Below are 45,476 nucleotides of genomic sequence, written 5' to 3'. Positions count from 1 at the left end.
CGGCCGGTTCACCTTTTCGGGGTGGCGCGGGCGCACCTGGTTGGACGAGACGGTATCGACGAGAACGACCATGTTAAGTCCGAAAATGTCCGAAAACTCTTGGAAACCTTAGCTAATCCGTGTCGCGCTGCGCCGCAACCTCAGTTGCGGAAGACCCGCAACCGGCTCGCCGAACCTAACAGAAACATGCAAGATATTGCGACCTTTCCCTCCTGTTCCCGCTGATTCTCACCTCAAAATGGTTCCAATCTCCAATCCGGCCGAAGCAAAGGCCCCTCGCCTCGGCAAGGCCCTGAAACGCGCGTTTTTTGCCCGCAGCGTGCATCAGGTGGCGCCCGACATGATCGGCGCCACGCTGCTGGTCGATGGCGTCGGCGGCATCATTGTCGAGGTCGAGGCCTATCATCACACCGATCCGGCCGCGCATTCGTACCGGGGCCCGACACCGCGGAACCTCGTGATGTTCGGCCCGCCCGGTTTTTCCTACGTCTATCGCTCCTACGGCATTCATTGGTGCGTCAATTTCGTCTGCGAAAAAGAAGGCTCGGCCAGCGCGGTCCTGATCCGTGCGCTGCAGCCAACCCACGGCATATCAGCGATGCGCCGCCGCCGCGGCCTGCATGACGAGCGCACGCTGTGCTCGGGGCCCGGTAAACTGTGTGAGGCGCTTGGGATCACGATCAAGCACAGCGAACTGCCGCTCGATGCACCGCCGATCGCGCTGCATGCGCGGGTTGGCGACGCCGAAATCGTCACCGGCATTCGCATCGGCATCACCAAGGCGGTGGATTTTCCGTGGCGGTACGGGCTGAAGGGCTCGCGGTTTTTGAGCAAGCCGTTTTGAGAGTCTTCGCGCTCCACTCCCACGTCGTCCCGGCCTTGAGCCGGGACCCATACTCCGCGGCGGTTGTTGTCGAAGAAGGTCGCTAACGCCAGCGGTCTCACCGATGGGCCACGGCGTATGGGTCCCGGGTCAAGCCCGGGACGACGAGGATAGAGGTTCGCATTCTCGCGACGCATTGCGCCCGAGGTTTGCAAGTAACTTCCTTGCCCTCGAAAATAGAGGGCGCAGGGAAGACCGGGTGCGCGCTGCACCCGCGGTCTCGTGTGCGAATTGTGCTAAGTAGGCTGCACACGAGCATACAGGGCAGCGGAGAACACCCAGCCTTCCCTGCGCAATGGCTTTACGGCTTATGACGCGCTCTCCCCGGTGAGACGGCCTCTATTGCCACCGTCGCCCCTCGGAAGCGTTAGCTCCCTTAAGGCTTAACGCCGTTACGGGCGCCAGGACCACACGCTTTCGCCGTACGCTTCAGCCGCGACCGTCAATCGCAACTGTTACGTCCATCGCAACCCGCCCCTCGTCGTGACGACGGCCGACGCCCCTCTGAGTGGGACGGGATAACGCAAACTCGTAGAGATGATTTGCCCGACGGCGAAAGCGAAATATTTTTTGTTTCGGGGCTTGACACGAATTCCGTAAATCAGAAGTGATTTGCCCGTCGTGTCAGTTTGTCGCGGCGGTATCCCGCTTTCACACCGCGTGATGGCACACGGCCTCGATGCGGTTGCCGTCGGGATCGCGCAGGAACGCCGCGTAGTACGACGCGTGATAATCGCGCAGGCCCGGCGCCCCGTCGTCGGTGCCGCCGGCGGCAATGCCGGCGTCCCAGAACGCGTCGACCTGGGTCTGCCATCGCGCCTTGAAGCACCAGTGGCGGCCAAACGCTTCCTCGGGCTTCGGGCCCTTTCGGATGGTGAGATAGACCCGATCTGGATACGCCGAACGCGCCCGTTCGCCATAGCCGAGCCAGTCGTCGCGGCGACCGACCTTGACGACCCCGAGCGCCTTCATGATGGCGTCATAGAACCGCTCTGCGGCGGCGATGTCGGATACGGTGATGGAGACGTGGTCGAGCATGGATGATGCTATAGCTGGTTTCGACACACAAAGAAGCAACGGACAAGGCGGCTCGATCACATGAGCAATTTGCCCATGTTGTTAGCGAAGGCGATCATGCCACCTGTACCGATACCTACAAAAGTCAAAAACGCACGATATGGAATAGTTGCCCCGATCTCTGCATGCAATTCCGGAGAGATGAGTTCGACGCGCTTCATAACGATGAACAAAACACGCTGCACGGCAGTCATTGAGGCAAGTCCGATAGCCAAGAACAGTCCTTGCAGAAGCAAGCCGATCGGAGAGAAGGCATCGTTCGACAGGGCGTACAAGGAGGTGTTGCCAATCCACCAAACGATAATTAGCAATCCGAAGCCGCCACTGCTGTAAATTTTTGCCAGCTGCCCATTTCCAAAAAATGCGAACGGATTGGCCACCCATTTGTGTGTGCCAAGCTTTGTCAATGCCAACGGTAACGTTAGATCATCGACGAGTTGAAGCGTATCGCCGACTCTTAGGAACAGCACCATGACGAAGAGATTCGTCGCGAGATAAAGCCCACAAGCAATAAAGAGCGCATAGCTTCTCGCGATCTCCATCCCAAGGGCCTTGATCGGGTCTTGATTGGTTAAGCCGGCCCACAGAAAAACGATCGCCAAAAGCAACGCCCAATAAATGGTATCAGCCGCAGCATCGAGTTGCTTAGCGATCGAATCGCCGAGTTCTTTCTGGTCCATTCCTGCCGGCCAAAACGGGAAAATCTAGCCAAAATCAACCAATGGGTGCAAATTACCGCATTTCCGGCATAGAACAACTGCGATTTGGTCAAACCCAGAAAAAACCTGTCTCAGGGGCCGATCAAGCGTCTGCGTTCTTCAGCCGCTCCAGCGCTTCGAGAGTCTTTTCCTTCCGCGCCACGGCCGCCTCGCGCTTCTCTTTCTCTTCCTCGACGATTTCTTCGGGCGCATTGGCCACGAATTTCTCGTTGCCGAGCTTGGCGTCGACGCGCTTGATGTCGGCGTCGGCCTTGGCGATTTCCTTGTCGAGCCGGGCTTTCTCGGCCGCCAGATCAATCACGCCCTTGAGCGGCAGCGCCACGACTTCGCCGCGCACCAGTAATTGCACCGCGCCTTCCGGCGGGCGGTCGGCGAACGAAATCTCGCCAAGCCGCGCCATGCGCTTGACCGTATCGCTCCAGCGCTGCGCACGATCCCTGGTCTCAGCGGATGCGCCGGACAGCACAAGCGGCGTCAGCGTCGCCGGCGCAATATTCATTTCTGCGCGCACCGAGCGGATCGCGGTGACGAGATCTACTACCCAGCCGATTTCAGCTTCCGCTGCGGGATCGCTGAACTCGCCGGCGTCGAGCGCAGCCATGATCGGCGGGATCAGCGCGTCGTTCGGGCCCGCCAAGGCCATCGATGCGAGTTGATCCGCCGTCGCCGCCCCCGCCTTGCGCGGCCATTCCGCCAGCACCAGCAGGCCGTCGCGCTTGGCCGTCACTGCCCAGAGCTCCTCGGTGATGAAGGGCATGAACGGATGCAGCAGTTTGAGGATTTCATCGCGCGCCCAGGCGACCATGGCGCGGGTTTCGGTTTTCGCCGCGCCCTCCTCGCCCAGCAACATCGGTTTTGCGAGTTCGATGTACCAGTCGCAATAGACGTTCCAGACGAAGCGATAGATCGCATTCGCTGCGTCGTTGAAGCGATAGGCCTCGATCGCCTCAGTGACTTCACGCGTCGCGCGCGAGGTCTCGTGAGCGATCCAGCGGTTAAGCGTTTCCTTGGCGCTCGTGTGATCAAAACCCGCCGGCATGACGCAGCCGTTCATCTCGGCAAAGCGGCAGGAATTCCACAGCTTGGTCGCGAAATTTCGATTTGTTTCAACGAGTTGCGGCGACAACTTGATGTCATGACTGTGCGCGGCGCCGCGTGCCAGCGCAAAGCGCAGCGCGTCGGCGCCGAAATCGTCGATGACGCCGAGGGGATCGATGACGTTGCCTTTCGACTTCGACATCTTCGCGCCCTTCTCGTCGCGAACCAGGCGGTGGATGTAGACGGTCGAGAACGGCGCTTCCTTCTTGAAGTGGAGGCCCATCATCATCATGCGGGCGACCCAGAAGAAGATGATGTCCCAGCCGGTCACCAGCACGTTGGTCGGATAGTAACGCGCAAGCTCCGACGTCTCGTCGGGCCAGCCGAGCGTCGAGAACGGCCATAGACCCGAGGAGAACCAGGTGTCGAGCACGTCTTCATCGCGCGTGATGAAGCCTTCGCGCTGGGCGGGATCCTCCGCCATCGCCTGCCCCTGCTCCGGCGTGATGACTTCCTGCTCGACGTAATAGCCGAGCGCGTTGCCGACAGCTTCCTCTTCGGTCTCGGCGACGAACACCTTGCCGTCCGGGCCGTACCAGGCCGGAATCTGGTGGCCCCACCAGAGCTGGCGGGAAATGCACCAGGGCTGGATGTTCTCCATCCATTCGAAATAGGTCTTTTCCCAGTTCTTCGGCACGAACGTCGTCGCGCCGCTGTGCACCGCCGCGATTGCGGGCTGCGCCATCGTCTTGGCGTCGACATACCATTGGTCGGTCAGATACGGCTCGAGCACGGTGCCGGAACGATCGCCATGCGGCACCGTGTGGGTGTTGGGCTCGATCTTCTCGAGGAAACCAAATTCCTCCAGGCGCGTGACGATCCGCTTGCGGGCGGCGAAGCGTTCGACGTTGTGGAACTCCTCGGCGAACTGCGACGCGCCTTCCGGCAGGTCGCGCAGATAATCCTCGTTATCGACCAGCGCGAGGCATCCCTCCTGATCGAGCACGCTGACCCGTGCCAAGCCGTGCCGCTTGCCGACCTCGAAGTCATTAAAATCGTGCGCCGGCGTGATCTTGACCGCGCCCGATCCCTTTTCAGGATCGGCGTAGTCGTCGCCGATGATCGGAATGCGGCGGCCGACCAGCGGCAGGATGACGTGCTGGCCGATCAGGTGACCGAGCCGTTCGTTGTCCGGATGCACGGCGACCGCCGTGTCGCCCAGCATCGTCTCGGGCCGCGTGGTCGCGACCACGATGAAGGTGGCGGGATCGTCGGGGCTGAAGGTCTTGCCCTCGATCGGATAGCGCAGGTACCACAGGCTGCCCTTGACCTCGACCTGCTGCACTTCGAGATCCGAGATTGCCGTCAGCAATTTCGTATCCCAGTTCACCAGGCGCTTGTCTTTGTAGATCAGGCCATCGCGGTGCAGTTCGACGAACACTTTTACGACCGCGCGCGACAGGCCCTCGTCCATCGTAAAACGTTCGCGCGACCAGTCGCAGGAGGCGCCGAGCCGCTTCAGCTGGTTGACGATGACGCCGCCGCTTTCGGCCTTCCACTGCCAGACACGCTCGAGGAATTTCGCGCGCCCCAATTCGCGGCGGCCCGGCTCCTGCCGCTCCATCAATTGCCGCTCGACCACCATCTGGGTCGCGATGCCGGCATGGTCGGTGCCGGGCTGCCACAGCACGTCGCGGCCACGCATCCGCTCGAAGCGGCATAGGATATCCTGCAAGGTGTTGTTGAGCGCGTGGCCCATGTGCAGCGAGCCCGTCACGTTCGGCGGCGGGATCACGATGGTGAAGGGCTCGGCGTCCTTGCGCTCGGGGCGGCCGGCTTTGAACGCGCCGCTCTCCTCCCAGATGGCCGACATGCGGCTTTCGATATCGGCGGGCTGGTAGTTTTTCTCGATCATGACAATGCAATTGGGTCTTGAGGAAGCCAAAGCGTCTTCGCGAAGCATGCCCCCGGATCTGATCCGTGAGCGGGTACCGGTTCGCATCGGGAAAACGCGTCAAAAACAACAGACTAGCGCCCGACTCTGAAGCAATCAGGAACCTTACGGGCCCCTAGAAAGCCGCCGCAAGGCATCAAGTCAACCGGACCTGTATGCCGAAAACACGATAAAGCCCAATGGGGGTGGCTGAATAAGGGCCAAACGGCTGCAAGCTGGTTAACGCCCGCGCGAAACCCGCTCGATTTCGGCTTTGACGAGCTTCTCCACCAATCCCGGGAGATTGTCGTCGAGCCAGGATTTCAGCATCGGTCGCAGCATTTCCTTGACCAGATCTTCCAGCGTCCGGGCGTTGTTGCTGAGCACGGTGTTGGCGAGCGAATTGAAGGCGGATTCGACCGCGGAGACGGTCGAGCGCGACAATATCTGCTGCGCCGGCGAAGCTTCCACGGCGCTCTCAAACAGCGGCGGTTCGTAGGCCGGCTGCCGGTGCAGCGCCTTGGCCCCGGCGGTCTCGGTGAACTCGATGTCGTCCTGCGGCTCGATCTTGTGGAATGAGGATGCCGCGGGCTGCGGATCCGGCACCGCCATCTCGTCGGTGAGCTCGAACACGTCGGCCTCGGGTTGCGCCGGCCGGATATCGGCCTCCGGCGTCGCCGCGTCGAGGCTTGCCAGCATCGCGTCGATGTCGTCCTGGTTGTTGCTGGCGGCGGGCTCCGGCGCAGGCGGCGGTGGCGCGGGCTTCGGCGCAGCGGCGGCTGGCTTTGCTTCAGAAGGTTTGGGAGCGATCGCCGACGGCGGAATATCCTTCATCGCCGTCGGCCTGGCGGCCGGAGGCTCTGGCTTCGCTGATGGCGGCGGGCTGGCGGGCTTCTCGGCTGCGGCAGGCTTGGCTTCGTCGTCCGCGATGATGCGACGGATCGACGCCAGAATCTCCTCCATCGAGGGCTCTTGGACCTTTGCAGGTTGCGTCATCGCCGACTCCACATCGAAACCATTTTACACCAAGCCACTCGGGATTTGCCGGTTCCGGATATGCAGGCCGGGATTTTCATCGCGCAAGCCAGACTTGTCCCCAGATCAACCCCACACGATGCGTCGCGCGGGGTTCCGCTCCCCAAAAGCAACCCGGCTCGCGGCCTGTAGACGTAAAAGGTGTGCGAATCGCCCTGCTGCCTCCAAGAAAGTTATGTCACGGCAACAAGTGATTGCAACAACACACCCGGCGTACTCCCCGTCGGGTGGTGAATCATTCCGCCGAATGACGTTGTCATCCCCAAGGGGGTGACGTAGTCATCCCAAGGTGACGCTTGTCATCCCGGGGTCACGCTTGTGAACCCAAGGTGACGCTCGTCATCCCGCACGCATGCGGGCGGAGGGATATCAGCGGCCGTCGGGGGTGCGAACACCGACCCAGCTGTCGCGCACCTGATGATAATGCACGCTCGGATCATAGGTCGTGGTCGGCAGCTTGAGCACGATCGGTGACAAGCGCCCGATCGTGTTGAGCACCGAGTAGGACGCGACGACGCGGTCGTGCTGGGCGGTGACCAGCGCGACGCGCGCGTTGACCAGCGCCTGCTGCGCGTTCAAGACGTCGAGCGTGGTGCGCTGTCCGGCCTTGGCTTCCTCGCGCACGCCGTTGAGCGCGATCTCGGACGCCGTGACCTGCGCCTGTGCCGACTGCACCTGCGCCTTGCCGGCCACCAACTGTCCCCAGGCGGTAACGACGTTGGCGCGGGCCTGATCCCGCTGCTGTTCGAGAGTGAGGCGCTGCTGCGCGAGGGTTTCCTTGGATTGGCGGATCAACGAATATTCGGCGCCGCCATTGTAGATCGGGACATTGAGCTGCGCGACAGCCGACGCCCCGAACGTACTGAAGACCGTCATCTGCTGTTCGTAGGACTGCTGCACCGATGCCACGAGGTTCACGGTCGGCAGCAACGCGCCCTCGTTGACCTTGACCTGGAGATAACTGACGTCGATGCCGTACATCGCCGCGGTGACGTTCGGATTTTGCGTCAGTCCGAGTTCGACGGCGCCGGGCAGCGTGCCCGGCAAATAGCGATCGACCGGCGAACCCGGCGCCAGCGCTACCGGCTCATTGCCGATGATGCGCCGGAAGTTCGAACGCGTGGTGTTCAGGTTGGACTCGGCGGTGAGCTGCTGGGTCCTGCCGGCGGCCAACTGTGCTTCCGATTGCGCGACGTCGGTGCGGGTCACTTCGCCGACATTGAAGCGGTCCTTGGTCTGCTTCAGCGTCTGTTCGAGCACGCGAACGTTGCTCTTCTGAACCTCGACGATCGCGGAGTCGCGCAGGTAGTCCATGTAGATCGTGGCAGCCGACAGCAGCACGCTCTGCTCCAGCGCCCGCAAGGCTTCGCGTGCACCGGAAACCTGGCTCTCGGCGGCGCGGGTCCTGTTGGCGGTCTGCTGGCCGTTGAACACGTTCTGCGTGACGGTGGCGCCGACGCTGCGCGGCGCATTCGTGCCGTGAACTCCGGTCCGCACGATCACGTCCGGGGTGCCGCCCGAGGTCAGGTGCGTGTCGGTATATTGATAACCGGCGCTGGCGGTGACGGCGACCCTCGGGCGATAGCCCGACAGCGCCTGTGGCACGGCTTCGTCGGTGAAGCGCACCTGAGCCCGCTGCGCGTTTAACTGTGGGTTGTTCTGATAGGCGCGCACAAGCGCGGCCTCGATCGTATCGGCAAGGGCGGGCGTCGGGCCCATCGAAGTTAACAGAAGGACCGAAGCCGCAGCTCCGGCAAAAACCTTCACCCCACGCATCAATGGTGATCCAATCATTTAGTTCGCCGGCCAAAACACAACCGGACGCCGCTTCAGTCGAAGTGAGTCCCGGCTCACCTTATTCCGCACAGGGCCCCGACGGAACCACCCAGCAAGCAAAAGCAGTCGAAACTCTTCACGTGGGGCAAACGGGCCACACTTCTGATTCGGAACGGGATTTTAACGGCCTGAACAGGCGCCTTTTACGTTTTGGCGCGTCGTCTTTACGCCAACCGAGTTCCACCCCGGATCAAGTCCGGGGCAGCCTTTCGCTCGAAAACGTGTCTAGAAAACGAACGCTGGAAGCCGTTCCATACCCGGCAACACCGGCACGGCGGCGTCGAACAGCGCCCGGTTCCCGAAATCTCCATGGGAACGCGTCACGATGGTAGCCCGCTGCGGCTGCGAGGTCGCGAAAACGCCGACCAGCCGGCCGCCATCCCGGAGTTGCTCATACAGCTTTTGCGGCACGATCTCGGTCGCGCCGTTCAGGACGATGACGTCGAAGGGCGCCTTGGCGGGATCTCCGTCGGCGCCGGTCGCGCTGTGGACCTGCCCGGCAAACTGGCCGATCACGGCGGCGGCGTATCCGCAGGCGCAGCCCACCACCAGAACATTGTCGGTTTCCTTGATTTCGGCGGCCTGCAGCATCTTCGCCAGCACCGCCGGCTTGATCAGGAACTGCTTGTCCGAAGCACCCTCGCCGACCTCGAGATCGAGGTCCAGATAGGCCAAAGCGCGCTTGTTTTCGGGGACAAAGGTCTCGCGCGGCACCGCCAGCATGGCGTCGATGATGCGGATATCGGTGACGTCGCTGGGACGCACCTGACCATCGACCATTTTCTGGCGCGCGGTCGAAAAACCGGACATTGGCGAAGACCCTTTGAAGACCCTTGGGCTAAGACCCTGAAAGCAAGCAGCGTTGCCGTCGGGAGAGCTGAAACCGGGGTCATCTTTGGTACAAGCTCCGGCAAAACGCAACACGCCGGGCGTGCGCGCCAACCGGGCGCAGGATTCGAAGGGAAAGGCGCCCTACTCGATCGTGACCGCAAGCCGGCCGATCAGCTGCGCGACCTCGTCCAGATGCTCGGAATCATGTTCCGCAAGCGCTTGCGCCAGCCGGAACAGGCATTCGTCATCGCTGAGATCAGGAATATCGCTCGGCACTATCGACGGCACGGCTCTCATCAGGTCGGCGGCAATGGCTGGCATCGATTCGGCTCCCGTGAAACCCGGCAATTTCAAAACTCGGATCGGATTGAGTCGAATTGGCGGCTTGCGCCATGCTCCACGCGGATGCCGGGTTTGCACAGGCGCGTTGCCGGTTATGTCCCGCGCCGGACCGGAAATGACAGCAAATCCTTGAGCCACCGGGGATTTCAGGCCCCGTACACCATGGCGCCGGGGATGGACATTTGGTCCTTTGCAAGCCCGAAAGGCTTTGTTATACGCTCCCGGCTCGCGAACATTTGTTTCGCCTATTCCTCGGTAGCTCAGCGGTAGAGCATTCGACTGTTAATCGAATGGTCGCTGGTTCGAATCCAGCCCGGGGAGCCAGCAAATTCAATCGGTTCTCAGGTTTCGACGCGGCGCCCGACGGGCGTCTTCTGCATCGGGGCCACCTTCAAGGGCCACTTGAGAATCCCGCGTCCTGAGCGGCAACGCAGTTGATCCCTAAGGGCCTATACGGTCGAATCGGACGGCGTCCCCGATCGGGCCTGCTGCCGATCGGTGCGGTCTTCGTTTACGTCACCCGTCGCTACAGTCCGCCGATCCAAAGTGACGTTCGATCCCGATCGGCACGCTGCGATTTTATCCCCCACCGACGCGGCTGTTCAATGAGGGAGCCGATTTGGTCATCCGTTACCTGCCGGCTCGGCAAAAGACAGTGCGAGCCGCAAAAATTCTTCGCGGTCAAATTCAACTTCACCGAATGTACCACGCAAGACCAGCGGACAGCTCGCCGCTGCCTTGAAGGCAGCTTCATTGATCAGCTTGTATTCGCGGCCGTGCAGTTTCATCGGAAGGCCGGATAACGCTTGAAGTCGGTAGCTGATAGCGACCAGATCAGCGGTGCTTACTTCCCTGGCAAGTGCATCGACGATTGAAATGGTGGCGTTCTCGAATCCACGGGGGCCATCCTCAGCCGCGCTGTTGGCGCGCATCAGAAGATCGGCGCAAACTTCTCGTACTGGCTCGCTCATGTAGAGTTCCTGCGTATCGGGATCACTCACGATGACACAATGCAGGGTGCCGAAAACCGAAGATTGAGGGCTTGTCCCACCTATTCACAGGGCACTGCCTCAAGCGCTGCGTGAAGCGGAATCCGTCCATTTTCATCGAACGACGCGCTTCACTGCCCCGAAATATCACCCCACGCCCTTCGCCGGCAGCGACCATAAGGCGCTGAAGAAGGGGCTCGCACCAGCGCCAGGAATGATCGATGATCCGATAGGCAATCAGGAACGATCAGGAATCTTAGATTTTGAGCTGAACGCCATTGAGAGGGGTATCAGCGAAACGGAGCGTAACACCGAGGGACAGTGTGAAATTCAAGTTGGCGATACTGACTGCGCTAACAAAGCGCCCGGACGGCCGCGCGTCGCTTGACGAGCTCAGGCACGATGTCGAGGCGCTCACTGCCGACGAAGACCAATCGGAAGAGATTGCCTCCGCGCTCGATGACATCGACATTTTACAGTCGGGGCTGGTGACACCGGAAGGCGACGGATTTCGAATTACCGACGCAGGCCGATCTGCGTTGAAGGCTTTGGAAGCCTCGAACGAGCCCTCATTCGACCTTCGCCCACCATCACCTCCTCCTTCACTAACAATGATCGATCATCTCATTGGCACCGAGGAGCGTCTGAAAATCTTCAATCTCGATCCGCGGGAGGATAAAATCGATGTCGTCCCCGATAGAGTGGAAGAAACCGGAAATGCCGAGGATATGCCTCCGGTAAATACAATTCCTGCCGCGGCTCAGAAGGCGAGCGGCCGTTTGCGGCTTGAAGGAATTGCCCGGCCCATAGCTCCGGAAGTTGGTGCCGCCGATCTACAGAACAGCAATCCAGTCCCGGTTCCCCAGGAAGTACCGCGCCGGCCGGACGCACCCGTTTTTTTGGCGCGAGACTTTGTTCCTGAGGCCAGGACGCCCGCGCCCGAGCCGCCTCGCCGAAACTGGTTCAGCAAGTCGATCGCTGCCAGGCTTCAGCAAGCTCGCGCGATCTGGCAGCGTCATCTCGAGCGCGACGGATCCACCGCAAAGGCGGTACGAAGGACCGGAAATGTCGGAGGCGGAGCCATTGCGCTCCTCACCCTGCTCGTGCTCGTGATGTGCGCTGGAGGAGTGATCGCCCTCACCCAGATCAAATCCCTGAAATCGGAAATCGCAACCCTCCAGCGTGAAATCTCGCCTCTCAGGGAACGCGCAGCCAAGGCGGATCTTCTGGAAAAAGCAAAGCAGAAAGCTGATCAGCAAGCGGAATCCCAAAACAAGTCCGCTGCTGAAAACAAGCCCGGGCTTGCCCCTCGAACCGAGCAAGCTGCGCTCAATCTGACCTCAGAAGAAATTCGACTAATCCGGGATTTTATCAAACCCGCGCCGGCTGCGGGCCCGCGCGCGCCTGCGATCAATGTTGGCGATACGGTCAGCATCACAACAATCCCGCTGCCGTCTCAGCTCATGGAGAAGATTCCGAAATTGATCGGAGCCAGATTTACGACCCGCAATGGATCGATCATCGTTTTGCGGCGTGATAGCCGGCAGGCCGACTTTGTCCTGCCACCTAACTAGCTATGCTGCCATCAGCTATGCTGCGGTCAAAGGCGCACGGCCAGAAGCGCACGACTGCCTTCATGAAGGCAAGGCAATCGGCTCTTGTTATTTGGCATGACCGGACGTGAGAGAGCAGCTCTAGCGCGCAAGCGCAGGCGCTGGCGGCCGCGGCGTCGCTGGCAATCTTGGCCTTTCGGCCCTCGGCTGGGCGTTGGCCTGCGGCGACGAGGGTGTTGACGCCGGCTGGCGCACCGCCGGAGCTGCTGGCCGTGGCGAAGGAGGCGTCGGCCGTGGCGGGGTCGCGGCTATTCTGGGCGGCGCACTCTGTTCGGAAGCCCGGGAAATGACGCCGGTCAATTGTTCCTGAATTCCCTTGATTTGCACCGCCACGCTTGCATTGTCGCGCACCGCTTGCTCCTGGCTTGCCTTGAGTTGTTCGGAAAGCTGGGCAACAGCGCGGGTCAGTTGTTCATGGCTCGCCCTGAATTGCTCGTTGAGCTTCGCATTGTCGCGGGCCATTTGTTCACGATCGGCCTTGAGCTGCTCGATCTCTTTTCCCATGCTCGCAAGATCGCGCGACATCGACTGTAGCAACGGCGTCAACTCGGGCGGCAGGGCAGCGGCGGTCGGCGCGGTCTGGACCAGCGGCGCAGGTTGTGAAGCAGCTGTCTTCGCGGCATCGCCGGACGACCCCAACCATGTGGCAAGGCCTGCACCGATACCGCCTGCCAGCAGGATGCCGGCGATACCACGTAACGCCCAACCGCCAGGCGAAACCCGGTTATCCGAGACAGCCGGACGAATCGCGTTGATGCTCCTGGTCTGCGGATCTGCCCGGGGGCCTGGGACTTCGTGCGACAGCCTGGAAGCCAGTTGATTTGCTGGATCCGCTTGAGGGCTACCCGGGAATTGTTCAGCGAGTGATTGACGAGCTATGCCGGGGATTTCGTTCCTGGGGTCGCGGACGACGTGGGCTTCGCGAGGCGGCGCTTTTCCAAAATGCTCCATTGGAATTTCGGTGACCCGCCGAAGATTGTCAGGAGCCTTCGCAACCCGTTCGCCAGTCTGCGCTGCGTCGTCGGGCTCCTCGTCAAAGTAGGTAGGGGGCGAGGCAGGCTCGCGCAGTATCTCCGCTACGGTATTATGTAGCACCTCAAGTTTATCTGTGCTCATTTTTTGACCCTCGGCCACAACTCGACCACGCGGCGGATAGTCTCGAGGCGACCAGGCAGATCGTCCTGTTGGCGGGGCCAGTTGTCAATACTCTGCAAGTTGGCGAGCGATATAGGCCCACGACGCCGTTCGTCATAAAGGGCATCGTGTGAAAACATCGAGGGCAAGGCCCCTGCCCCACGGGCTTAAGCCATCGGCTTCTGCCGCATGACCTGAGATACCAGACGACCCCGGGCGGACGATGCCGGCCTTCGCCAATGCATGCGGGCGTTCGCCCGAGAGCGCCGCCGCTTCGGCCATCGGCGCCTGCACGTTCTGCACAAGCGGGAGAGCTAAACTTGCTTGCGAGGTTGCTCAGGCTGGCCGGATTCATGATGATGCCCGCGGATTACCTCATAAGGGCTACGCACAGGATCGAATATCTTTGTTATTGAATAGCCTCTCGATGTGTTGCTTTCGATTGACGACTTCGGTGCGTCCTTTGGATGCTGGCATTGTCTTCTGGGCGGGAGTTCTGTCATGCGTCGCTCACCGTCGATCGTGGCGAGAGAAGCGGATCAGGACGTTTACCTGGTACTGGATGACTTCGGCGCCCGTTTGAGCCGAGCCTGGCGCGAGATCGACGAAGAGGCTACCGATCGCGAGACGCTGATCCGAGACCTCATGAACGAACAATGCGGCCGTCCAGCGCGCATCGTCGCCTTCAACACGGCGGAGGGTTGGTCGCGGGACGTGACCATGGATATCGCCGACGAGCTGCGCAGGCGATTTGTCGAGTACGATCAAGTGCCGCCCTCTGTGCAGGAGTTCCTGGAGGCGGCTGTCCGGCGCTAATTTGGATCCGCAATCCCAACACACCGGTGATCCCGGGGTTGAAGGCCAAGTAATGAGTACGGATAAACTTCAGGAGTTGGACAAAGTTCTTTCGGAGTTATTCCGCGAGCCTCCACTGATTTCGACTCGTATTGAGCCTCTGCCGGCAACTTCCCCTGACCAACCGAACGAAGAGGAGCGCGCGGTTCAAGCTTCGGCAGCTGACGCAATGCCCGATGCTGCGGACGCGGTGAGACGGGCGGAACAAGCAAAGTCATTACTGGCGGGACTTGGCCTCGACACCGCGATCCGCCTCCGCTGGGTGATGCGCGATATCAGAGGCAAACGAACGAAAATGTCGCCTGTCAGCGAACATGACCAGGCGGTGCTCCTGGATCTGGGTTTCGTCGAGATGCGAGAAGGAATATTGAGGCTCACCGGTTTAGGCGTCCTCACGCTCGATTGAGCGCCCTCACCTACCGGTCGACGGGAAGAGGAAACAAATGGACCTGCTGTCGTCGATCGGCTTGCCGCATTGGCTGATGATCGCGGGAGCCGCTTTAATCGCGATGGGCTCGCTTGGGCTTGTGTTCAGACGGAGCACGCAAGCTGCCAGTGATCCTGATCCAGTACCAACTGCTTCGCGCCCCGAGGCCAGCAAATGACCGAGCAAGATCTCTGACATCCAGATTCGGACGCTCTTGAGAATTTCGCTCGGATAGTGGGAACCAGGGCAATGTTGCCCGGTGCAGGGAGGGAAAACCGATGAAGTATATGTGTGAGTATACAATTCGAACGGCAGGTCTTTCCTTTGATCAGAACATTGCCGGGGGTGAAGCGCTTCTAACCGCGTTCAGTAAGTGGAGGCCTGAAGAGGAAAAGGGACTGACGATCCACGCGTTTGTTTCAGACCTCGCCGGAAGGAGCGGATTTATTTTGGCTGAGACCAATGACCCGAAGGCCATCACCGCCTTCGCTGCGAAGTACAACTATTGGAATGACGTCAAGATTACTCCTGTGCTCGATGTTGGCGAGGTGGTTCCGATATCAGCAGGAGCGCTTGATTGGGCGCGTAAAGCATCAAAGGGTTGATCGACGGCCGCTTTAGTCCATTGAAGCGCCCCGATCCGGAGTAGTCGGGGCGCTTTAAATGATTGGCCGCCGGCGCCTCCCAGGCGCGGTTGGATGGGCCGTTATCGCGAGGAATAATGGGAATGCAAAAGTGGGGAATTGCGGCTGGCGGGCTTGTGAGTGCGGGGCTCGCGCTGAGCGTGTCGATCGCGGCCGCCGCCGAGGTAAAATCCGTTGATCTCAGGGACGATCGCGTCGAAATTTCCATCTCCGGCAGTATTGCGCCCGGTGACGCTGACTTACTGAAGGCGCGCATCAAGCAGGCGAATGATGCGGGCAAACTGGTGACCTCGCTGCGGTTGAACTCTGATGGCGGCAACTTGCTGGAAGCTGTCCGGATAGCAGACGCGGTCAAGCTTGCAAAACTCTCCACAAATGTAGGGCGGAGCGCAACGTGCGCATCAGCTTGCTTTCTCATTTTCGCGGCAGGTGAAGCAAAATACGCCAACAATAGCGCCCGTATCGGAGTGCACGGCGCCTCCGATAAGGATGTCCGGTCTTCGAGAGCTGCAACCACGTCTATGGCAGAAATTGCGAAGGCTTTGGATGTTCCCTCGCCGATCATTCGTCGCATGGTGAACACGCCGCCCGGCGAAGTGGAATGGCTTAGTCTTGCAGATCTTCGATCGATGGGAGCGGATGTCAGTCGCGCCGAGCCGGAGCGATAACGGAGCCGCCCGCTTTACGCTCGTCAGACGGCAATGTACGACCGCGGCAACTCGATTTGCTTCAAGCTGATCAAAAGTGCCAGAGCCGATTTTGGACGCCGATCAGGGGGCAAACTTGGGCGCCGAACATATTATCCAGCGACAAACGTAGAGAAAGCGGTGAGGACAGCGGTTAGTCCGGCCGTCAGCGTCGTCGTAATAGCACCAGCACCAACAGAACCGAACGCAGCACCCAACGCGGTGATGATACAAGCCGCGACCAACACGTACTCGAATGACACTACACCGTCCTTGTCCACGCGCACACGCTTCAAGGCTTCGGCGGTCTTCTGAACATAATGGTTCAACATAGGAGCAAATCCTACTTTCAAAATGAAATGGGAATCGCGAGCCTTGTCAGAGAAACCTACCAATGGGGTAATTCATTTGGGCCAGAGGGATGTCCTGCTAATCATTGGCTAATTCTACCATGACTGGACGAGCAAATCACCCCTCGTCCGTGGCGATGGTTAGGAGTGTTGCGATGCGGGTGGATACGGCCGCTCTGTCAGCAGCGCTACCTGAAACCAAAGCCCGTTGAATGATCGAATCTGCGAACCATTCTGGACAACGCCCTTACCAGAGCTCGAACTTCCCTTCCGACGGCGAGGAAATAGAGCAGGTGCGTAACCGCAAAGGACAGAAGACAAGTCCCTAAAATGGTCGCCATCACATACAGGCCAACACCCGACGGGACCGCCATCGTTCCGAACGATGCCTGTGTGACGGTGGGTACGCCGACCTGCCAGGAGAAGACCAAAAGGCCGGCATAGACGACGCTCAAATGCGTTGCGACCGTGAAAGGGAGCCTGGACCTGGCTGCGAGCCCAATGCAGGCAAGCGCGAAGATCGGAAGCGCAACCCCGAACAACTGAAACCCGTCAACTGGAACGAGATAGCTCAACGATGCGTAGCTGCGCTGAAAGATGCCGAACACCCTCAGATTTATGAACCAGAGGACTTCCGAGCTGGGGGCATATTGAAGGGCCCGCGCGGCCAATTCGGCACAAAGCGTGGCGGTAAAAAGCGCAAGCGGTCCGAGAAATTGCAGCGTGAAAAGACGATGGTTCATGCGACCAGCCATACGTCAAAAACGTTTAGCTTGTCTTAAAAGTTCCCGGCACGGGACGCGCCGTCCGAGCAATAAACAGCAGTAAAATCAATTCGTTACGGCCAACTCTACTGCTATGGCTGATTATTCGGCGGCCTCTCGATGAACCGCCGGCTGCCATTGAGCAGCTCAAGGTTGTTGATGACCACCGGGTTGGTCGGGTCGAGCGAATAAGCCCTCTCAAACTTTCGCCGCGCCGCATTCAGATTGCCGCGCAGCATGTATGAATATCCCTGATCATTCAGGAGTTGAATGGTTTCACCCCCCAGCTTGGTCGCTTGCGCGTAAGCCTGATCGGCGAGATCAAAACGACGCAACCGATCATAGCTCGCTGCGAGCCCCATCCAGGCGGTCAAATCCTTCGGCGACTTCTCGACACCGTCCTTGAAATAGCGCTGGGCGATCCCGTAACTGCCGCGGTTGAAATGCTCCAGCCCAAGCCGGACCGGCTCGTCGGAGGGGTAATATTTGACGTCGGTGGGCTCCTGCACGGGGTCCGCGCCCGCCGGATTCGCGGGAGCGACGATAGCCGCGTCTCTCGTTGTGGTGTCACACGCCGCAAGGCCGGTCGCCAACCAGCAACAGGTCAGCATTAGAATGAGACGACGCATAACCCTTGATCCCCCGCCCCGGTCCAGCGGACCAGTGCAAATATCATCGCTGCACTTAGTTATGAAAAACAGTTACCTGCCCCCTACGCCACCGACCGGCACCGATACGCCAGCCGCCGATCCGGCTCCCAATCCTTCTATGTTGACGTTCTGGGTTGGGGCAGTCCGCACGCCCATCTGCTTGCCCCCATCGCCGATGTCGGGAAGCTGATCGACCGGCTGTTTCGTGTTGCCATAGCGTGTCACGGCGGCGCCGACGCGCCGGGCGTCGGTCGCGATCCTGCGATCACCGACGTATCGCGGCCATGGATGGATGGTGTGGGTGACGGCGTTCACCTGCTTGGCGTCGCCGGCGGTCATCGTGATGGTGTCGGAACGCTGGAAGTAGCGGTCCACCTCGTCATGCCCCGCCAATCCATAGCAGCCCCCCAGCAGGAGCGGAGCGAATATGGCCAGCAATCTGATGCGCATAGTTCGTCCTCAGTTCAGGGTTTTGATGGCTGGACCAGAAACGGGAGCCGGCGCCGAGTTACGCAGCTCGGGGGCGATGATGTGGCCGTACGGTCCCTTCACCTCGCCGCCAGAATTGACATAGTCGTTGTAGCGCTTTTTCACTTCCATCTGGCCGTTGAGGAAGAAATCGACGTCATTAGCCGGCAGGCGGGAGTCCAGCGGTGAGGCCAGTTGCTGCCCCGGCACCGCCGGCGCCACCAGGCGCGGCGTGACGATGATCACCAGATCGGTTTCCTCCTGCTGGTACGACGAACTGCGGAACAGCGCGCCGAGCACCGGCACCGAGCCGATCCAGGGCAATTGCGAGACGTCCTGCCGGTTGCGCGTTTGCAGCAGGCCGGCGATCGCAAAGCTCTGGCCGTCGCGCAGCTCGACCGTGGTGCGCGCATCGCGGCGGGTCAACGCTGGAACTGTCGTCCCCGAGATCGTGATCGCATTGGAGAAATCAAGTTCACTGACCGACGGCTCAACCCGAAGGTTGATCACGCCGCGGGAGAGAACCGTGGGCACGAACGCCAGCTCGACACCGAACTTCTTGTAGTCGATCGTGACGGTGGGAAAGCCGGTCGAAGTCGTGTTCGGGATCGGCACTGGAAATTCACCGCCGGCCAGGAAGCGCGCCGCATCGCCCGACAGCGTTGTCAAATTCGGCTCCGCCAGCCGGCGCACCAACCCTTTCTCCTCCAAAGCCGTGATCAGCAAATCGACCGACCCGCCGCTTGCAGTTCGAACGATGCTGGTCAACAAACTTCCGAATGGGGTAGGAGCCACACCGCCCGCGGCGCCAATGAGCGTCCCCGCCGTTCCTAGTAACGGAATGGAACCAGCTGGAGGGTTAACGTTGGGCATCGGGACTCGACCGCTATTCGTATTGATCGAATTGGCCCCGCCAAGCCCGGAATTAGCAATATTCGATCCATTGGCATTCGCCGCATAAAGGTTCACGCCGAGGTTGCGGCCAGCTTGGCGGTTAACCTCGAGAAAGCGTACCTCCAGCATGACCTGTTGGGGTCCAGCCACGTTCATGGCGTTGACGACGGTGCCACCCTTCGCGACCATGCCGGTGGCAATCGCCATGGCTCGCTCGGCGGCGACCGCGTCCGCTGCAGTTCCGCTCAACACCACCTGGCCCTCCCCGGAGGAGACGCGAATGCCGCGCGTGCCGGTGCTGTTGCGGATGTTCTGCTGCAGATTGCCGGTATCGATCGCAACCTCGACATCGAGAATGCCGATCTGCTTCATCGAATTGTCGAACAGGATGACGTTGGTGGTGCCGGTCTGCTTGCCCTGGATGTAGATCAACTGATCGCTCAGTGACTTCACGTCGACAATGTCAGGCGACCCCGCGACAATCGTCGAAAAAGGCGCATCGACCCTGAAGGTGCGGGACTTGTTGAGGATCACCTTGACCCGCTGGACGTCATTCATTTCGCTGACGAAGACGCCGCCGCCGGAGGAGCCTCGCCGATCTGCCGCGCCCGCGAGCTCGGCGGAATCAATCAAGGCAAGCGCAGCGCCAAGAGCGATCATGCTCGAGGCCAGAAGCCTCCCTCCTGCCCTACCCGAAACGCGACCGCCCTTCATTCGATTCCCCCTCGACGCGATCCACTTCTGTCCCCGTAAACTTACGGTCTCAGCCTCTTAAAACTCTCCTTCGCGAGCCACGTCGCAGAGGTTACCAGTTTTTCCCACTATAAATCGTTACTGCGCATTCCCGACGCGCGCTGGCCTCAGTGAGGGCTCTCCTGCCGGCCGCGAATGCGACTCCAAGATCATCATCCGTCATGCTCCTCGCTTGCAAGGAGAGACCCTCATTAGGTTGCTGCAACCTCAGCGAATATTTCCTAATGTTGCGAGTGAGCACCACCTTTTTGTGCGATGCGAAAAACGGTACGCGATCGCCTGCCGTCCGCCATATTCCCGATGAGTTGAATATAGCCCGTTAGGTTCCACCGTCTCGCGCGTCATGCAGACGCCCGGATTTTACGGCCAGTGCCTGCGCCGGAATTCGCGCAGGCTTGAGAACGGAACCGCGTGCCAAATCGACGGCCCTGCCGACAAACGTCTCGCGCGCAAGGCCGAGCTTAATTCGGCTCACTCCACGCCTTGTTGCCGCTCGCTGGATGGCGATCGCCCCGAGCGCCAGCGCCGCGCCGGCGATCACGTCGACCAGATAATGCCCGCCGATCGGCGGTATCGAAATCAGCATCGCCGCGTTCAGCGTTGCGATCCCGTATCCGAGCAGACCGGTACCGCGAAAGGCATAAGTCAGCAACACCGCCCCAACAGTGTGATACGATGGCATCGTTACGATGCCATCCATCGCCCACAACTCAAAATGCCAAGGCCCGCCCGCACGAAGTGCCAGCAGATCTCTCAGATAGGCAATGTCGCCACTGCTATTCGTCGCGCACGGCCCAATGCTGGGCCCGTTGGCCGCGCACGGGCCCAGCGTCGGCCAGATCGTTGAGACTGAAATGGTCACCACCAAGGTTACGCCCGCCAACAGCAGTAACTCCTTGATGCGTCCGGTCCTGCCCGACACGGTAAGGTAGACGATCGCAAGGGCAGCCTGCGGCTGCAAGCTGTAGTATATAATTGTCAACAGCCAGCTTAGAGCAGGCCAGCTAAGCATCGCATTGTGCCAGGCTAACCAGTCAAAACCGATGACGCGATCCAACCGCTCCATCATTCCGTCTTGCAACGGTAGTGCGCAACTAGCGGCAAGGTAGCTCAGCACGACACCCGCGCTCATGAGAGCTACCCACGAAGCGGTCGCCGCTGTCATGTCTGCTATGGCGCGATTGCGGCGATCGTATATCATCGAAAGGACGAGCATAGTTATCACTATGCCGGCGTTCAATCCGGCACCAACCGAAAGCCCGACGTGCGAAGCCCACACAAAATCGACTACCAACAGAAGACAAATCATCGCCCAAACCAAACGCCACTGGAAGATCGCGACCCGGCCCAAACGTTGGGCTGGCATCACGGCCTGCGGCAATGACGATGTCATGGTGGCATTTGTCGTGGTTTCACATCCGGCATCATCGTGACCGCGATCGCAGTGAGCTCGTCGAATGTTCATCGGCCAGGTGCCCGGGAGGTGTTAGAAAGGAATTGTTGTGGTCGCGCTCGGGTTGTTCAATGTTGAGCCCCATATCGGCATCAGCATGTTGAAAGTCACAGATGCCGTAACAGTAAGTGCGCCGCCTCCCGTGGCCGTGTTCAGCGTCGGCGAGAGACCGCCTATCATTGGGGCAACGGCTTTTTTGTCCGCAAGGGCTGGCAGGGGATCACCGGCACAGGTTGGTGAAGCTTTTTTCATCACGTTGTTGACGTAGCAGTCGTTGATCATCCATGTCCGGGCGCCGGCATTCGCGAGCGTCCGCAATGACTGCATGGTGATTGCGTAACGCCCCAGATCAAAGATGGCGAACATCAGAATGAAAAGCGGCGCGGCAACGAGGCAAAATTCCATCGCACCGATGCCGCGCTGATCGAGCTTTCTCATCACTGCACCAACTGGACATACTGGCTGCTAACTAGTTTCGTTTGCGATGGGCACCCTGTGGTGTCGAAGGTCGCATTGCCGTTGAACTCGACTGACTTGGAGATCAACTCGCCACACGCTCCGCCGGCCAAGTTGAGCGTCGGATTGCCCTGAAACGCCACATTCGCGCTCGGCAGGTACATGATCCCTTTCAAATTGATACCGGAAGTTCCGCCAAGTTGTACGTCGTTCGGGCCGTTCTTGCTCGTATCAGGATCAGTGACCTTATAGAGCGCCATATTGGCGAACAGGCTCGCGTGGGGTTGAAGTGCAGACGGAAGCTGCGAGGTCGCGACCGACGGGTTGCCGGTGAGATTGAGAGCACTATTGCCAGTCACCTTCAAACTCGCGCCGGGCAACAGGATGAACAGTGCCGTGCCGGAGACCGACACGCCGCCAGTCAGGGTGAATGTGTCAGAGATGAAGTAGACGCCACCCGTCAATGTGGGGCCGGTGCCATTACCTTGCAGTTTAAACTTGTCGTTCCTGCAAGGGGTCGCGGCGCTGTAAGCGGTCAGAGCGCTACCTGAACACTTCGCGAGCGTCGGTATCGTAATCCCGTCAAGCGCGGAGAAGGGATTGGGGATCGGCGCCGGCATATAGGTTAGCGCGGGGTCGCAGAACTGCGCTTGCCCCGTGCAGCCGCCGACAGTCGTTAGCGAGCCGAGATTCACGGTCATCCCGCCGCCGGTGAAGTCTATTGCATTCTTGGCCGTACTGTTCGAGGCCATGCCGCAATTCGGCGCATTGATGTTCGCGCTGCCTTGGATACCGATAGGGCCGCTCAATGCCAGGACGCATGGCGGCTTCTCTATAATCTGTACTTTGGCAACGGCTGTCGCGGCTATGTTGACCGTGGACAAACCAAACACTCTCGCCAGATATGCTGGTTGTTGCTGGCTCACAGTGGCCTGAATGTACGTTCCTGCTGTCCCCTTCCATGAACCGAGCGAAGCGATCTGGACGGAATGCGAGACTCCTGAAGGGCTGGTGACACATTTGGAGCCAGGATAGCTGCTGCCCGAGTTGCAGAACGCGTTCTGTGCCGCGGCTTGCTTTGCGCGATAGTCCACTGATTGTGTAACCGCGCACGCTGAGCCCGATAAGCACAACTGTTGTACGGCGCCCGAATAGGCTGCCGCATCGGCAGCATTCTGCGCGTGTTGCCTGGTAACGTACCACGATCCCGCCTCGCCCCCGAGTGCGACCACGCCTATCAGCGGCACCAGGGCGACAACGGTTGCGAAGGCGGCGGAACCACGACGGGAGCGAAGCAAGCTACGCATGGAACACTCCTATTGAAACCGTTCACCGTAAAACAATGTGTACGAACAAGGATTGCCGTTACCACTCTGACAGATCACCGACCTCAACAGGATCGGCGCCATGGTGACGGTCGTCGAGTATGTATAGTGCTTGGGCGGAGCGAAGTTGCCCGCGGAGCAGGCCGTCATGCTGTCGCTGCAAACGACCTGGAGATCCTGGATGGGATAACCCGAAACCGAAGTGGGCAGCGCCGACTTCCAGGCTGCCCAATCGGTAACGTCGTTCGGCGGGTCGTACTGGATCCTTTGTCCGAAGGCGCGCAACGCCTGCCACGCCGATATATAGCGAAAGCCCGCGGCAGCAACGTCGGCAAGCGGCAGAAGCAGGCCCACCACCAGGAAAAAGTAGACGACCAGCATTTCAAGCGCGGCGGCGCCGCGCTGATCTGCGATGAAAGAAACTCTACGGCTCACGAGCCTGTCTCGACAGGGCGATGGCACGTTGGCCCCTCCTCGTCAGTGTTAGGCCGCTGCAGATCAATACGCATGTCCATAACAAGTTGGCCGTTCATGACCACTCACCAAACATACGGAATCAATCTCCAGCGCGTTGCTTCGTAACTGGAGTACTCAGGGAGGCTGCGCCGAAGCAGATCCTCTTCGTATAGAATTCGGCATATTTGGACGCCGATATGCAGGAACAGTATGATCACCGTTGTCACTGTCAGGTATTGCAGGACGACGCCCAGGATCACGATTTCTTCCGCCAGGTAGAGCGGGTGTTTGATCCATCGGTAAGGACCGGTCTGCACCACTCTGCGTGCCTGCGGTACCAGACTGAACGACTTGCCCAGGTGTCGGATCGTCACAAGCATCATGATCATGCCGATCAGGACGCAAGCGGTGGATAGCAAGTTTGGCAACGATTCCTCGGTTTTGCCGAAGAAGGTGATGGTCCATGGCATATAGCTGCCGACGAATGCAGCTATTCGAGGCAGCACGCCGGTCGCGTGCGCCTTTGCCGGTGGCCTGGTCAACATCAAGATCGTCAGGAGGACGTAGAAGATGCCAAGGCAAAAACTCGACAGCAGAGATGGCCAGGGATCGCCAAGCGATGTCCCGATTTTTGTGGCGACCAGGAGTGCCAGCATCATGAACCACATGGCGCCAAGCAGCTGCATCGTCCGCTCGTAAGACCAATTTTTTGATAGGGTAATCGTGCTCATCCTTATTTCATCCCGAAGCTGGCGAATGTACGTAAGAGGTGCAGAAACGGACTTCCGCCCAAAATGATGAACATGGCTGGAAGCATGAACAGCACCATCGGGATAGTCAGCTTGGCACCCAACTTGTGTGCTCTTTCTTCCAGGCTGGTAATACGTTCCCGCCGGAGGTCGACGGCGATACTGCGCAGCGCCTTGCTCAACGGCGTTCCATACTGCATGCTTTGGCTGACCATGACGCCGAACCGGCGAAGCCCTTCTGACGTCGCTCCGATTTTCTCGAATGCGTCGCTGCGGTTCGGCAGTATCCGCAGATCATCAAGAAGGCTGTACAGGACCCGGGCCATCGCGGGATTGGTCTGTTTCATTTCCTCCGCTACGCGTTCCAGCGCGCTCTCCAGACCCATTCCCACTTCGCTGCAGACAACCAGCAAATCGATCATGTCCGGCGTACCGAGCCGGATGGCGGCGTTAAAACGCCGTTTCAGCACCGACAGTATCAACCGCGGCCCCATAATTCCGACCACCACGCCAATGAGCATGAAGATCAGCCCATCGGTCAGCGACTTCCCTGAAAGCTGCGCGATAAACAAGCCAATGATCGGAAACAAGAACATGCTGACAGTTTTGACACCAATCCAGATCGACAACGTTCGATGAGGATTGAAACCTGACGCTTGAACGACTGTTCGCAGTTGGTCCAGGTTTTCTGCAGAGTAGAAGCGCCGATACCGCATCCCGAGCGATGACAGCCAGCCAGTCATGCCTCCGAAGGCCGTTGACCGGTCAGGAACGCCCATCACGGCGTTTGACACCCGCACGTTCAACGCACGAATGTGCAGTTCGTGGATGATCAACACGCAGGTCGCAGCCGCGAGTGCTATGGCGAGGGCAACCAGACTGAACCCAAAGGTCATAGCTGCGTTTCCCTTCTGACCATCCAACGTATCACAAGGGTCCCGATGATCACCGAGGCTGCTGCGTAAGCCAGGAGTATGTTTCCTGTCGGATCGTAGAACAGCAGATCAACGGTTTGCGGATTGATCAGGTATAGCAATCCACCGACAACAATGGGCGAGATAGAAAGTGCGCGAGAGGAAAAGATCACCTCTCCTGCCAGAGCCTTCGCGCGAGCAGCGAGCGCAACACGCTGCCTCACAGTATCTCCCAGCGTCTGCAACGTTTCGGTCAAGCTGCCACCTGACTTCAGCTGGACTGCAAGTGTCACCGCAAAGATCCCGTACTCCGTCACCTGCGTTCGATGATAGACAGCTTCTACGGCTTCCTCCGGAGATCTCCCCATCGTCACTTCGCTGCATACGATGGCGAACTGCCCAGCGGTCGGTTGCGGCATCTCGCGAGCGATGGTGCGAAATGCTTCGTTCACGGGCAGCCCGGATCGAACAGTACTGGTCACCAGCTGGATCGTGTCAGGCAGCTGTCGAAAAAGTTGATTGGCGAGGCGATGTTGCTGCCATCCGAACAAGCCTCGCACCACCAGCAGGGCCACAATCGCAGCCGCGAGGGACACGTAGAGGGTAGAAAAGTTCAGAAAGCTATTGGCATAGAAGATCGCCGCTGCTGCGATGACACCGGCGATTATCGGATACCCGGGGTGCCAAGCGTAAGCGATCCCTTCCCTGTAATTGGCCAAGCGGTGGAGAAACTGCCACCGGGACCCGGCCTCTAACCGGCGAATGGAGGGCAGACTCGTCGAATCTGCGGCTGGCAGAGCTGTCGTTACCTGTCGATCAATGCGGCTTTGTCGAGCGCCGAGCCACAACGTCAGGGCTGCTGCGCATATTAGCAGCACCAGGTTGGCGATGGTCAAAAACTCCGAAATCATAGCTGCCTCATGGCCTCAGCCCAGGCTCGATCAAGCCCAAAATAGACAAGACGGCTCTTGAATTTAGGAACTGCGTGAGTGGACCTGTAGGTGCCCGATATCCGCCCGTGAACATCTTCCTCTTCGAACTCGAACGCTGCGATGTCGTTGGTGGTGATCACATCGCCCTCAAGGCCGATCACCTCGCTGATCTGGATAACGCGACGTTGGCCATCCCGCATGCGTTCCACCTGCACGATGATATCCAGCGCCGCGACGATCTGAGACCTGATCGCCCGCAACGGCAGATTTGGCTGTCCCATCTGCACCATGTTTTCAATACGGGTCAGTGCGTCGCGGGCCGAGTTGGCATGCACCGTGGAGATCGAACCATCATGGCCGGTGTTCATCGCTTGCAGCATGTCAAACGCTTCGGCGCCGCGCACTTCGCCTACGACGATCCGGTCAGGACGCATCCGCAGCGCATTCCACACCAGATCGCGTTGCGTCACCTGCCCTGTGCCTTCGAGGCTGGGAGGCCGGGTCTCCAGGCTGATCACATGCGGCTGTTGCAGCTGCAACTCTGCCGCGTCCTCGATGGTGACAACGCGTTCACTGTGATCGATGAACTGGCTCATGGCGTTCAACAGCGTCGTCTTGCCAGAGCCGGTACCGCCGGAGACCAGAACATTCAGCCGACACCGGCCGGCGATCTCCAGCAATTGTCCCATCGCCGCTGTCATCGAGCCGTTTTTGATCATCCCGGCCATATCCAGGCGGCGACTTGGAAATTTTCGGATGGAAATGCAGGGGCTATGGATCGCCAGCGGCGGGAAGATGATGTTGACCCGGCTGCCGTCCGGCAAGCGGCAATCCACCATGGGACTGGATTCGTCAACGCGCCGTCCAACCTGGGCGGCAATCTTCTGCGCCACCGAGGCGATGTGATCATTGTCGCGGAATCGTACCGCGATCCGTTCCAGCTTGCCGCGTCGCTCGACGTAAATGTTACTTGGTCCGTTGACCATGATATCGTTGATCGATTCATCCAGCAGGAGCGGACGGAGCGGCCCGTAGCCGGTCATGTCGTCCGCTATCTCGTCCGCTAGCTGAAACTGCTCGCGACCCGACAGTTCGAGCCGTTCCTGATTGGCGATTCCATGGATGATTTCCTCGATCTGCTGCCGAAGAATGTCGCGCGAAACAGTTGCGGCCACCGATGGCTCAATCTGCGCAATGACTCGTTCGCGCAGCGTGGCCGGCATCATGACCCGTTCGCGCGGCGGCGCCGGCATCACGTCTCGTTCGCGCAGCGAAGCTGGCATCACGGGCGGCTCGGTCGAAGGCTCGTCCGGGCTTGGCGTCAATGCAGGCAAGCGAGGTGGCGCGCCGTCCCTTGGCGTCAATGCAGGTAAACGGGTTGGCGTGTCGTCGCGCTCGCGCGTACCAAATTTTTTCGTCACCCGAACAGCCTCCTGAGCCATCCCTTCCGCTGGGCGCCGACACCGGCAATCTCCCGTACGATCGGGGCGAGGTGACGCCGCAGTTTGGATACGTGTTTCAGAGCTGGAATTCCGAGATTGACCGCCTGTGTCATCCCCTTGCCGAGATCGGGAATCACCATGTCCGGTTCTGAGCCCAAGGCCTTGACGATCGTGGCCCTGGGAAGCCCCCCGGCACGATCGGCACGGTTGAGCAGAGTAAAGACCCGATCCTTGCCGGCGATGTTGGTGACGGCGGTGCGGAGTGCGTGGGCATTGCGAAGTCCGGTCACCTCCGCTTCCAGCAGCACCAGCACATGGCGGGAAAGCATGATCACCGGATGGATCGATGGCGGAAACGGGACGGGTATGTCGACAACGATGTAATTGAATCGTTGACGGAGCAGACCCAGCACATGCCTCACTCCGGCTTCGGTGATATCGAGCTGCGCATCCAGGTCCTCATCGGCGGAAATCAGGCAAACCCGCTCGTTGATTTCAATGGCCGCGCGTTCGAGGAACAAGGTGTCCGCCCGCATCGGGTTTTCCAGAGCGATGCGCAGCCCCGGCCCGGGCCGAACACCCAGCATCACGGCGGTTTCGCCGTTTTGCAGATGAAGGTCGAGCAGCGCGACTTTGGCCTTTGTGGTTTCGGCGAGCTGTAGTGCGAGATTGATAGCGATACTGGTTGCTCCGGCGCCCCCCTGCGCGCCGCAGATCGAGATCACATGCCCGCCGCGATCGGCCGCGCCGGGCGCCACGTCGCCAAGCAGCTTCGGACGTAGCTGGTGCAGTACCATATCGCGCGTGAGCGGCTTCGGAAGGTACTCCGTCAAGCCGAGCTCCATAAGCTCGCGGTAGAAGATGATCTCCCTGCTCTCACCGATCAGCGACACCTGGACATCGGGTGGGCAGACGCTGGCCAACCTTTCCAGCTCGGTAAATGGATCATCGATTCCGCTGATGTCTACCACCAGGGCGAACAGCTCGGTGTCGGTCTCGAGCATCTTTATGGCATTGCGGATCGTGCCACGCCTGATTGTCAGGTTGCTGCCTTCGAGGCCTTTGCGCAACGCCGCTGCACTCAACTCATCGTTCACGAAACAGACGATTTGGTTGCGCGTTGCAAGAGACGCAGTTTCTTCAGGCGGACTTGCGATTGCCATGTTAACGCTCACCACTACCTCCTCCTACCGACGTACGGCCGAAGCGACCGGCGCTGACGGGGTAATTACCGGCGACGCATTGCTGCTCAACACAGGGCGCGCAATCCCTGCATCGTCTCTCCTGACCGAGTATTTCGTGCCGTTATTGCGCGCATACACCACCACCGTGGTGTCCGAGTCCCCGGTATCCTGCCGATCGACCGCCGACCGTACCGCCAAGGTGAGTTTTCCGCGCTGTCCTGCGACTACGACTTTCTTGACCTGGTCCGGCGCAAGCTGCAGCGATACGGTGCGCGCTACCTTACCTGCCGCGGCGTTGTTGGATGGGCCGCCTTGCACGATCTCCTGGTCAATCGCGACAATCCGAACATTGTGAGCAACGGTTTCACTCAGCGTGCCATGCTGTTGAGCTGTTCTGTCTTCGCCCGACGTCGACGGCTCCTGGATCAACACGACGTCCACATAATCACCCGGCCAGATCAGGCCAGAGACACCAGACGCCGCATCGACGTTGATGCTGATGGCACGGCTATCCGGTGCCAGAACGCTGGCGAGAAAACCCCGTTCTCGCGGGCGCAGTATGTCTTCGGATGTGACCAGACTGCCGGTGTCGAGGAAACTGCGAACCAGAGATCCGCGAATTCCGATCCTGGCGTCGGGCGTATCGAGGATCGCCCCTGCCGGAACATTACCCGACGGCGCCGTGCGCACGGTGAAATCTTCATCGCGGGCCAGCGTCCCTCTCGGCAGCGGACGGGCCGCGACAAAGTACCCGACAGTGAGAGGCTCCGGCGCCTTCACCGTGACCTCTACTACCGGGACCTGCACTTTCGACTGGTTCATGTTGTAGGCGATAAGCCCGAGCGCAGTGGTCGCGAGCAAAAACACCATGATGATCGAGAGACGCAAAGAAGATGACATGTCAGAGTCCTTTGCTGAAAGCGGTGACAATACCACCGCACGCTATGGCAACGCCGTAAGGCAGCGGGGCGTGTCGCAAATGGCGCCAGCGCTCTACCGCGTAGACGCGGCGTACGAACGACGATCCGGCGGGCGCCAGCCTCGGCTGTGGCAACACGCGCATAATCAGATGCACCAGGGCAAGAACGCCGCCGGCCAGCGCCGTGACAATCAACAATTGAACCACGCCGACCAAGGGTAGACCGATCGACAAGGCGACCAGCAGCTTAACATCGCCGCCGCCAATCATTCTTCGCTGGTAGATGACCAGCAGCAGCAGGAACAGGATTGTCGCAACGATCAGCGATTGGGCAAGCTGCATCGGGCTGGCAAATTGACTGGCGATTCCAAGCAGCGCCAGGGCCAGACAGATTTCATTCCGGATCAATCGTGTCGCGATATCGATCGTTGCGACATAGAGCAGCAAAATGATTTCAAGTAACGAAGCTGTGGGAGCAATCCAACTCATGAAATGCCTCAAAAAAGCGAGGACACATGTGTAAATTTAAGCTGGGAGCAAATTAGAAACTGGGGGGGCACATTCCGATGCCCCCCTCGGGTCAGATGGCTGTATTACACGGCCGAGGTGAAAGCGGCGGTGATAGCGGTGATCCCGCCGGACAGCGCCGTCGCGATAGCGCCACCAGCTGTCGTACCGAACGCCGCAACCACTGCGCCGATGATACAAGCCGCGACGATGATGTATTCGAATGACACCACGCCGTCCTGGTCCTTGGAGAGGGATTTCACGTCGTTCAGGAAATTACGCATATTACTCGCCTCCAAAAATTGATGTTAAGTTTTGAAATTCCAACACAGTGGTACGGACCTGCCCGGAAACCACTGTGTAAATTTTGTGTTAAGGCGTTGGTTTAGTCAATGTTTATGGGAAGATTCGGCAATCATCATTAACCCGTACGATACCGGTGTAATCGCCTTGCAACATGCTGAGTCGCCAACGAAATTGCAGATCGTCGGCGGCGGCAATTTCGAGGTAACTCGATTGATATCGTCGGTCTCCGTATAAGTACGGCTAATCTATATCGTGATGCTACGACGTCCGAACGGTGCAGGACCAATGCCGCACAACCACGTTGCATCGTCGGAGCAAAGTGGCCGGTCAAATGCACCATGATCATTCGGCCACTCGATCAGCAGCCTCTGTCTGCAACCGATTCCGTCGCATGATCGAGAGCGCGCGCACGATTCTGGAGACTTCTTTCCGCCGGCCTCGCCGCCCTACTCTCGAGAGTGCTCCGATCCAAATCGAAATTCCCGCGCAGCTCTGGAAGGTTTGTTTTGCGCTGTGCGATGAACGTGACGCTTTGCCTGATGGCGTGTCTTGCGCGCGTGTGGATTTACGATCGGAACAATCTCGACATCTCGACGGACTGTGTTCACTTGTGCAGGTCGCCGGCAACCGGGGACGCGAGCAATGCGTCCGCGCTCTGGGTCAGCCGCGCAGCGACTTGCCATCCAGCATCCGGGGTCAGCGCATGCCCCTCCTGGTTTTCCAACGGGTGATCGGGAAAAAGCAGAACCATGCCGCCGGTGTCCGCCGTCACCGCGAAGGTCTTCAGGATTTCAAATCTGACTTCATTCGCAACGTGGAGCTTGAGACCGCGCGCGAGTGCGGCATGCAATCTCGCATTTGCCGGGCGATCGTTCATTCTCGCTGAGATGGCCTCACCGAGATCAGCCAGTTCGAAGCCCGCCGGCGTCAACCGGCGAGCGCGATAATCAGAGTCCGGTTTGGCTTAAGGCTTTCGCAGGCACAAACCGACGGTCGGGGCCGTCCCGCATTTGGCGCCGTCAGCGGCACCGCCACCCGGGCAGAACACCGACACCAACGTTTCCGTAGATTCGCAGCTTACCGACCCGTCGGCCTGAACGGCTCGAACGCTGACGCCTGCGTCACCCTTGGGACCTGCGTCACCTTTGGGGCCCGGCTCACCCTTGGGGCCGAGCTCGCCCTTTGGACCCGCCTCGCCCTTGGGACCCGGCGCGCCCTGGGGGCCTTGGGGTCCTTGTGCGCCGGGCTGGCCCTGCGCTCCCGCGATACCCTGCACGCCTTGTGCCCCTTGAGGCCCGGCCGGCCCCTGCGGACCTGCATCGCCCTTAGGCCCGGGATCCTTGCCGCATGCGCCAAGTGCCAGAGCCAAACCAATCGCGAGTATCGGGAAAATCCTCATGCGACGCCCCCCTGCTATTTCCGCCGTCAATGGCGGTTGCCAACATTATGCCTCCAACCATGTCGAAGCTCCAGAGACTTGACGACCGTCCAAAGGTCGCATGAACGCCGCGGCGCACTGATGGCGCGTGTCGCCCTATCTCACCGCGATCGCCCAGATGAACAGCGCACAAGCCGCGGTGGATGCAATCGTCCGGACATGATTCCACAGCGTCCAGTCGGTCAGATAGCGCGCCCATAGCGGTGCGGCCTCGGTACTTGCGGGATCGACGGCGGCCAGCGCGTTGTTCAAGGGCACGTTGAAGACGGCTGTGCATACGAACATGCCGATCACATAGAGCACGCCGCCGGCCAGCATCGCGATCGCGCCCGGCTCGCCCCAGCGAAGCAGGCCAGCAACCGCCAAAAGCAGGCTCGCAAGCGTGGTCCCAAGAAACAGCGGCATGAACAGCGACTGCACGATCACGGCGTTGATCGCGTTCATCGCCGTGATGCCTGCCACCTGACCGATGCGGCCGAGCGCGGTCATGATGAACGTCGAGAAGGCGAAGTAGAGTCCCGCGATCAAGCCGCAGCCGATCGCGGCAAACCACAGCAATCCGGTGATAACAGATTGAAGCACGGTCATGCCCTCCAGACCCCGGTCATAGCGACCCTGCGGGCATAATCGGCGAAATCGCGGGGCGGACGGCCGAGCGCCTGCTCGACGCCATCGGCAATGCGGCTGTTGCGCCCGTCGAGCACGACGGTGAAGAGTTCGTCCATGAGAGCGACGATCTCTTCAGGGACGAACGGCCGCATGCCGGCGGCAAACGCTTCCGGCGAGATCTGCCGGTAGCCGATCGGCCGGCCGGCGGCGGTTGATATCTCGGCCACGGCTTGTGCAAAAGTGAGCGCGCGCGGGCCGGTCACTTCATAGAGCTTGCCGGCGTGACGCTCGTCGCCAAGCGCCGCCACCACCACGTCGGCGATATCGTCGGCGTCGATGAAGGGTTCAAGCACTGCGCCCGCCGGCAACGCGACCTCGCCCGCCTTGACGCCGTCGATCAGATAGCCTTCCGAGAAATTCTGGTTGAACCAGCTGGCGCGGACGATGGTCCATGGCACGCCGGAGGCCTGCAACGCCGCCTCGGCGCGTTGCGCGCCAGGCTCGCCGCGGCCCGACAGCAGCATGAGGCGCTGCAGGCCGTTTTTGCGCGCGAGCCGGCTGAGTTCGGTGATGGCTTCGGTCGATCCCTCCACCGCCAGATCCGGCTGGTAGGTGACATAGGCGCTGGATACGCCATCCAGCGCGGCAGGCCAGGTCTGCGGATCATTCCAGTCGAACGGCACGGAAGTGGAACGTGAAACCGGGCGCGTGGCTACGCCTTGCGCCTGCAGCAGCGCGGCAACGCGCGCGCCGGTCTTGCCCGTACCGCCAATGATCAGGATCGGGAGTTGCGACATCGAAATTCCCTCTTCATTAAACACGAGGATATCTCGCATTTGTCAAATGCGATAAACTCTCGTATTAAGTTGGTCAAGGGCTTTTTTGAGCGGGGTGGTGGTGGATGGCGGCGAAGAAGAAAACCGGACCGGGTCAGGCCGAAGCTGGCGCGCAAGGCCTGGCGCGGCTGGTTCCGACGCAGCAGCGCAGCCGGGAGCGGTTCGAGCGCATCCTTGAAAGTGCGGCGGAAATCATGGCCGAGAAGGGCAGCGAAGCGTTCCGGATGAGCGACATTGTCGAGCGCACCGGCGTGGCCTTCGGCTCGCTCTATCAGTACTTCCCCGACAAGACCGCGATCATCGGCACGCTGGCGGAACGCTACAACGCCGTTGGCCGAGATTGCGTCCGCCGCGATCTGGCGTCGGTCAAGAGCGCCCGGGACCTGCATCCGGCCCTCTGTCGTATTGTCGACAGCTACTACCAGATGTTCAACAACGAACCTGTCATGCGCGACATCTGGCAAGCCACCCAGGCCGACCGGGCGCTGCAAAAACTCGACGAGGAAGACGGCGCTTATCTCGCCGGTCTGCTCGACGAGGCGCTGCGGCGGATCGCGCCGAACGCGCCCTCACCTGCGCTGGTGTCGTTCTCACAGCTGATCATGACGCTGATTGCAGCCACCGTGCGCCACGCAATCGCGCTGGAACCGAAGCAAGCCACGCGCATGCTGACGCTGTTCAAGCGGATGCTGCCGAAGAATTTGGCGGCGCTGGATATCTGACCACGGTCAGCGACCTGCTCCCGCCATGGACGGGATAGTGGTCTTCACTGCTTCCGTCCTTGAACTATTCCGGCCGCCGCCAGACGTAGACGAGGACGCCGATCATGATTGCGGCCACGATGGCCTGAAGCGGCCGGGAGTCCGTTTCCAGAAAGATCAGCGAAAAGCTCGCGATCATGCTGATCGTGATGATCCACTTCGCTCCGCGAGGGATTGCGCCCGACGATTGCCAGTTCTTGATCAACTTGCCGAAACGCGGATGTGTCGTCAGCCAAATCTCCATCTTGGGCGACGATCGCGAAAAGCAGGCCGTTGCCAGCACCAGAAAGACGATACCGGGAATCAGCGGCACAACCAGCGCGACGATACCTATCGCCAGGCAGAGACAACCAAGCGTAAAGTAGAGCGGGCGTTGCCAGGGTGGTTTCAGGGAAGCGGTGGTTTCCACTCGATATCCTCAAGCTGCCGTACAGACGGTTTTGACCGCCGCGAAGAGCCGTACCGCATAAAGGCCCTGCTCACGCGAGTCCAGCGAAGACGCCTTGCGACCGTCGAACGGGGAAATCAACCCTAACAATCGGGACGTTGACCATCATTTACTGCTCGAACACCGCCGCGCATGCCGGGCTCAAGCTACCCTTCTGCCGGCGCAGGCAGGCGGTGATGGCGCGCGCGTTGGGGATTTCGCCGGCGCACAGGCGGTAGACGTCGGGCGTGCAGGCCCGGCGCGGGAGATGTGAGTGCCGATCGCGCCCAAGTCAGAAAATAGCAAGTCAGTAATGGCAAGTCAGCGATAGCTGGTCACGTTGGCGGGCCGGCCGGCGTCCTGGACCTCGACGACGTATCGCCACGCATCGGGCCTACTGCCGTCGAGATCGGTAAATCCGTAGATTGTTGCCAGTTCGCCGCTCGACAGCGATTTTCCGTTCCAGCGTGCCACGTCGGGATCGCCGGCAAGTGCGGCGACGGCGCGGCCGACGAAGGCCGGGCTCTCCGATATCGCAAAGTGCGGCTGGACCTTGGTGGCATCGCGCCAGTTCGCTTCAGTGACGCGGTAGGCATCGAGCATGGCTTCCGAGCGCAGCCAGCCCGGCGTCAGCGCAACAGCCGTTCCACCGTGCGGCGCCAGTTCATGGGCTAAAGCGAAGGCCATGCGGTTCACCGCCGCCTTGGCCAGATCGTAGAAGAACGAGACCCGGTAATTCGTTGCGTTGTAGGCGTCGGTACCGTCAGTCATCTCGACCACCAATCCACCGCGCGTCTTGATCAACAAAGGCGCGGCGAAATGGCTGGTGATGGCGTGGGTATCGATGGCGAGGCGGAGCGTACGCAGGCCATAGTCGAGCGAGGATTCCCACACCGGCTTGTTCCACTCCATCCTGGTGGCGCCCCAGATGTCGTTCACCAGGATATGCAAGGCGCCGTGCTCGAATGCGATGCGATCGACCAGGCCCTGAACCTGTGTGGGTTCGAGATGATCGACCTGAACCGCGATGCCGTGGCCACCGGCCGCATTCACCAGATCGGCGGTTTCCTCGATCGTCTCCGGCCGGTTCATTTCCGACGGCGCCTGCCGCGTCGTGCGCCCGGTCACGTAGACCGTCGCTCCGGCCGCCCCCAATTGAACGGCAATGCCGCGGCCGGCGCCGCGGGTGGCGCCTGCGACCAGCGCGACCTTGCCCGCAAGCGGGCCCTTCAATCCAGTGACTTTCATGGACGGCATCGCTCCCTGAATGCGAAGTTTTCATCACATCTAAGGAAATGATCCCGCTTCGTAAAGGGAACGGGCGCCGCGCCCTGGGGTCCGGCGCAACAGCTTGACCGGCTACTGCTCGAACGCCGCCGCACATGCCGGGCTCAGGCTTCCCTTCTGCCGGCGCAGGCAGGTGGTGATGGCGCGCGCATTGGGGATTTCACCGGCGCACAGGCGGTAGACGTCGGGCGTGCAGGCCCGGCGTTGCTCGGGCGTGCCCTGCTGGGCGTTAGCCGACCCTGCTGCGAACAGCGCGAGGAGCATTCCAACCATCGAAGCGCGGCGGACCCGGCTGCGTACCGCTCCAACACGCGCCACGTGCGTCTTCATGTCCGCATCTCCCTAGTCGGGCCCGGCTTGACAGCACGGACGTCATCCGACGAATACGCGGAACAATTTTTGTGGAATGTGATTTTTCTCACACTTTGTGCCGGGCGTTCGGGTCTACCGTGCCCCTCGGGGAATCAACCATTTACTAACTACGTTTGCCGCGACTGGCCGATCGATAAAATTGGATCGATCCGTTCAATCTGGAAACAAACCGGTTTTGAGAACGTGCGCTCTGCAACCCCGGAGAGCGCGATGAGCGAAGTTGAGTTCGACCTATTGCTGGACGCCGTGAAAACGGCCATTGCGCCCATACCGGAGGATGATTTCGTGGCCCAGACCCTGCCCTTTCGTCGAACGCCGCGCCCCGCCAACGACAACCGCGCCCCCTGGCCGCTGGTTCCGTTTCCTGAAGGCTGGTACGCCTCCTGCTAAGCGCCTGGACCTGACGACGGCCTGAAGTTCGTCCGGCCTCTCATATAATCGACCTAAGTTATTGATTATATGGATGGAGGCCACGACCAGAATTGAACTGGTGTACACGGTTTTGCAGACCGTTGCGTAACCACTCCGCCACGTGGCCCCATCGGGGCGGATCAATACAGCCCGCCAATGGGTTAGGCAACCTTCCTCGTTTCCCCATCGACAAAGTTCTGCAACTCCAAATCCGTGGATTTCCGAAACGCGCGATCCGCCTCGCTGTTCGATCAGTCGAGGTCGAACGCATTCTTGTAGTCGAGCTTCAGCGACGCCGGCTGGTCTTCCTTGAGCAGGAAGCAATTGCCGACCACCAGCACTTCGATATCGCTGCCCATGAAGCAGCGGAAGGCGTCTTCCGGCGTGCACACGATCGGCTCGCCGCGGACATTGAAGCTGGTGTTGACCAGCACCGGACACCCGGTTTCGGCCTTGAAGGCCGTCAGCAGCGCATGAAAGCGCGCATTGGTGTCGGCATGCACGGTCTGTATCCGCGCCGAATAATCCACGTGCGTGACGGCCGGTATGTCCGAGCGCGGGACATTGAGCCGCTCGATGCCGAACAGCTTTTCATCACCGGGATTGGTGGGCCGGCGGTGCTTCCTCAGCACATCGGCGACGATCTGCATGTACGGACTGTCGCCGTCGAGTTCGAACCATTCGGCGACATCCTCGCGCAACACGGCCGGTGCGAAGGGACGAAAACTTTCACGGAATTTGACCCGCAGGTTGAGCGAGCTCTGCATCCTCGGTGACCGGGGATCGCCGAGGATCGACCGCGCTCCAAGCGCGCGCGGGCCGAATTCCATCCGTCCCTGGAACCAGCCGATCGCTTTCTCCGCAACCAGCGCTTTGACGGTGCTTTCGATCAGCGCGTCTTCGGTGAGCGCCGTGAACACCGCCCCTGCCTGCGCCAGGCGCTGTTCGATCTCGGCTTGCGCGAATGACGGCCCGAGATAGCCGCCCGCCATGGCATCGCCGACGGGCGTCGCCCGCGGCTTGCCGGCAAATTGATAATACGCCGCCAACGCCGCGCCGACCGCGCCGCCGGCGTCGCCCGCGGCGGGTTGCACCCATAGGTTCTTGAAGGTGCGCTCACGCAGGATTTTTCCGTTGGCGACGCAGTTCAGCGCCACGCCGCCAGCCAGACACAGATTCTCCGATTGCCCCTCGCGCGCCAGACTGCGGGTCAGCCGCAGCACGATCTCTTCCGTCACCTGCTGAACGGAAGCGGCCAGATCCATGTGGCGCTGGTCGAGGCGCTCGGACGGCTCGCGCGGCTTGCCGCCGAACAGTCTGTCGAACCGCCCGTTGGTCATGGTCAGGCCGGTGCAATAATCGAAATATTGCAGATCGAGCCGGAAGCTGCCGTCCTCCTTGAGGTCGACGAGATGGTCGAGGATCAGTTTGGTATATTTCGGCTCGCCGTAGGGCGCGAGGCCCATCACCTTGTACTCGCCGGAATTGACCCTGAAGCCGGTGTAATAGGTGAAGGCCGAATAAAGCAGCCCCACCGAGTGCGGGAAATTGATCTCGCGCGTCAGGTCGAGCGCATTGTCCCTGCCGTAGCCGGCCGACGTCGTCGTCCATTCGCCGACGCCGTCCAGCGTCAGGATCGCGGACTCGGCAAACGGCGAGGCAAAGAACGCCGAAGCCGCGTGGCTCTGGTGATGATCGGCGAACAGCAGTTTCGCTTCCCAATCGATGCCGCCGTCGATCGCGAGGAGATGGTCGCGGAGCACGCGTTTTTGGAACAGCTTCTCCTTTAGCCAGACCGGTATCGCCTTCCGGAACGACTGAAAGCCGCGCGGTGCGAATGCAAGGTAAGTCTCGAGCAGGCGTTCGAATTTGAGGAACGGTTTTTCGTAGAACACGACGTGGTCGAGTTCGCTTGCGCTGATGCCCGCTGCCGACAGGCAATAACGGATCGCGGCGGCCGGAAAATTCGGGTCGTGCTTCCTGCGCGTGAAACGCTCTTCCTGTGCAGCGGCGACGATCTTGCCGTCCACCAGCAGAGCCGCGGCGCTGTCGTGGTAGAATGCCGAGATGCCGAGGATGCGCACGGACCCTAGAACTGCTGCCGCATGGATTGCGATGGTGGTCGCGGATCGGAGCGCGGCAGCCAATAGGTCGGCGATGAACGATCCCTTGCGAGGTTGAGGAAATCCTTGCCGAACAAGCGCATGGCCAGCCCAATCGGCAGGATCGTGCCAAAGAAAAGCAAGGCCATGATGACGGGGTTGACCACGCGGTACATCAGAAGCCCGAGCTTCAGCCATGCCCGGTTGGCGAGGTTCAGGGTTTGCGGCCGCCACAGGGTCAGGCCTGCAAACACCGCGGCGGCGCCCAGCCAGAACGGCGCATGAGACGAACCCTGGTACAGACCGTAACCGCCGATCAGCGCAAAAACCGCGGCCATCGTGAACCCGAAATTGCGGTCGCTTGGCCCGACGACAACCTCGTCATGTTGTGACTCAAGCGATTGCATCGGTACTTTCCGCTGACGTTTTCCGCTTTGGCGACAGGCAACCGGGCGGTTCGACCGATCGCTCGCAACCATCGCTAGCATTATTTGGCGCGGGCTTTAACCCCTTTGCGGCGGCGGTAGTCGCGCTTCTTCGGCTTGGGTGCGATTTCCGGCATGGTGGTCTGAACCTCGCGATATCGCGTCAGCAGCCGTTCGAAACTGCCGTTGAGCGTCTCGGCGATGTCGGGCCGCTTCTCCAGCCCCGCCAGCAGCATCGCCGCGGCCTCGATCGTGGAGAGCCCGTCGGCACGCGGCTCCTTGCGGAGCTTTCCATAGCGCGAGGCGCGCTTGGGCCCAAGAATCACCCGCTGGCATTTCAGCATCCACGCGTTGCGCCACCACAGTGCCTTGGCCTGGCTCCAGGTGCCGTCGAGCAGCACGATGCCCTCGATATCGCCGAGGATGGCGCGCTGATGCGGTTCGATCTCGCCCTTGCGGTTGATCGCGACGATTTCGTTCTCGGTGTCGAGCTCGCTGACCTTGGCGGAACCAAGATACAGCACCGCCCAGCGCGAGGGATCGTCAACCGGCCGCCCCAACGCCTTGGAGAGGCTCGGCCAGGACAATCCGATCTTGAGCACGGCGTCGCCAAAATGGAGCGCCGTCAGGCGCGCCGTACCCAGCGTCCGGTCCTGTTCCTGCGGATGCTGCAGGATCAGGAGAGAAACCTTGTTCTCGATCGGCGTGATGCTGTCACAGATGCACAGAGGCAGCGGTTTGCCGCAATCGGCGCACTCCGGCACTTCTTCTGCATCGGGTGTGGCCTTGGCTTCGGATTGTTTTGACATCCGCCCGCTATACGCTGCGCCGCCCACCCCATCAACAATTCAGGGCCGATCCTTCCGATTATTCCGCCGGCGCCTGGATTGCGGCCGGTTCGGACCACCGCCGCCGCAACCGGTCGATCAGGAGGTAGATCACGGGTGTCGTGTACAAAGTGAGGATCTGGGACACGAACAATCCCCCGATGATGGTGATTCCGAGCGGCCGGCGCAGCTCGGTGCCCGGGCCGGTCGCGATCACCAATGGAATGCCCGCGAACAGCGCCGCCAGCGTCGTCATCAGGATCGGCCGGAACCGGGCGGTGCAGGCCTCGAAGATCGCGTCCGCCGACGACAGGCCGCGGTGGCGCTCGGCGTCGAGCGCGAAATCCACCATCATGATGCCGTTCTTCTTGACGATCCCGATCAGCAGAATGATGCCGACAAAGGCGATCACGGTCAGCGGCGTGTTGGTCACCTGCAGCGCGAGCAGCGCGCCGAGCCCCGCCGAAGGCAGCGTCGAGATGATGGTCAGGGGATGGGCGAGGCTCTCATAGAGCACGCCGAGCACGATATACATCGCCACCAGCGCGCCGAGGATCAGCAGCGGCTGCCGGCCGCTGGTCTTGTTGAAGTCGCCGGCATTGCCGTCGAAACTGCCGCGGATGCCCTCCGGCATGTGCAGTTCGTCGACCGCGCGCTGGATGTTGGTGGTCGCGACCTCGAGCGGCACGTTGGGCAGCAGGTTGAACGACACCGTCGTCGAGGGGAACGACTGCGAGTGATAGACCGCCAGCGGCGACAGGCCGCGCTGATAGCGCACGACGGCCGACAGCGGCACCTGTGCGTCGTTGGCGCCGGCGACGAAGATGCGTTCGAGGTTCGACGGATCGGCCTGGAATTTCGGGTCGATCTCCAGCACCACCATGTACTGGTTGCGCTGGGTGTAGATGATCGAAATCTGCCGCTGCGCGAACGCGTTGTTCAAGGCGTTGTCGATGTCCTGGACGCGAACACCCAAGCTCGACGCCGTCTTGCGGTCGATCACCAATGACAATTGCAACCCGCCGGGATCGCGGTCAGAGGACACGTCGGTAATGCCCTCGACGGTCTCCATGCGCTTGCCAACGATGGGGGCCCATTTCTGCAGCAGATCGAGATCGGTGCTCGACAGCGTGTATTGATAATCGGAATCACTCTGCCGTCCGCCGGTCCGGATATCCTGGGCGGCGAACATGAACAGGCGGATGCCCGCGACGCGGTAGAGCGCCCGGCGCAGGCGATCGATTACATCGGAAGTCGACTGCCCCGCCCGCTCCTCCGGCGGCTTCAGGCTGATGAACATGGTGCCGCGGTTGGAGCCGCCGCCACCGGGTCCGCCGCCGCTGCCAAGCGAGGAGCCGATCCCGGCGACCGCAGGGTCAGCCATGACGATATCGGCCAATTGCTGTTGCAGGCCGAGCATGGCCTGAAACGAGATGTCGGGGGATGCACGGGTCGACCCGATGATGAAGCCGCTGTCGTCGGTCGGGAAATAGCCCTTCGGCGTCTTGATGTAGAGCGTCACCGTTAATGCGATGGTGGCAAAGAACACGACCAGGGTAAGATACGGAAACTCCAGCACCCGGCGCAGCGTCCAGGTGTAGAACGACACGGTGCGCGACAGCGTGCCCTCGACCAGCCGGTCGAACCAGGTGGCGCGATCGGAAGTCGCTTCCTTGATGAAATGCGCGCAAATCATCGGGGTGACCGTGAGCGAGACTACGGTCGACACCACGATGGCAAAGGTCAGCGTCAGGGAGAATTCGCGCAGCAGCCGCCCGACGATCCCGTCCATGAAGATCAGCGGCGTAAAGGCCGCGATCAGCGACAGGCTGATCGACAGCACGGTAAAGCCGATCTGCTTGGCGCCTTCCAGTGCCGCGGCGAGCGGCGCCATGCCCTGCTCGAGATTGCGGTACATGTTCTCGATCATCACGATGGCGTCGTCGACCACGAAGCCGACCGAAATCGCCAGCGCCATCAGCGACAGATTGTCGATCGAGAAACCGGCAAGCCACATTCCGGCGCAGGTGCCGGCCAGCGCCAGCGGCACCGAGACGCCGGCCGCAATCGTCGGCGTCAGCCGCCGCAGGAACGCGAACACCACCACCATGACCAGGAACGCAGTCGCCAGCAGCGTAAACTGCATGTCGAGCACGCTGGCGCGGATGGTGCCGGTGCGGTCGACCAGCGTCGAAATCTCGACACCGCCCGGCAGCCATTGCTGCAATTCCGGCAGCAGCGCCCTCACCCGGTCCACGGTATCGATGACGTTGGCGTCGCCCTGCTTGGTGATCTGGATCAGCACCGCCGGCTGCTTGTTGAACCAGGCGATCGAGCGGCTGTTGCGGACGGAGTCTTCCACCTCCGCCACGTCGGAGAGGCGGACGAAATTGCCTCCCGAGCTCTTGATGATGATGTCGCGGAATTCGGCCGCCGTGCGCATCTGCTTGTTGGTCGAAATCGTCTCGCTCTGGCGGCCGCCGTTGAAGATCCCGACCGGGCCGAGCGGGTTGGAATTGACGATCGCCAGCCGGACGTCGTCGGTCGCGATCCCGGCGTTGGAAAGCGCGACCGGGTTGAGCGCGATCCGTACCGCGGGCTGATCTGCGCCGCTGACGGTGACTTCGCCCACCCCCGGGACCTGCGAGATGCGCTGCGCGATCACGGTATCGGCGACGTCGTACATCGCGCTCGTCGTCAGCGTCTTCGAGGTCAGCGCCAGCACGAACACTGGTGCGGCGGACGGGTTGGCCTTGCGGAACCGCGGCAGTGACGGCAGGTCGCTCGGCAGATCCGCCAGCGAGGCGTTGATCGCCGCCTGCACGTCACGCGCGGCGCGGTCGATGTTGCGGCCGATCGCGAACTGCAACTGGATGCTGGTGGTGCCGAGCGAACTGGTCGAGGTGATCTGGTCGATGCCCGAGATTTGCCCGAGCCGCCGCTCCAACGGGGCCGCAACCGTCGACGCCATGATCGAAGGGTCGGCGCCCGGGCGCGTGGCGGAAACCCGGATCGACGGAAAGTCGACGTTGGGAACCGCCGACACCGGCAGAAACACGTAGGCGACGACCCCGACCAGAAAGAGCCCGATCGCCAGCAGCGTGGTGCCTACCGGCCTGCGGATGAAGGGCTCCGAAATCGAGATCGATGCCATTACTGCATCCCCTCGGTGGCGCCGGCGACCGGCGGCCCGGCAGGCCCCGGCTTCGGCACCGCCTTGTCGATTTTGCGGTTGAGCCGGTCGAGCGCCAGATAGATCACGGGCGTGGTGTAGAGCGTCAGCAACTGGCTCAGCAGCAAACCGCCGATGATCGAGACGCCGAGCGGGAAACGCAATTCCGCGCCGGTGCCGCTTTCGAGCGCCAGCGGCAGCGCGCCGAACAGGGCGGCCAGCGTCGTCATCATGATCGGGCGGAAGCGCAACAGGCAGGCCTGCACGATCGCTTCGTGCGCGGACATGCCCTTGTGGCGCTCCGCCTCAAGGGCAAAGTCGATCATCATGATCGCGTTTTTCTTGACGATGCCCATCAGCAGGATGATGCCGATCAGCCCGATCACCGACAGGTCCTGGCCGCACAGCATCAAGGCCAGGATGGCGCCGATGCCGGCCGAGGGCAGCGTCGAGAGAATGGTGATCGGGTGGATGTAGCTCTCATAGAGCACGCCGAGCACGATGTAGATGGTGACCAGCGCAGCCAGGATCAGCCATGGCTGCCCGGCCAGCGACTTTGCAAATTCGGCCGCGTCGCCGGCATAGACGCCGACGATGCTGCCGGGCATGCCGATGCGGGTTTCGATCGACTTGACCGCCTCGACGGCGTCGCCGAGCGATTCGCCCGGCGCCAGGTTGAAGCTGAGCGAGATGGCGGGGAATTGCGCGTGATGCGAAATCGCCAGCGGCGCGGTGGTGCGCGTCAGCGTCGCAATCGCCGAGATCGGCACCTGCCCGGCCGGGCTTCCCGGCGTCGCCGACGCGCCCGGCACGTAGAGTTTCGAGAGGATCGATGGGTCGCGCTGATACATCGGCAAGGCTTCCAGCACCACGCGGTACTGGTTGGCCTGGCCGTAGATGGTCGAGATCTGCCGCTGCGCAAAGGCGTCGTTCAACGTGTCGGTGACGACCTGCAGGCTGACGCCGAGCTGGCCGGCTCGCTGGCGGTCGATGTCGAGCGCGGCGCGCAAGCCGCCCTCCTGCGCTTCTGACGAGACGTCGCGGAACAACGGATCCCGCCGCATTTCGGCGACGAGCCTGTTGGCCCATTTGGTCACTTCGGCGGAATCGGTGCCGGTCAGCGTGTACTGGTATTGCGAGCGGCTCGACTGGGTCGAGATCTGCACATCCTGCACCGGCTGGAAATAGATGGTCATGCCGGGGATCGAGGCCGTGCGCTGCTTCAGCCGGTTGACCACGACCATGATGTCGTCGTGCCGCTCGCCGCGCGGGCGCAGCGTCATCACCAGCCGGCCGACATTGGTGGTCGGATTGACCGAGCCTGCGCCGATCACGGAGACCACGCCGACGACATCCGGATCGGCCTGGATCGCTGATGCCGCCGCCATCTGCCGGCTTTGCATCTCGGCAAAGGAAACGTCGGGCCCGGCCTCGGTCACCGCCGTGATCGAAGCCGTGTCCTGCAGCGGCAAAAACCCCTTCGGCGCGACCACGTACATGACCAGGGTCGCGACGATGGTGAGGAACGTCACGGCGAGCGTGGCGCGCTGGCGCTGCAGCACCCACAGCAGCGTGCGGTGATAGAGTTCGACCGTGCGATCGATGAAGCGGCTGACGGCGGCGAGCCCCGGAACGGCGTATTCCTCGTGGACGTTCTTGAGCAGCCGCGAACACATCATCGGCGTCAGCGTCAGCGAGACGACCGCCGACGTCACCACCGCGATCGTCAGCGTCAGCGCGAACTCGCGGAACATGCGGCCGACCAGGCCGGACATGAACAATAGCGGGATGAACACCGCGATCAGCGACACCGTCAGCGAAATCACCGTGAAGCCGATCTCGCTGGCGCCCTTCAGCGAGGCCTCCATGACCGACTCGCCGTCCTCCATGTGGCGGACGATGTTCTCGATCATCACAATGGCATCGTCGACCACGAAGCCGGTGCCGATCGTGAGCGCCATCAGCGACAGGTTGTCGAGGCTGAAGCCCGCGAAATACATGATCCCGAAGCTCGTGATCAGCGACAGCGGCAGCGCCACACCCGCAATCAGCGTGGCGCGCAGCGAGCGCAGGAACAACAGCACGACCAGGGTTACCAGCACCACTGAAAGGATCAGCGTGAACTGCACGTCATGCACGGAAGCGCGGATGGTGACGGTGCGGTCGCTGACGATGGTCAGCTTGACGCCCGCCGGGATCGCGCGCTGTACCTTGGGAATTTCCTCGCGGATCTGGCGCACCACCT

47 protein-coding genes, 2 tRNA genes and 1 pseudogene (1 of these 50 only partly in view) are annotated in these 45,476 nt (G+C 60.9%); 12 read left to right on the top strand and 38 right to left on the bottom strand.

Annotation, left to right across the window (positions count from 1 at the left end):
• Together JQ641_RS06915 and JQ641_RS06910 are read left to right on the top strand one after the other, a co-directional pair.
• On the top strand, positions 1-225 hold a 225-nt coding region (locus JQ641_RS06915; protein WP_211995251.1), incomplete at its 5' end, for a hypothetical protein.
• A gap of 13 nt (positions 226-238) precedes the next feature.
• A complete protein-coding gene (locus tag JQ641_RS06910; protein WP_211995250.1) occupies positions 239-844 on the top strand; it encodes a DNA-3-methyladenine glycosylase in 606 nt (201 codons plus the stop codon).
• A 690-nt stretch (positions 845-1,534) separates the two neighbouring features.
• Here the strand turns inward: JQ641_RS06910 and JQ641_RS06905 are convergent.
• The 7 genes from JQ641_RS06905 to JQ641_RS06875 all read right to left on the bottom strand — a co-directional run bounded on the left by JQ641_RS06905 (position 1,535) and on the right by JQ641_RS06875 (position 9,673).
• Positions 1,535-1,921, bottom strand: coding sequence for a VOC family protein (locus tag JQ641_RS06905; RefSeq protein WP_211995249.1), 387 nt, complete (start codon positions 1,919-1,921; stop codon positions 1,535-1,537).
• Between the two features lie 56 nt (positions 1,922-1,977).
• The gene (locus tag JQ641_RS06900; protein WP_211995248.1) at positions 1,978-2,640 is read right to left on the bottom strand and encodes a hypothetical protein; all 663 of its coding nucleotides are present in this window, start codon (positions 2,638-2,640) and stop codon (positions 1,978-1,980) included.
• Between the two features lie 121 nt (positions 2,641-2,761).
• Complete coding sequence (locus JQ641_RS06895) at positions 2,762-5,632, bottom strand: valine--tRNA ligase (protein ID WP_211995247.1); 2,871 nt, start codon at positions 5,630-5,632, stop codon at positions 2,762-2,764.
• A gap of 258 nt (positions 5,633-5,890) precedes the next feature.
• The gene (locus JQ641_RS06890; RefSeq protein ID WP_211995246.1) at positions 5,891-6,646 is read right to left on the bottom strand and encodes a PopZ family protein; all 756 of its coding nucleotides are present in this window, start codon (positions 6,644-6,646) and stop codon (positions 5,891-5,893) included.
• A gap of 408 nt (positions 6,647-7,054) precedes the next feature.
• Positions 7,055-8,461 carry a TolC family outer membrane protein gene (locus JQ641_RS06885; RefSeq protein ID WP_211995245.1) on the bottom strand — a complete coding sequence of 469 codons (1,407 nt, stop codon included), beginning with the start codon at positions 8,459-8,461 and terminating at the stop codon, positions 7,055-7,057.
• 285 nt (positions 8,462-8,746) lie between these two features.
• Positions 8,747-9,331, bottom strand: a complete 585-nt coding sequence (locus JQ641_RS06880; RefSeq protein WP_211995244.1) for a protein-L-isoaspartate O-methyltransferase family protein — start codon at positions 9,329-9,331, stop codon at positions 8,747-8,749.
• A 162-nt stretch (positions 9,332-9,493) separates the two neighbouring features.
• Positions 9,494-9,673, bottom strand: coding sequence for a hypothetical protein (locus JQ641_RS06875; RefSeq protein ID WP_192735929.1), 180 nt, complete (start codon positions 9,671-9,673; stop codon positions 9,494-9,496).
• Positions 9,674-9,943: 270 nt separating this feature from the next.
• On the opposite strand from JQ641_RS06875, the gene JQ641_RS06870 reads away from it, so the two are divergent.
• A tRNA-Asn gene (locus JQ641_RS06870) sits at positions 9,944-10,018 on the top strand.
• Positions 10,019-10,317: 299 nt separating this feature from the next.
• Here the strand turns inward: JQ641_RS06870 and JQ641_RS06865 are convergent.
• Positions 10,318-10,665, bottom strand: a complete 348-nt coding sequence (locus JQ641_RS06865) for a hypothetical protein (protein WP_211995243.1) — start codon at positions 10,663-10,665, stop codon at positions 10,318-10,320.
• A gap of 341 nt (positions 10,666-11,006) precedes the next feature.
• Here JQ641_RS06865 and JQ641_RS06860 point away from each other — a divergent pair, with 341 nt between their 5' ends.
• Positions 11,007-12,257 carry a hypothetical protein gene (locus JQ641_RS06860; protein WP_211995242.1) on the top strand — a complete coding sequence of 417 codons (1,251 nt, stop codon included), beginning with the start codon at positions 11,007-11,009 and terminating at the stop codon, positions 12,255-12,257.
• Between the two features lie 120 nt (positions 12,258-12,377).
• Here JQ641_RS06860 and JQ641_RS06855 read toward each other — a convergent pair whose 3' ends face one another.
• Complete coding sequence (locus tag JQ641_RS06855; protein WP_211995239.1) at positions 12,378-13,412, bottom strand: hypothetical protein; 1,035 nt, start codon at positions 13,410-13,412, stop codon at positions 12,378-12,380.
• 189 nt (positions 13,413-13,601) lie between these two features.
• On the opposite strand from JQ641_RS06855, the pseudogene JQ641_RS06850 reads away from it, so the two are divergent.
• The 6 genes and pseudogenes from JQ641_RS06850 to JQ641_RS06825 form a co-directional block, all read left to right on the top strand.
• Positions 13,602-13,742, top strand: a pseudogene (locus JQ641_RS06850) (IS3 family transposase); the annotation flags it as partial.
• A 189-nt stretch (positions 13,743-13,931) separates the two neighbouring features.
• The gene (locus tag JQ641_RS06845) at positions 13,932-14,246 is read left to right on the top strand and encodes a hypothetical protein (RefSeq protein ID WP_211995237.1); all 315 of its coding nucleotides are present in this window, start codon (positions 13,932-13,934) and stop codon (positions 14,244-14,246) included.
• Between the two features lie 52 nt (positions 14,247-14,298).
• On the top strand, positions 14,299-14,691 hold the full coding sequence (locus JQ641_RS37765) for a hypothetical protein (RefSeq protein ID WP_249150228.1): 393 nt from the start codon (positions 14,299-14,301) through the stop codon (positions 14,689-14,691).
• 37 nt (positions 14,692-14,728) lie between these two features.
• Entirely contained in the window at positions 14,729-14,890 is a 162-nt protein-coding gene (locus JQ641_RS06835) for a hypothetical protein (RefSeq protein WP_211995236.1), read from the top strand.
• A 100-nt stretch (positions 14,891-14,990) separates the two neighbouring features.
• Entirely contained in the window at positions 14,991-15,317 is a 327-nt protein-coding gene (locus JQ641_RS06830; RefSeq protein ID WP_211995235.1) for a DUF3303 domain-containing protein, read from the top strand.
• A 122-nt stretch (positions 15,318-15,439) separates the two neighbouring features.
• A complete protein-coding gene (locus JQ641_RS06825; protein ID WP_211995234.1) occupies positions 15,440-16,024 on the top strand; it encodes a COG3904 family protein in 585 nt (194 codons plus the stop codon).
• A gap of 131 nt (positions 16,025-16,155) precedes the next feature.
• Here the strand turns inward: JQ641_RS06825 and JQ641_RS06820 are convergent, their stop codons facing one another.
• From JQ641_RS06820 to JQ641_RS06720, 20 genes are all read right to left on the bottom strand, one after another.
• Positions 16,156-16,374: a hypothetical protein gene (locus JQ641_RS06820; protein WP_211995232.1), complete on the bottom strand. Its 219-nt coding sequence runs from the start codon at positions 16,372-16,374 to the stop codon at positions 16,156-16,158.
• Between the two features lie 206 nt (positions 16,375-16,580).
• Positions 16,581-17,135 carry a hypothetical protein gene (locus JQ641_RS06815; protein WP_249150227.1) on the bottom strand — a complete coding sequence of 185 codons (555 nt, stop codon included), beginning with the start codon at positions 17,133-17,135 and terminating at the stop codon, positions 16,581-16,583.
• Positions 17,136-17,248: 113 nt separating this feature from the next.
• Positions 17,249-17,665 (bottom strand): tetratricopeptide repeat protein, encoded by a 417-nt coding sequence (locus JQ641_RS06810; protein WP_349628514.1) that lies wholly within the window; start codon positions 17,663-17,665, stop codon positions 17,249-17,251.
• 192 nt (positions 17,666-17,857) lie between these two features.
• Positions 17,858-18,256 (bottom strand): hypothetical protein, encoded by a 399-nt coding sequence (locus JQ641_RS06805; RefSeq protein ID WP_211995227.1) that lies wholly within the window; start codon positions 18,254-18,256, stop codon positions 17,858-17,860.
• Positions 18,257-18,265: 9 nt separating this feature from the next.
• Positions 18,266-19,882 (bottom strand): type II and III secretion system protein family protein, encoded by a 1,617-nt coding sequence (locus tag JQ641_RS06800; protein ID WP_211995225.1) that lies wholly within the window; start codon positions 19,880-19,882, stop codon positions 18,266-18,268.
• Positions 19,883-20,240: 358 nt separating this feature from the next.
• Entirely contained in the window at positions 20,241-21,386 is a 1,146-nt protein-coding gene (locus JQ641_RS06795) for a phosphatase PAP2 family protein (RefSeq protein ID WP_211995223.1), read from the bottom strand.
• A gap of 21 nt (positions 21,387-21,407) precedes the next feature.
• On the bottom strand, positions 21,408-21,812 hold the full coding sequence (locus tag JQ641_RS06790) for a TadE family protein (RefSeq protein ID WP_249150226.1): 405 nt from the start codon (positions 21,810-21,812) through the stop codon (positions 21,408-21,410).
• Complete coding sequence (locus tag JQ641_RS06785) at positions 21,812-23,137, bottom strand: pilus assembly protein TadG-related protein (RefSeq protein WP_211995219.1); 1,326 nt, start codon at positions 23,135-23,137, stop codon at positions 21,812-21,814. The genes JQ641_RS06790 and JQ641_RS06785 overlap by 1 nt, the downstream gene beginning before the upstream one ends.
• Positions 23,138-23,146: 9 nt before the next feature.
• Positions 23,147-23,617 (bottom strand): hypothetical protein, encoded by a 471-nt coding sequence (locus JQ641_RS06780; protein ID WP_349628513.1) that lies wholly within the window; start codon positions 23,615-23,617, stop codon positions 23,147-23,149.
• Between the two features lie 77 nt (positions 23,618-23,694).
• Complete coding sequence (locus JQ641_RS06775; RefSeq protein WP_211995217.1) at positions 23,695-24,342, bottom strand: methyltransferase family protein; 648 nt, start codon at positions 24,340-24,342, stop codon at positions 23,695-23,697.
• A gap of 2 nt (positions 24,343-24,344) precedes the next feature.
• Positions 24,345-25,256 (bottom strand): type II secretion system F family protein, encoded by a 912-nt coding sequence (locus tag JQ641_RS06770; protein WP_211995215.1) that lies wholly within the window; start codon positions 25,254-25,256, stop codon positions 24,345-24,347.
• Entirely contained in the window at positions 25,253-26,185 is a 933-nt protein-coding gene (locus JQ641_RS06765; RefSeq protein ID WP_211995213.1) for a type II secretion system F family protein, read from the bottom strand. The genes JQ641_RS06770 and JQ641_RS06765 overlap by 4 nt, the downstream gene beginning before the upstream one ends.
• The gene (locus tag JQ641_RS06760; RefSeq protein WP_502754933.1) at positions 26,182-27,627 is read right to left on the bottom strand and encodes a TadA family conjugal transfer-associated ATPase; all 1,446 of its coding nucleotides are present in this window, start codon (positions 27,625-27,627) and stop codon (positions 26,182-26,184) included. The genes JQ641_RS06765 and JQ641_RS06760 overlap by 4 nt, the downstream gene beginning before the upstream one ends.
• Positions 27,624-28,811, bottom strand: coding sequence for a CpaE/TadZ family protein (locus tag JQ641_RS06755; protein ID WP_211995207.1), 1,188 nt, complete (start codon positions 28,809-28,811; stop codon positions 27,624-27,626). The genes JQ641_RS06760 and JQ641_RS06755 overlap by 4 nt, the downstream gene beginning before the upstream one ends.
• Positions 28,812-28,835: 24 nt before the next feature.
• A complete protein-coding gene (gene cpaB, locus JQ641_RS06750; RefSeq protein ID WP_211995206.1) occupies positions 28,836-29,732 on the bottom strand; it encodes a Flp pilus assembly protein CpaB in 897 nt (298 codons plus the stop codon).
• A 1-nt stretch (position 29,733) separates the two neighbouring features.
• Entirely contained in the window at positions 29,734-30,240 is a 507-nt protein-coding gene (locus tag JQ641_RS06745) for an A24 family peptidase (protein WP_211995203.1), read from the bottom strand.
• Between the two features lie 104 nt (positions 30,241-30,344).
• Positions 30,345-30,542, bottom strand: coding sequence for a Flp family type IVb pilin (locus JQ641_RS06740; protein ID WP_211995201.1), 198 nt, complete (start codon positions 30,540-30,542; stop codon positions 30,345-30,347).
• A gap of 626 nt (positions 30,543-31,168) precedes the next feature.
• Positions 31,169-31,495 carry a hypothetical protein gene (locus JQ641_RS06735; RefSeq protein WP_211995198.1) on the bottom strand — a complete coding sequence of 109 codons (327 nt, stop codon included), beginning with the start codon at positions 31,493-31,495 and terminating at the stop codon, positions 31,169-31,171.
• 603 nt (positions 31,496-32,098) lie between these two features.
• Positions 32,099-32,590, bottom strand: coding sequence for an anthrone oxygenase family protein (locus JQ641_RS06725; protein WP_211995194.1), 492 nt, complete (start codon positions 32,588-32,590; stop codon positions 32,099-32,101).
• Positions 32,587-33,408: an NmrA family NAD(P)-binding protein gene (locus JQ641_RS06720; RefSeq protein ID WP_211995192.1), complete on the bottom strand. Its 822-nt coding sequence runs from the start codon at positions 33,406-33,408 to the stop codon at positions 32,587-32,589. Before JQ641_RS06720 ends, JQ641_RS06725 begins: the two co-directional genes overlap by 4 nt.
• Positions 33,409-33,512: 104 nt before the next feature.
• Between JQ641_RS06720 and JQ641_RS06715 the strand changes: the two genes are divergently transcribed.
• On the top strand, positions 33,513-34,169 hold the full coding sequence (locus JQ641_RS06715) for a TetR/AcrR family transcriptional regulator (RefSeq protein WP_211995190.1): 657 nt from the start codon (positions 33,513-33,515) through the stop codon (positions 34,167-34,169).
• A gap of 64 nt (positions 34,170-34,233) precedes the next feature.
• Here the strand turns inward: JQ641_RS06715 and JQ641_RS06710 are convergent, their stop codons facing one another.
• The 3 genes from JQ641_RS06710 to JQ641_RS06700 all read right to left on the bottom strand — a co-directional run bounded on the left by JQ641_RS06710 (position 34,234) and on the right by JQ641_RS06700 (position 36,252).
• Positions 34,234-34,617, bottom strand: coding sequence for a YbaN family protein (locus JQ641_RS06710; protein WP_211995188.1), 384 nt, complete (start codon positions 34,615-34,617; stop codon positions 34,234-34,236).
• 339 nt (positions 34,618-34,956) lie between these two features.
• Complete coding sequence (locus JQ641_RS06705) at positions 34,957-35,883, bottom strand: SDR family oxidoreductase (protein ID WP_211995186.1); 927 nt, start codon at positions 35,881-35,883, stop codon at positions 34,957-34,959.
• 111 nt (positions 35,884-35,994) lie between these two features.
• Positions 35,995-36,252 carry a hypothetical protein gene (locus JQ641_RS06700; protein WP_211995184.1) on the bottom strand — a complete coding sequence of 86 codons (258 nt, stop codon included), beginning with the start codon at positions 36,250-36,252 and terminating at the stop codon, positions 35,995-35,997.
• A 252-nt stretch (positions 36,253-36,504) separates the two neighbouring features.
• Here JQ641_RS06700 and JQ641_RS06695 point away from each other — a divergent pair, with 252 nt between their 5' ends.
• Positions 36,505-36,684 carry a hypothetical protein gene (locus JQ641_RS06695; protein ID WP_192735848.1) on the top strand — a complete coding sequence of 60 codons (180 nt, stop codon included), beginning with the start codon at positions 36,505-36,507 and terminating at the stop codon, positions 36,682-36,684.
• 74 nt (positions 36,685-36,758) lie between these two features.
• Here the strand turns inward: JQ641_RS06695 and JQ641_RS06690 are convergent.
• From JQ641_RS06690 to JQ641_RS06665, 6 genes are all read right to left on the bottom strand, one after another.
• Positions 36,759-36,832 (bottom strand) — tRNA-Cys (locus tag JQ641_RS06690).
• A 124-nt stretch (positions 36,833-36,956) separates the two neighbouring features.
• The gene (locus tag JQ641_RS06685; RefSeq protein WP_211995182.1) at positions 36,957-38,789 is read right to left on the bottom strand and encodes a carbamoyltransferase family protein; all 1,833 of its coding nucleotides are present in this window, start codon (positions 38,787-38,789) and stop codon (positions 36,957-36,959) included.
• Between the two features lie 5 nt (positions 38,790-38,794).
• Positions 38,795-39,214, bottom strand: coding sequence for an SxtJ family membrane protein (locus JQ641_RS06680; RefSeq protein ID WP_211995180.1), 420 nt, complete (start codon positions 39,212-39,214; stop codon positions 38,795-38,797).
• Positions 39,215-39,294: 80 nt separating this feature from the next.
• Positions 39,295-40,041 carry a tRNA-uridine aminocarboxypropyltransferase gene (locus JQ641_RS06675; RefSeq protein ID WP_211995178.1) on the bottom strand — a complete coding sequence of 249 codons (747 nt, stop codon included), beginning with the start codon at positions 40,039-40,041 and terminating at the stop codon, positions 39,295-39,297.
• Positions 40,042-40,099: 58 nt separating this feature from the next.
• Positions 40,100-43,213 carry an efflux RND transporter permease subunit gene (locus JQ641_RS06670; protein WP_211995177.1) on the bottom strand — a complete coding sequence of 1,038 codons (3,114 nt, stop codon included), beginning with the start codon at positions 43,211-43,213 and terminating at the stop codon, positions 40,100-40,102.
• Positions 43,213-45,476: the 3' portion of an efflux RND transporter permease subunit gene (locus tag JQ641_RS06665; RefSeq protein WP_211995174.1), read on the bottom strand. The gene runs 883 nt beyond the window's last position; 2,264 of the gene's 3,147 nt are visible here — the last part of the coding sequence; its start codon lies beyond the right edge, outside the window; it ends in the stop codon at positions 43,213-43,215. The genes JQ641_RS06670 and JQ641_RS06665 overlap by 1 nt, the downstream gene beginning before the upstream one ends.

It is taken from the genome of Bradyrhizobium sp. JYMT SZCCT0180 (assembly GCF_018130165.1).
Taxonomy (GTDB): Bacteria; Pseudomonadota; Alphaproteobacteria; order Rhizobiales; family Xanthobacteraceae; genus Bradyrhizobium.
The sequence above is the reverse complement of the archived record's forward strand: the minus strand, read 5'-3'. Positions and strand labels throughout refer to the sequence as shown.

Excerpts from the sequence above, each read along its gene's own strand:
- JQ641_RS06910 (WP_211995250.1), top strand. The coding sequence starts at position 239 with ATGGTTCCAATCTCCAATCCGGCCGAAGCAAAGGCCCCTCGCCTCGGC.
- JQ641_RS06905 (WP_211995249.1), bottom strand. The coding sequence starts at position 1,921 with ATGCTCGACCACGTCTCCATCACCGTATCCGACATCGCCGCCGCAGAG.
- JQ641_RS06900 (WP_211995248.1), bottom strand. The coding sequence starts at position 2,640 with ATGGACCAGAAAGAACTCGGCGATTCGATCGCTAAGCAACTCGATGCT.
- JQ641_RS06895 (WP_211995247.1), bottom strand. The coding sequence starts at position 5,632 with ATGATCGAGAAAAACTACCAGCCCGCCGATATCGAAAGCCGCATGTCG.
- JQ641_RS06890 (WP_211995246.1), bottom strand. The coding sequence starts at position 6,646 with ATGACGCAACCTGCAAAGGTCCAAGAGCCCTCGATGGAGGAGATTCTG.
- JQ641_RS06885 (WP_211995245.1), bottom strand. The coding sequence starts at position 8,461 with ATGCGTGGGGTGAAGGTTTTTGCCGGAGCTGCGGCTTCGGTCCTTCTG.
- JQ641_RS06880 (WP_211995244.1), bottom strand. The coding sequence starts at position 9,331 with ATGTCCGGTTTTTCGACCGCGCGCCAGAAAATGGTCGATGGTCAGGTG.
- JQ641_RS06875 (WP_192735929.1), bottom strand. The coding sequence starts at position 9,673 with ATGCCAGCCATTGCCGCCGACCTGATGAGAGCCGTGCCGTCGATAGTG.
- JQ641_RS06865 (WP_211995243.1), bottom strand. The coding sequence starts at position 10,665 with ATGAGCGAGCCAGTACGAGAAGTTTGCGCCGATCTTCTGATGCGCGCC.
- JQ641_RS06855 (WP_211995239.1), bottom strand. The coding sequence starts at position 13,412 with ATGAGCACAGATAAACTTGAGGTGCTACATAATACCGTAGCGGAGATA.
- JQ641_RS06845 (WP_211995237.1), top strand. The coding sequence starts at position 13,932 with ATGCGTCGCTCACCGTCGATCGTGGCGAGAGAAGCGGATCAGGACGTT.
- JQ641_RS37765 (WP_249150228.1), top strand. The coding sequence starts at position 14,299 with ATGAGTACGGATAAACTTCAGGAGTTGGACAAAGTTCTTTCGGAGTTA.
- JQ641_RS06835 (WP_211995236.1), top strand. The coding sequence starts at position 14,729 with ATGGACCTGCTGTCGTCGATCGGCTTGCCGCATTGGCTGATGATCGCG.
- JQ641_RS06830 (WP_211995235.1), top strand. The coding sequence starts at position 14,991 with ATGAAGTATATGTGTGAGTATACAATTCGAACGGCAGGTCTTTCCTTT.
- JQ641_RS06825 (WP_211995234.1), top strand. The coding sequence starts at position 15,440 with ATGCAAAAGTGGGGAATTGCGGCTGGCGGGCTTGTGAGTGCGGGGCTC.
- JQ641_RS06820 (WP_211995232.1), bottom strand. The coding sequence starts at position 16,374 with ATGTTGAACCATTATGTTCAGAAGACCGCCGAAGCCTTGAAGCGTGTG.
- JQ641_RS06815 (WP_249150227.1), bottom strand. The coding sequence starts at position 17,135 with ATGAACCATCGTCTTTTCACGCTGCAATTTCTCGGACCGCTTGCGCTT.
- JQ641_RS06805 (WP_211995227.1), bottom strand. The coding sequence starts at position 18,256 with ATGCGCATCAGATTGCTGGCCATATTCGCTCCGCTCCTGCTGGGGGGC.
- JQ641_RS06800 (WP_211995225.1), bottom strand. The coding sequence starts at position 19,882 with ATGAAGGGCGGTCGCGTTTCGGGTAGGGCAGGAGGGAGGCTTCTGGCC.
- JQ641_RS06795 (WP_211995223.1), bottom strand. The coding sequence starts at position 21,386 with ATGAACATTCGACGAGCTCACTGCGATCGCGGTCACGATGATGCCGGA.
- JQ641_RS06790 (WP_249150226.1), bottom strand. The coding sequence starts at position 21,812 with ATGAGAAAGCTCGATCAGCGCGGCATCGGTGCGATGGAATTTTGCCTC.
- JQ641_RS06785 (WP_211995219.1), bottom strand. The coding sequence starts at position 23,137 with ATGCGTAGCTTGCTTCGCTCCCGTCGTGGTTCCGCCGCCTTCGCAACC.
- JQ641_RS06775 (WP_211995217.1), bottom strand. The coding sequence starts at position 24,342 with ATGAGCACGATTACCCTATCAAAAAATTGGTCTTACGAGCGGACGATG.
- JQ641_RS06770 (WP_211995215.1), bottom strand. The coding sequence starts at position 25,256 with ATGACCTTTGGGTTCAGTCTGGTTGCCCTCGCCATAGCACTCGCGGCT.
- JQ641_RS06765 (WP_211995213.1), bottom strand. The coding sequence starts at position 26,185 with ATGATTTCGGAGTTTTTGACCATCGCCAACCTGGTGCTGCTAATATGC.
- JQ641_RS06755 (WP_211995207.1), bottom strand. The coding sequence starts at position 28,811 with ATGGCAATCGCAAGTCCGCCTGAAGAAACTGCGTCTCTTGCAACGCGC.
- cpaB (WP_211995206.1), bottom strand. The coding sequence starts at position 29,732 with ATGTCATCTTCTTTGCGTCTCTCGATCATCATGGTGTTTTTGCTCGCG.
- JQ641_RS06745 (WP_211995203.1), bottom strand. The coding sequence starts at position 30,240 with ATGAGTTGGATTGCTCCCACAGCTTCGTTACTTGAAATCATTTTGCTG.
- JQ641_RS06740 (WP_211995201.1), bottom strand. The coding sequence starts at position 30,542 with ATGCGTAATTTCCTGAACGACGTGAAATCCCTCTCCAAGGACCAGGAC.
- JQ641_RS06725 (WP_211995194.1), bottom strand. The coding sequence starts at position 32,590 with ATGACCGTGCTTCAATCTGTTATCACCGGATTGCTGTGGTTTGCCGCG.
- JQ641_RS06720 (WP_211995192.1), bottom strand. The coding sequence starts at position 33,408 with ATGTCGCAACTCCCGATCCTGATCATTGGCGGTACGGGCAAGACCGGC.
- JQ641_RS06715 (WP_211995190.1), top strand. The coding sequence starts at position 33,513 with ATGGCGGCGAAGAAGAAAACCGGACCGGGTCAGGCCGAAGCTGGCGCG.
- JQ641_RS06705 (WP_211995186.1), bottom strand. The coding sequence starts at position 35,883 with ATGAAAGTCACTGGATTGAAGGGCCCGCTTGCGGGCAAGGTCGCGCTG.
- JQ641_RS06700 (WP_211995184.1), bottom strand. The coding sequence starts at position 36,252 with ATGAAGACGCACGTGGCGCGTGTTGGAGCGGTACGCAGCCGGGTCCGC.
- JQ641_RS06695 (WP_192735848.1), top strand. The coding sequence starts at position 36,505 with ATGAGCGAAGTTGAGTTCGACCTATTGCTGGACGCCGTGAAAACGGCC.
- JQ641_RS06680 (WP_211995180.1), bottom strand. The coding sequence starts at position 39,214 with ATGCAATCGCTTGAGTCACAACATGACGAGGTTGTCGTCGGGCCAAGC.
- JQ641_RS06675 (WP_211995178.1), bottom strand. The coding sequence starts at position 40,041 with ATGTCAAAACAATCCGAAGCCAAGGCCACACCCGATGCAGAAGAAGTG.
- JQ641_RS06670 (WP_211995177.1), bottom strand. The coding sequence starts at position 43,213 with ATGGCATCGATCTCGATTTCGGAGCCCTTCATCCGCAGGCCGGTAGGC.